This is a genomic window from Halorubrum luteum, from assembly GCF_054652935.1.
This window is the reverse complement of the sequence record NZ_BAAIGT010000002.1, coordinates 1,585,579-1,643,249: the sequence shown is the minus strand read 5'-3', so window position 1 is coordinate 1,643,249 and position 57,671 is coordinate 1,585,579. Positions and strand designations below refer to the sequence as shown.

General features: G+C 66.2%; 47 protein-coding genes and 1 pseudogene (1 of these 48 running past the window's edge). 30 read left to right on the top strand and 18 right to left on the bottom strand.

The features are described 5' to 3' along the window. Positions 1-166: 166 nt before the first annotated feature. Together ACYQ0R_RS08110 and ACYQ0R_RS08105 are read left to right on the top strand one after the other, a co-directional pair. Positions 167-2,926 carry a heavy metal translocating P-type ATPase gene (locus tag ACYQ0R_RS08110; RefSeq protein WP_459822312.1) on the top strand — a complete coding sequence of 920 codons (2,760 nt, stop codon included), beginning with the start codon at positions 167-169 and terminating at the stop codon, positions 2,924-2,926. Between the two features lie 51 nt (positions 2,927-2,977). Further along, complete coding sequence (locus ACYQ0R_RS08105; protein WP_459822310.1) at positions 2,978-3,589, top strand: DUF2062 domain-containing protein; 612 nt, start codon at positions 2,978-2,980, stop codon at positions 3,587-3,589. A gap of 86 nt (positions 3,590-3,675) precedes the next feature. Here ACYQ0R_RS08105 and ACYQ0R_RS08100 read toward each other — a convergent pair whose 3' ends face one another. The 6 genes from ACYQ0R_RS08100 to ACYQ0R_RS08075 form a co-directional block, all read right to left on the bottom strand. Further along, positions 3,676-4,401 (bottom strand): DUF6517 family protein, encoded by a 726-nt coding sequence (locus tag ACYQ0R_RS08100; RefSeq protein WP_459822308.1) that lies wholly within the window; start codon positions 4,399-4,401, stop codon positions 3,676-3,678. 245 nt (positions 4,402-4,646) lie between these two features. Beyond that, positions 4,647-5,366: a TorD/DmsD family molecular chaperone gene (locus ACYQ0R_RS08095; protein WP_459822306.1), complete on the bottom strand. Its 720-nt coding sequence runs from the start codon at positions 5,364-5,366 to the stop codon at positions 4,647-4,649. Between the two features lie 44 nt (positions 5,367-5,410). Beyond that, on the bottom strand, positions 5,411-6,481 hold the full coding sequence (gene nrfD / locus ACYQ0R_RS08090; RefSeq protein WP_459822304.1) for an NrfD/PsrC family molybdoenzyme membrane anchor subunit: 1,071 nt from the start codon (positions 6,479-6,481) through the stop codon (positions 5,411-5,413). Then, on the bottom strand, positions 6,474-7,082 hold the full coding sequence (locus ACYQ0R_RS08085; RefSeq protein ID WP_459822302.1) for a 4Fe-4S dicluster domain-containing protein: 609 nt from the start codon (positions 7,080-7,082) through the stop codon (positions 6,474-6,476). The genes nrfD and ACYQ0R_RS08085 overlap by 8 nt, the downstream gene beginning before the upstream one ends. Next, positions 7,079-9,364, bottom strand: coding sequence for a molybdopterin-containing oxidoreductase family protein (locus tag ACYQ0R_RS08080; RefSeq protein ID WP_459822300.1), 2,286 nt, complete (start codon positions 9,362-9,364; stop codon positions 7,079-7,081). The genes ACYQ0R_RS08085 and ACYQ0R_RS08080 overlap by 4 nt, the downstream gene beginning before the upstream one ends. Before the next feature lie 79 nt (positions 9,365-9,443). Next, on the bottom strand, positions 9,444-10,097 hold the full coding sequence (locus ACYQ0R_RS08075) for a helix-turn-helix domain-containing protein (RefSeq protein ID WP_459822298.1): 654 nt from the start codon (positions 10,095-10,097) through the stop codon (positions 9,444-9,446). Positions 10,098-10,359: 262 nt separating this feature from the next. Here ACYQ0R_RS08075 and ACYQ0R_RS08070 point away from each other — a divergent pair, with 262 nt between their 5' ends. The 4 genes from ACYQ0R_RS08070 (at position 10,360) to gltB (ending at position 19,752) form a co-directional block, all read left to right on the top strand. Beyond that, positions 10,360-10,572, top strand: a complete 213-nt coding sequence (locus tag ACYQ0R_RS08070) for a hypothetical protein (RefSeq protein ID WP_459822296.1) — start codon at positions 10,360-10,362, stop codon at positions 10,570-10,572. A gap of 447 nt (positions 10,573-11,019) precedes the next feature. Then, positions 11,020-13,155 carry a thioredoxin domain-containing protein gene (locus ACYQ0R_RS08065; protein WP_459822294.1) on the top strand — a complete coding sequence of 712 codons (2,136 nt, stop codon included), beginning with the start codon at positions 11,020-11,022 and terminating at the stop codon, positions 13,153-13,155. A 198-nt stretch (positions 13,156-13,353) separates the two neighbouring features. Beyond that, positions 13,354-14,829 carry a proline--tRNA ligase gene (proS, locus tag ACYQ0R_RS08060; protein WP_459822292.1) on the top strand — a complete coding sequence of 492 codons (1,476 nt, stop codon included), beginning with the start codon at positions 13,354-13,356 and terminating at the stop codon, positions 14,827-14,829. A gap of 231 nt (positions 14,830-15,060) precedes the next feature. After that, the gene (gltB, locus tag ACYQ0R_RS08055) at positions 15,061-19,752 is read left to right on the top strand and encodes a glutamate synthase large subunit (protein WP_459822290.1); all 4,692 of its coding nucleotides are present in this window, start codon (positions 15,061-15,063) and stop codon (positions 19,750-19,752) included. Between the two features lie 49 nt (positions 19,753-19,801). On the opposite strand, the gene ACYQ0R_RS08050 is transcribed toward gltB, so the two are convergent. After that, on the bottom strand, positions 19,802-21,658 hold the full coding sequence (locus ACYQ0R_RS08050) for an FAD-binding protein (RefSeq protein ID WP_459822288.1): 1,857 nt from the start codon (positions 21,656-21,658) through the stop codon (positions 19,802-19,804). A gap of 130 nt (positions 21,659-21,788) precedes the next feature. On the opposite strand from ACYQ0R_RS08050, the gene ACYQ0R_RS08045 reads away from it, so the two are divergent. Both ACYQ0R_RS08045 and ACYQ0R_RS08040 read left to right on the top strand, forming a co-directional pair. Further along, positions 21,789-22,481, top strand: coding sequence for a hypothetical protein (locus tag ACYQ0R_RS08045; protein WP_459822286.1), 693 nt, complete (start codon positions 21,789-21,791; stop codon positions 22,479-22,481). Positions 22,482-23,850: 1,369 nt separating this feature from the next. Further along, positions 23,851-25,269 carry a DEAD/DEAH box helicase gene (locus ACYQ0R_RS08040; protein ID WP_459822284.1) on the top strand — a complete coding sequence of 473 codons (1,419 nt, stop codon included), beginning with the start codon at positions 23,851-23,853 and terminating at the stop codon, positions 25,267-25,269. 48 nt (positions 25,270-25,317) lie between these two features. Here ACYQ0R_RS08040 and ACYQ0R_RS08035 read toward each other — a convergent pair whose 3' ends face one another. After that, positions 25,318-25,737 carry a hypothetical protein gene (locus ACYQ0R_RS08035; RefSeq protein WP_459822282.1) on the bottom strand — a complete coding sequence of 140 codons (420 nt, stop codon included), beginning with the start codon at positions 25,735-25,737 and terminating at the stop codon, positions 25,318-25,320. Between the two features lie 261 nt (positions 25,738-25,998). Between ACYQ0R_RS08035 and ACYQ0R_RS08030 the strand changes: the two genes are divergently transcribed. Continuing rightward, complete coding sequence (locus tag ACYQ0R_RS08030) at positions 25,999-27,555, top strand: DUF790 family protein (protein WP_459822280.1); 1,557 nt, start codon at positions 25,999-26,001, stop codon at positions 27,553-27,555. Between the two features lie 367 nt (positions 27,556-27,922). Here ACYQ0R_RS08030 and ACYQ0R_RS08025 read toward each other — a convergent pair whose 3' ends face one another. From ACYQ0R_RS08025 to ACYQ0R_RS08015, 3 genes are read right to left on the bottom strand one after another with little or no spacing between them, the layout of a single operon-like run. Then, positions 27,923-28,771: a cohesin domain-containing protein gene (locus ACYQ0R_RS08025; protein ID WP_459822278.1), complete on the bottom strand. Its 849-nt coding sequence runs from the start codon at positions 28,769-28,771 to the stop codon at positions 27,923-27,925. Further along, positions 28,768-30,009, bottom strand: coding sequence for a DUF7350 domain-containing protein (locus ACYQ0R_RS08020; RefSeq protein WP_459822276.1), 1,242 nt, complete (start codon positions 30,007-30,009; stop codon positions 28,768-28,770). The genes ACYQ0R_RS08025 and ACYQ0R_RS08020 overlap by 4 nt, the downstream gene beginning before the upstream one ends. 10 nt (positions 30,010-30,019) lie before the next feature. Then, on the bottom strand, positions 30,020-31,261 hold the full coding sequence (locus tag ACYQ0R_RS08015) for a DUF7405 family protein (RefSeq protein WP_459822274.1): 1,242 nt from the start codon (positions 31,259-31,261) through the stop codon (positions 30,020-30,022). A gap of 300 nt (positions 31,262-31,561) precedes the next feature. Between ACYQ0R_RS08015 and ACYQ0R_RS08010 the strand changes: the two genes are divergently transcribed. Continuing rightward, positions 31,562-32,842, top strand: a complete 1,281-nt coding sequence (locus ACYQ0R_RS08010; protein ID WP_459822272.1) for a cell surface protein — start codon at positions 31,562-31,564, stop codon at positions 32,840-32,842. A 62-nt stretch (positions 32,843-32,904) separates the two neighbouring features. On the opposite strand, the gene ACYQ0R_RS08005 is transcribed toward ACYQ0R_RS08010, so the two are convergent. Both ACYQ0R_RS08005 and ACYQ0R_RS08000 read right to left on the bottom strand, forming a co-directional pair. After that, positions 32,905-33,432: a DUF7122 family protein gene (locus ACYQ0R_RS08005; protein WP_459822270.1), complete on the bottom strand. Its 528-nt coding sequence runs from the start codon at positions 33,430-33,432 to the stop codon at positions 32,905-32,907. Further along, positions 33,429-34,385, bottom strand: coding sequence for an RsmB/NOP family class I SAM-dependent RNA methyltransferase (locus ACYQ0R_RS08000; protein WP_459822268.1), 957 nt, complete (start codon positions 34,383-34,385; stop codon positions 33,429-33,431). Before ACYQ0R_RS08000 ends, ACYQ0R_RS08005 begins: the two co-directional genes overlap by 4 nt. Positions 34,386-34,525: 140 nt before the next feature. Here ACYQ0R_RS08000 and ACYQ0R_RS07995 point away from each other — a divergent pair, with 140 nt between their 5' ends. Further along, on the top strand, positions 34,526-35,263 hold the full coding sequence (locus ACYQ0R_RS07995; protein ID WP_459822266.1) for a proteasome assembly chaperone family protein: 738 nt from the start codon (positions 34,526-34,528) through the stop codon (positions 35,261-35,263). A 52-nt stretch (positions 35,264-35,315) separates the two neighbouring features. Here the strand turns inward: ACYQ0R_RS07995 and ACYQ0R_RS07990 are convergent, their stop codons facing one another. Continuing rightward, the gene (locus ACYQ0R_RS07990; RefSeq protein ID WP_459822264.1) at positions 35,316-36,656 is read right to left on the bottom strand and encodes an isochorismate synthase; all 1,341 of its coding nucleotides are present in this window, start codon (positions 36,654-36,656) and stop codon (positions 35,316-35,318) included. A 78-nt stretch (positions 36,657-36,734) separates the two neighbouring features. Continuing rightward, on the bottom strand, positions 36,735-37,415 hold the full coding sequence (locus tag ACYQ0R_RS07985) for a sulfite oxidase-like oxidoreductase (RefSeq protein WP_459822262.1): 681 nt from the start codon (positions 37,413-37,415) through the stop codon (positions 36,735-36,737). Between the two features lie 179 nt (positions 37,416-37,594). Between ACYQ0R_RS07985 and ACYQ0R_RS07980 the strand changes: the two genes are divergently transcribed. From ACYQ0R_RS07980 to ACYQ0R_RS07970, 3 genes are all read left to right on the top strand, one after another. Further along, entirely contained in the window at positions 37,595-37,810 is a 216-nt protein-coding gene (locus tag ACYQ0R_RS07980) for a DUF7120 family protein (RefSeq protein WP_459822260.1), read from the top strand. 143 nt (positions 37,811-37,953) lie between these two features. Then, positions 37,954-38,232 (top strand): UPF0058 family protein, encoded by a 279-nt coding sequence (locus ACYQ0R_RS07975; RefSeq protein WP_459822258.1) that lies wholly within the window; start codon positions 37,954-37,956, stop codon positions 38,230-38,232. A gap of 85 nt (positions 38,233-38,317) precedes the next feature. Continuing rightward, positions 38,318-40,036, top strand: coding sequence for a rhomboid family intramembrane serine protease (locus ACYQ0R_RS07970; protein ID WP_459822256.1), 1,719 nt, complete (start codon positions 38,318-38,320; stop codon positions 40,034-40,036). Positions 40,037-40,067: 31 nt separating this feature from the next. Here the strand turns inward: ACYQ0R_RS07970 and ACYQ0R_RS07965 are convergent, their stop codons facing one another. Then, entirely contained in the window at positions 40,068-40,691 is a 624-nt protein-coding gene (locus ACYQ0R_RS07965) for an METTL5 family protein (RefSeq protein ID WP_459822254.1), read from the bottom strand. Positions 40,692-40,822: 131 nt separating this feature from the next. Next, positions 40,823-41,203, bottom strand: a pseudogene (locus tag ACYQ0R_RS07960) (DUF7961 family protein); the annotation flags it as partial. A gap of 311 nt (positions 41,204-41,514) precedes the next feature. Between ACYQ0R_RS07960 and ACYQ0R_RS07955 the strand changes: the two are divergent. Continuing rightward, entirely contained in the window at positions 41,515-42,468 is a 954-nt protein-coding gene (locus tag ACYQ0R_RS07955; RefSeq protein ID WP_459822252.1) for a transcription initiation factor IIB, read from the top strand. A gap of 88 nt (positions 42,469-42,556) precedes the next feature. On the opposite strand, the gene ACYQ0R_RS07950 is transcribed toward ACYQ0R_RS07955, so the two are convergent. Next, a complete protein-coding gene (locus ACYQ0R_RS07950; RefSeq protein WP_459822250.1) occupies positions 42,557-44,191 on the bottom strand; it encodes a flippase activity-associated protein Agl23 in 1,635 nt (544 codons plus the stop codon). 188 nt (positions 44,192-44,379) lie between these two features. On the opposite strand from ACYQ0R_RS07950, the gene ACYQ0R_RS07945 reads away from it, so the two are divergent. From ACYQ0R_RS07945 to ACYQ0R_RS07875, 15 genes are all read left to right on the top strand, one after another. Then, complete coding sequence (locus ACYQ0R_RS07945; protein ID WP_459822247.1) at positions 44,380-44,814, top strand: universal stress protein; 435 nt, start codon at positions 44,380-44,382, stop codon at positions 44,812-44,814. A 121-nt stretch (positions 44,815-44,935) separates the two neighbouring features. Further along, positions 44,936-46,069, top strand: coding sequence for an N-methyl-L-tryptophan oxidase (gene solA, locus ACYQ0R_RS07940; RefSeq protein WP_459825712.1), 1,134 nt, complete (start codon positions 44,936-44,938; stop codon positions 46,067-46,069). 51 nt (positions 46,070-46,120) lie between these two features. Next, positions 46,121-46,738 (top strand): 5-(carboxyamino)imidazole ribonucleotide mutase, encoded by a 618-nt coding sequence (gene purE / locus ACYQ0R_RS07935; RefSeq protein ID WP_459822243.1) that lies wholly within the window; start codon positions 46,121-46,123, stop codon positions 46,736-46,738. Positions 46,739-46,919: 181 nt separating this feature from the next. Further along, positions 46,920-47,339, top strand: coding sequence for an NADH-quinone oxidoreductase subunit A (locus ACYQ0R_RS07930; protein ID WP_459822242.1), 420 nt, complete (start codon positions 46,920-46,922; stop codon positions 47,337-47,339). Further along, on the top strand, positions 47,336-48,037 hold the full coding sequence (locus tag ACYQ0R_RS07925) for an NADH-quinone oxidoreductase subunit B (protein WP_459822240.1): 702 nt from the start codon (positions 47,336-47,338) through the stop codon (positions 48,035-48,037). Before ACYQ0R_RS07930 ends, ACYQ0R_RS07925 begins: the two co-directional genes overlap by 4 nt. Beyond that, positions 48,034-49,701, top strand: coding sequence for an NADH-quinone oxidoreductase subunit D (locus tag ACYQ0R_RS07920; RefSeq protein ID WP_459822238.1), 1,668 nt, complete (start codon positions 48,034-48,036; stop codon positions 49,699-49,701). Before ACYQ0R_RS07925 ends, ACYQ0R_RS07920 begins: the two co-directional genes overlap by 4 nt. Continuing rightward, positions 49,701-50,774: a complex I subunit 1/NuoH family protein gene (locus tag ACYQ0R_RS07915; protein WP_459822236.1), complete on the top strand. Its 1,074-nt coding sequence runs from the start codon at positions 49,701-49,703 to the stop codon at positions 50,772-50,774. Before ACYQ0R_RS07920 ends, ACYQ0R_RS07915 begins: the two co-directional genes overlap by 1 nt. After that, complete coding sequence (locus ACYQ0R_RS07910) at positions 50,774-51,235, top strand: NuoI/complex I 23 kDa subunit family protein (RefSeq protein WP_459822234.1); 462 nt, start codon at positions 50,774-50,776, stop codon at positions 51,233-51,235. The genes ACYQ0R_RS07915 and ACYQ0R_RS07910 overlap by 1 nt, the downstream gene beginning before the upstream one ends. Before the next feature lie 49 nt (positions 51,236-51,284). Beyond that, the gene (locus tag ACYQ0R_RS07905) at positions 51,285-51,557 is read left to right on the top strand and encodes an NADH-quinone oxidoreductase subunit J (protein ID WP_459822232.1); all 273 of its coding nucleotides are present in this window, start codon (positions 51,285-51,287) and stop codon (positions 51,555-51,557) included. Next, positions 51,554-51,901, top strand: coding sequence for a hypothetical protein (locus ACYQ0R_RS07900; protein ID WP_459822230.1), 348 nt, complete (start codon positions 51,554-51,556; stop codon positions 51,899-51,901). The genes ACYQ0R_RS07905 and ACYQ0R_RS07900 overlap by 4 nt, the downstream gene beginning before the upstream one ends. After that, positions 51,901-52,203, top strand: coding sequence for an NADH-quinone oxidoreductase subunit NuoK (gene nuoK, locus ACYQ0R_RS07895; protein ID WP_459822228.1), 303 nt, complete (start codon positions 51,901-51,903; stop codon positions 52,201-52,203). Before ACYQ0R_RS07900 ends, nuoK begins: the two co-directional genes overlap by 1 nt. Positions 52,204-52,236: 33 nt before the next feature. Continuing rightward, complete coding sequence (gene nuoL / locus ACYQ0R_RS07890) at positions 52,237-54,273, top strand: NADH-quinone oxidoreductase subunit L (RefSeq protein WP_459822226.1); 2,037 nt, start codon at positions 52,237-52,239, stop codon at positions 54,271-54,273. Continuing rightward, positions 54,270-55,796: a complex I subunit 4 family protein gene (locus ACYQ0R_RS07885; protein ID WP_459822224.1), complete on the top strand. Its 1,527-nt coding sequence runs from the start codon at positions 54,270-54,272 to the stop codon at positions 55,794-55,796. Before nuoL ends, ACYQ0R_RS07885 begins: the two co-directional genes overlap by 4 nt. Continuing rightward, the gene (locus ACYQ0R_RS07880) at positions 55,796-57,307 is read left to right on the top strand and encodes an NADH-quinone oxidoreductase subunit N (RefSeq protein ID WP_459822222.1); all 1,512 of its coding nucleotides are present in this window, start codon (positions 55,796-55,798) and stop codon (positions 57,305-57,307) included. The genes ACYQ0R_RS07885 and ACYQ0R_RS07880 overlap by 1 nt, the downstream gene beginning before the upstream one ends. Positions 57,308-57,427: 120 nt before the next feature. Beyond that, positions 57,428-57,671, top strand: the start of a protein-coding gene (locus tag ACYQ0R_RS07875) for a thiamine pyrophosphate-binding protein (RefSeq protein WP_459822220.1). Its footprint extends 1,439 nt past the window's final position; 244 of the gene's 1,683 nt are visible here — the first part of the coding sequence; it begins with the start codon at positions 57,428-57,430; the stop codon falls past the right edge of the window.

Here is a 57,671-nt window from a genome sequence, read left to right as displayed (position 1 = left end):
GCCACGGACGAACGTTCACAGAAACTGCGCCAGTTTCATCGGCCGGTCTATTTGGATATCTGAAATACAGCGTGCTCACTCTTTGCTTTCGAACGTCAGATCCGGGGAGAAACCGTTATATTCCAACCACAACCCGCATGAGTAGGGACCCCGTACATGTAACCATATGAGCGCTCGCCGCGCACACCTCGAGATCGGCGGAATGTCCTGTTCGACGTGTTCCGGGACGGTACAGGACGCGTTAGCGGAGATCGACGGCGTCGACGAGGCGTCGATCAACTTCGCGACCGACGAGGGAACCGTCTCGTACGACCCCGAGCGCGTCGATCTGTCGACCATCTACGACGCGGTCCGGGAGGCGGGGTTCGACCCGGTCTCCGAGACGGCGACGGTCGGGATCGCGGGGATGAGCTGTTCGACCTGCGCGGCGACCAACGAGGAGGCGATCGGCGGCGTTCCCGGCGTCGTCGACGTCAGCGTCAACGCCGCCACCGACGAGGCGCGCGTGGAGTACAACCCCGTCGACGCCGACCTCGCGGACGTGTACGCGGCGATCGAGGACGCCGGATTCGAGCCGGTGCGGGGGGATGACGACTCCGACGGCCCCGGTGACCGGGGCACCGGCGAGGAGCGCGAGGGGGAGGACGCGGACGTCGACCCCGGCGAGCGACGGCAAACTGCCGCCGAGCGCGAACTCGTCCGTCAGCGTCGACTCGTGGTCGGCGGCGGGCTCCTCACGCTCCCGTTCTGGTACCTGATGGGAGGGATGTTCGGCCTGTACGAGGTGCCCGGCGCGGTCGCGGGGATCGATCTCGGCTGGGTCGAGTTCGTCGTTGCGACGGTGTTGATGGCGACGCTCGGCAGGGAGTTCCTCGCCGGCGCGTGGCGCGCGTGGTCGAACGCTCGCGACGTCAACATGGACACGCTCGTCGCCATCGGCACCTCGGCCGGGTACCTGTTCAGTACGGCCGTCCTGATCGGCCCCCTGCTCGGCTATCCGCTCGTCGGCGATCTGTACTTCGAGGCGGTGGCGTTCATCCTCTGGTTCATCACCGTCGGTAACTGGCTCGAGGTGCGTTCGAAGGCACGCGCGAGCGACGCGCTCCGCGAGCTGCTCCGGATGAGCGCTGACGAGGCGACGCTCGTCGACGAGGACGGTCGCGAACGCACCGTCGACGTCGAGGCGATCGAGGTCGGCGACGTGATGAAGGTTCGTCCGGGCGAGAAGGTGCCGACGGACGGCGTCGTGGTCGACGGGGAGAGCGCGGTCGACGAATCGATGCTCACCGGCGAGTCCGTCCCCGTCGAGAAGAGTCCGGGCGACGAGGTCGTCGGCTCGACGGTGAACGAGAACGGCGTCCTCCTCGTCGAGGCGACGAAGGTCGGCAAGGACACCGCGATCCAGCAGATCGTCGAGCGCGTTCGCGAGGCGCAGTCCCGCCAACCCGACATCCAGCGGCTGGTCGACAAGGTGTCCGGGGTGTTCGTCCCGGTCGTCATTGCGAACGCGACGATCTGGGCGCTCCTCTGGGCGCTGTTCCCCGAGACGCTGGCGGCGTTCGTCGGCTGGCTCCCGCTGTGGACGCCGGTCGGCGGCGGACCCGTCGTCGGCGGGGTGAGCATCTTGGAGTTCTCGATGGTCGTGTTCGCCTCCGCCGTCCTCATCGCGTGCCCCTGTGCGCTCGGGCTCGCAACGCCCGCGGCGACGATGGTCGGGTCGACGATCGCCGCGACGAACGGCGTGTTGTTCAAAGGGGCCGACATCCTCGAGCGCGTCCGCGACGTCGACGTCGTCGTCTTCGACAAGACGGGAACGCTCACCCACGGCGAAATGGAGCTAACCGACGTGGTGCCGTTCGAGAACGGTGAGCCGGCTGGGTCGGGGCTATCGAGTTCGGACGGCGGTGCGGCCGACCGCGGCGTGGCCGACAGCGGGGTGCCCGATGGAGGTGTCGCCGTGGAGTCCGACGCCGCTGCCGACGGTCCAGATGCTGAACTCGCCGACGCTCGCGACGCCCGGCTGCTCCGGGCGGCTGCGGCCGCGGAGTCGGGCAGCGAGCATCCGCTCGGCCGGGCGATCGTCGACGGCGCGCGGGACCGCGGGCTCGACGTCGACGAGTTCGGGGAGCCGGAGTCGTTCGAGAACGTCCCCGGGCACGGGGTGCGGGCGACGACGACGGTCGGTGAGACGCTCGTCGGCAACCGGAAGCTGCTGCGGGACGCGGGGATCGACCCGGCTCCGGCGGAGGCGACGATGAAGCGGCTGGAGTCCGCGGGGAAAACCGCGATGCTCGTCGCCGTCGACGGCGAGCTGCGCGGCGTCGTCGCCACCGCGGATACGGTACGCGAAAGCGCCCGCGAGACGGTTGCGACGCTCCGCGACCGCGGGATCGCGGTGTCGATGCTGACGGGCGACAACGAGCGCACGGCGCGTGCGGTCGCCGAGCAGGTCGGCATCGACCCGGGCCGCGTGCGTGCGGAGGTGCTCCCCGAAGACAAAGCGGACGCGATCGACGCGATCCAGTCGGACGGGAGTCGCGCGGTGATGGTCGGGGACGGCGTCAACGACGCGCCCGCGCTTACGACCGCCCACGTCGGGATCGCGATCGGCTCCGGAACCGACGTCGCAATCGAGTCCGCAGACGTGACGCTGATGCGCGACGACCCGCGGGACACGCTGAAGGCGCTTCGCATCTCCGAAGCGACCATCTCCAAGGTGCGACAGAACCTCTTTTGGGCGTTCGTCTACAACGCGACGCTGATTCCGGTTGCCTCGCTCGGCCTGTTGAACCCCGCGCTTGCCGGGCTCGCGATGGCCGGCTCGTCGGTGTCGGTGATGACGAACAGCCTCGCCTTTAGCCGGTGGACGCCGGATACGGATTACCACTTCCTGCCCGCTCGCCCGTTGTATCGACTGTTCAGGTAAGCGGCTCGATCGCCGACAACTACTTTCGACGTGGTGGAGTACACACCTGTGATGATCGTAACCCGGGTCGACGCGTGGGCAAAACGAGTGAAAGCGGAGCTTCAGCGGTCGTTCGCCGAGGAGCACAGCTCCCGGGAAACCGCCGGGAGCTTCGCGGTCGGCGTGTTTGTCACGATGCTTCCCACGCTCGGTACAGGGCTACTCGTGTTCGTCGTGCTCGCGTGGCTGTTCGACCGGATCAATCGGGTCGCGCTGTTCGCCTCCGTTCTCGTGTTCAACCCCGTCGTGAAGTGGGGGGTGTACGCCGCGAGCTTCACGCTCGGCGTGGCGATCCTCGGTCCCCCGGAGGTCCCCGTTACCCCGGCGGAGATCTCCTTCGCGTCCGGCCCGGAGATCGTTTCGCGACTGCTCGTCGGTAATCTGATCCTCGCCGTCGTCGCCGCCGTTCCGGGATACTTCATCGCCTACCGGCTCGTGGAGGCGTACAAGGCTCGGAGCGTGGATATCGTCGAGACGATAGAGGAGGTCGTCGAGCCCGACGAGGACGTGCTCACTGCCGACGGCGGCCCGGTCACTTCCGCGGCTGACGGCGTCACGGCGACTGCCACCGCCGACGGCGACGCGGCGACTGCCACCGATGGCGCGAGAGCCTCCGAAGAGTAGCCACTGCGGCGGCGAGACGTAGCCGCTGTGGCGGTTTGTTGTTGGAAGTTCTCCTTCGCGAGCGATGGCCGATCGACCCGCGTCTGTCAGTGCTCGGTATTCTCCATCAGCGATAAGAGCGCATTCCGTTCCTCGACGGCTACCGGATGCAGGCCGACGAGGGCGACGACGTCGTCACCGTGCTCGACGGTCCCGACGTGGACGAGTACTGGCGTGCCCTCACCGGTGTCGTACCGGTCGGGATCGACATCGCTCTCCTCGGCGTCGTCGACGTCGCCTTCGATATCCTCGGGACCGATGTCGAGATCGAGCTCCGTCTCGAAGGTCTGGATCTCGACGTCCTCACCGAGTATCCGTCGAGTCTCGGAGCCGTGCTCTTCGAACTCCTCTTCGTCCACGTCGGCGTCGTCGCTGGCCCGGTCGAGCAGCCGTCGTATCACCTCTGCGTCGTCCGCGCGAACCAGCGGATTGACTGACTGGCCGAGCACCGTTGCGTCCGGCGTGCTCGTGACGAAAAGCGTCGCGGCTCGGTCCGGGTTGGCGTACACTGCGGTCCACGTCGTCACCGACACCGCGGCGTCGATGCCGAACTCATCGAACTCCGTTTCGATCTCGAACGGCTCCGGATCCTCGCCCTCGTAGCCCGCGTCGGCGAGCGCAGTCTGCGGCACGGTCGCGGGAGCGGCGTCGAAGTCGTACACTCCGTCCTCGCCGTCCGCTCCGCCGATACAGCCCGCCGCCGCGATGGCGGTCGAGGCCGCCGCGACCGTGAGAACGCGTCGTCGAGGCATCCCGTCGATAAACCGAGCCATATCGCGGATAGGCCGGGACCGACTGTTAAGCGTGTCGCGCCGAGTATCGATCTTGATTGCGCGTCAGGCCGCGGCGGCGGTCGGGTTCGCCCTCTTCATCGCGTGGATCGGTGCGGGTCTCCTTCGAGTTCTCTGAGTTCCTCTCCCGATCCGCTAAGCTGGGCTCGGAACGAACTCAGTCCGGTCGTACACTGTCGATGGCGCGTTCGACCGGCGCCGGGTTACGAACAGCGTCGGCGGAGGGATCACTCGACGCGGCGTTCGACTCGGTCGATCATCTCCTCGACGACGTCCGAACGCGGCGGTGCTATCCCCTCCCGACCACGGGCGGCGGCGACCGTTTCACAGACTGCATCGACACAGTAGCTGTGGAACGGCGCGTTCGCCGCAGCCTCGTGGGCCATCCGTCGAAGTGCCGGGAGCCAGCCGAGATGTCGGTCGAGAAATCGTAAGTACCCCTTTCTCTCTCCCGCTCGGAGAAGTACAGCCGCGTACTCGAGTAGCAGCGCTAGATGGTCTGGCGGGTAGGCGGGTGGGACGGCGATGCCGGCGGCGTCGTATCGGTCCTGCATGTCCGCGGCGGGCGGTCCCGATCGTAACCCCTCACTCGCAGCTGTGTCGTACCACGGTCGATAGACGGACTCGATCAGCGGGGCATACGGGACGCGTAATCCCTCGAAGAGCGCGACGTACTCGTTGTCGAACGCCGCCCTCCCGGCCGGTACCGCATCGGGCGTCCCCGGTCCGTCCGGGACGGGAACGGACAGCGTCTCGGCGAGATCGGTCAGCTCCGCAGCGAACCGCCCCGTCTTGACATCTCGGTGAAGCCGTTCGTCCGGATGTTTCAGTCCCTCTGCGAGGAGCGTGTACAGCGACGCCCACGTCTCACGATCGGCGGGGCGACGGCTCGTCGGTTCCACGGGACCGGTCGACTCGTCGTACGCGGTCGATCGTTGGTCGGACATGGAATGCGGTGTGAAGTGTCTGTATCGGGTGGTTCGAAACGACGCTACGGGGACAGCGGTGCGTTGTAGGCGGCGGCAATGATCAGATAGCGCAGCGCGACACCGCCGAGCACGACGAACCCGAATTTCAGGGTGTAAACTCCCCGGACAAGGCGGTTTACGCGTTCGCTGGCGTGGACGTCCATGCGACGCTCGACGGCGATCAGGCCGACGGAAAGCACCAGCGGCACCGCGAGCCCGACCGTGACGACGCCGCCCCAGAACACGAGTCCGTACTCCTCGGTCAAAAGCTCGAAGGCGGCGACTGCTCCCGGTCCACCCGACGCGAGCGTCGTCAAGAGAAACGCCAACACGACGATCTCGCCGAGGATGACGATGTCGTCCGCCACGCTGAAACCGGCGACCGTCGCTCCGTCGATACCATCGAACAGAACCGCCGAACCGATCGTCGCCGCGAGACCGATCGATATCGCGCTGACGAGAAAGAGGAACGGGAGTAGGGTCCCGTCCCACAGCGGTACGGTCGTCGAGACCTCGCCGAGCTTGAGCCCCGTGTAGGCGATCATGCCGAGGGCGAGCGCCGATCCGACTCCCGAGAGCACCAGCCGCCAACGGGCTCCGTGATGCGTCCGACCGGCCAGGCGGCCGAGCAAGGTGTCCACCGGCACATCGAATCGGGTCTCGATCCGTCGCGTTATCGTGCGCGGAAACGCGCTCGTACCGACCGGATCCTCTCCCCAGAAGATCCAGAGCGCGTGTAGCGCCACCACCGCGGTGAACAGCACGATGATCCACGTCCCGATCACGAGCCACGAGCCGACGTTGACGAAGAGGACCGGAAAGAGCAAGGCCCGCAGCGGCGCACCGAGGTGGAACACCAGCAGGAAGACCATTCCCGCCGCAACGGCCCCGATGGCGAGAAGGGTCCCCCACTGTGTGATCGCGCGCATCGGCCGGTAGATGGATGCATCCCCGGACCGGAATCCGATCGCGTCCGCAGCAACACCGGTCAGATACGCACCGCCAGCGAGCCCGCTGAAGAACAGGTACGCGGCGATGTACCAGCCGTACTCCTGTTGGGTCAGCCAGACGAGCCCATCCGTACCGTCAATCATCGCTGCTCACCTCCGTACTACCGCCGGTTGCGGGTTCGAGGACGACTGCCGGGCCGCCATCGTCCGACCGAAACTCCGCGGCGGCTTCCTCCGAGGCCTCGCGCAGCAGCTCGTTGATCGGGCCGGCATCAAGCGCTCCCGTGACACAGTTATCGACGCAGGCGGGCGTCTCACGGGCCGTGTCGGACTCCGCCCGGGGTGGGGAGCCGTGCCCGTCGCCGGCTCCTGCACCGAGACAGCCGTGACACTTCTGTGCGAGTTCGTTCCCCCCGAACTGGATCGCCCCGTACGGACAGGCGTACGAGCAGTAGTTACAGCCGATACACCTGTCCTGATCGACGGTGACGATGCCGTCCTCCGAACGCTTCTCAAGGGCGTTGGTCGGACAGACGCCCCGACACTCGGGGTCGCCACAGTGGTAACACCCCATCGAGATGGAGATCTCACGGTACTCCGGGAACTCGCCCTCACCGACGTGCTCGACTCGTCGCCACGTGACGCCTTCCTCGGAGCCGACGTCGTTCCGGACCTGACAGGCCTGCGAGCAGGCGTGACAACCGATGCATTCGTCGGGATCGAAGTGGAATCCCCACTGGCTCATCGGCCATCACCTTCCGCGGGCACAACTTCGACCGGATGGTTTCGATCGACCATGCCACTGACCGGTTCGACGTGACGCTCGTCGTTGATCGTCATGACGTTCGCGCCGGCCTGATCGGGAGTGACGGAGTACTCCCCGAAGCCAGCGACGGTGAATAGCCAGCCGGGACGGACACCCTCGTACACGTGCGCGACAAGTTCGAGTTCGCCGTCGGGCGATTCGACTCGTACCCGATCTCCGGTTTCGATCCCGCGTGGATCGGCGTCGGCAGGATTGATGTGCAGCAAGTTACCGTCGTACTCGTCGTAGCGGAATCCGAACCGGTCGTGGTACTCTCCGACCGCCTCATCGAGCGCCTGACAGTGTCCCCGGGAAAGCTGTTCGACGAAGCCGTCGGTTAGTAACAGGGGGTACTCCTCGTCTCTCGTTTCGCCGTATCGATCGTCGTCGGGCGGGTGCCATTCCGGCGCGGTGCTGGCGCCAGTGTCCGCTGCGATCGCTGCGTACTCGTCGACGACGTCGAGATCGAACTGAAATTTCCCGGTTTCCGTGTCGAATCCGTCCTCGCGCCAGCCCTCGTACCCGACGTCGGTGACGATCTCGTAGCTTTGCTCGGCGACGTCCTCGAACGAGCGCCCGATGCCCGAGAGCTGCTCGTCGTAGAACTCGGCGGCGTCCTCCCACGGGAAGTACTCACCCCAGCCGAGCGCCTCGGCCAGGGCGCTGTAGATCTGATAGTCGGTCCGACAGTCGCCGATCGGGTCGATGACGCCTTTCGAGGCGGTTACCCAGCCGGATTCGCTGTATGCACTGTCGCCGCCGGTATCGAGGAACGGTTGTTCGAGCGTCGAGGCGCCCGGGAAGACGACATCCGCACGGCGGCTGACGCCGCTCCAGAACGCGTCGACGGTGATCACGAGGTCCATCGTCTCGAGCGCTTCGGCCCACGCGTCGCTGTTGCCGCTTTTTAACGGTGCCGACCAGTTGTTGACGAATCCGCGGATGTCGCCGCGTTCGACCGCAGTGGGGACGACGTTGTGGGAGAGATCGCGAACGTGGCGCTGGAACGGGTGCTCGTCGTAGTCGGGCGTGGACCGCCCCTCGTGGTTGGCAGGGACGTCGATTCCGCGCTTCTCGAAGGGGTCGGCGAGCGAGAATCCGGATCGCCAGTGGCGGGTGCCGCCCTTGCGATCGACGTTGCCGACCAATCCGTTGAGCGCGTGGACGTTCTGACAGTTCTTGAACCCGTTCCCCTGAAACGAGAGTCCAGTGAAGGGGAACGCGACCGCCCGCGGGGCAGCCTCAGCGAACCCGACGGCAACCTCTCGAATGGTCTCGGCGTCTATGTCGGTGAGCTCCGCGGCCCATTCGGGGGTCTTGTCGACGACGGCATCGCGGTACGCGTCGAAGCCGTAGGTCCATTCCTCGATGAACGTCTCGTCGTACAGTTCCTCCTCGATTATCACGTGCCCCATCGCGAGCGCGAGCGCACCGTCGGTTCGTGGCTCTATCGGGAGCCACATATCTGCGATCTCGGCTGTTTTCGTGTATCGGGGGTCGATGCAGACGAGTGTTGCGTCGTGCTCCGCGAGCGTCTCCATGATCCCTTTCGGTTCCCACTGACCACGAAAGGACTCCATTGGATTCCGGCCCCAAGCGATCATGAACTCCGAGTTCCGCCAGTCGGGCCACTCCCGACCGTAGCCGGCCATCCACTCCCAGGAGTCCGAGAACGGACCGTGGCAGGTGGTTTTTCGACCGACCTGCAGCGGCGCACCGTAGAGGTCACGGAACAGGAGATCGTGGAACTCGCCGCCGATAGGATATCCTTGGTACCGAAGCAGCTTCTCCGGACCGTGCGTCTCGCGGAACTGCTCAAGCCGGTCGGCGGCGTACGTGATCGCTTCGTCCCAATCGGCGGCACGCAGGTCGCCGTTCTCGCGGATGTACGGCCGGGTGATCCGGTTGGGGTTGTAGGTCTTGTCGAGTTGTGCGAGCCCTTTCGAGCACAGTGTTCCCTCGGTTCCCGGCCCGGCGCTGGATTTCGGATGGCCGTCGACGCCAGTCAGATCGACTGCGTCCCCGTTCTCGATCCGGACCGCCTGTCCGCAACTGGCCCGACAGATCCAGCAGTTGTTATAAACGGTCCGACGAGCGGACTCGGATCGTGTTCCGGCGTCAGCAACGCGACTGACGCAACCGGCTGCTGCGGCCGACAGTGCGCCGGCGGCTCCTTTAAGTAACGTTCGTCGCCTGACGGTACATCGTTCGTTCTCATCCATCGACGATTCCCTCCGCTTGCGACATGTCTTCGGATATGGGACTCACCCGTGAGGGTCCGTCGTCTCAGTGTGAGTCTTTTTAAATATCACCGGCGGAAGAGACGCGAGTCGCCCCGAGGACGAGCTTACGTTCGGCAGAACGGAGCCGCTGTGAGAGGGTACCCTTCGAGACGTCGAACTCGTCGGCAAGCGTTGCGAGCGACGTCCGCCGCGGCTCGTCGTAGTATCCGACTTCGACGGCCCGCCGGAGCGTCTCGCGCTCAAGGGGGGTGAGAGTGCCGAAATCCACTGTTCTGAGGTCCGAGAACTCCGATTGAGGACGCGTCTCCCCGAGTTTGTGCACGGTGACGGTTCCGATCTCGGAGAGCCCATCGACGATGTCGGCCAGTAGCTCACGGGACCGAGCGTACGCCTCGATCCGGACGCCACGCTCGGTCACCTCCGTGACATCGGCGCTGAACCCGTCACGATCGAGACGCTCATAGAAGCATTCGCGCTCGTGGCATGGCTGCTGAGTCTGCTCGATCCGCGCCTCGTCCTCGTTGGCGGGGGCACCCTCGATCGTGAGCGAGCAGCGACCGCCGTCGGTGTGACGTGAGACGGAATCGAGCACGTTGGCACACGAGCAGAGTCGCCGCATCGCACACGGATGCGTCCGCGGGAGTTCCAGCTCAAGCTCAACGTAAATATCAAGCGTCTCCGCGTCAGGAATCATCACTCCCATACCCGCCATATCTACTCGATTCGGGTAGATCAAAGGGCGAATAGTGAAGGCCTTTTTCAGATACACGTGTCGACCCGTTCAGCAGACGAACGGCCACGTTGATCTCGGATCGCTGAACACCGAGACGGGGTCTTTTGGGTCGCAGCCCCCGAGTTCGTCGTCCTCATCCCGTGGATCGGTGCGGCCTCCTCCGGCTCCTCTGGTAAGGTTGTTAAAAACAAGCCAATTTAAACGAAATATAAATAGCGGTGGTGCGTCCGTTCGTCCGCGCATGGCCGATATCGAACATCACGCGACGAACGTTATCGAGAACGCCACCGTCGAGGTCGCCGTCGGTGACCCACATACGATCGAGGCCGACTACGTCGAGTACTGCGTCTCCAGCGACTACGTCAAAGCGGTGGACGACGACGCCAACACCACGATCACCCACATCAGCAACGTCGAGATCCGGGCCGGTGACGACGCCGTACAACGGATCTAGCTAGCTGTGGACGCGTTCAAGAAGGGCACGATGGACACTCCCGCTCGGGCCGCACGAACGCTTCGACGTAACTATTTCTGGTTTCTTCCGTGGGTCGGATTTATATCCACAGAACGAATACCACCAACGGCCCGATGGCTGCGCCATCGATCTGGATCCCTGTACTGCACCGACGGACGATCGATCGGGGTGGCGACTCATCGACGCGTGCGAATCGAACCCCGGTCCGGGGTGAGTCCCATGATCGCGGCTCCCCTTCGAGGCGGAGTCGCCGTCCCGTCACCGCCTCCACACACCACCACGCCACAAGTCCACACACCACCACGCCACCGCCCCCGCACACGCGTGTTACCGCCTTCGAAGTCATTCGGACGACGGATCACGCACGATTGGAATCATTCACATGACGGACCACACACGACGGATCGACGCACGACGGATCGACACATGAGCCGACCGCTCGAACGCAATCGACTCGACGAGGAGGAGAGCCCGTACCTGACCCAACACGCCGACAACCCGGTGAACTGGCAGCCGTGGGACGACACTGCGCTGGACGCCGCCGCCGAACTCGACCGACCGATCTTCCTGTCGATCGGCTACGCGGCGTGTCACTGGTGTCACGTGATGGAAGACGAGAGCTTCATGAACGATGCGATCGCCGAGCGGCTCAACGATCACTTCGTCCCGATCAAGGTGGACCGCGAGGAGCGTCCGGACGTCGACAGCGTCTACATGACCGCCTGTCAGGTGACGACTGGTCGCGGTGGCTGGCCGCTGTCCGCATGGCTGACGCCCGACGGGCGACCGTTTCAGCTGGGGACGTACTTCCCCCCGGAGCCGAAGCGCGGGATGCCGGGCTTCGGTGACCTGCTCGACGACATCGCCGAGTCGTGGGAGACCGACCGCGACGGGATCGAGACGCGCGCGGAGCAGGTGACCGCGGCCGTTCGAAGACAGCTCGAGGAGACGTCGGAAGCGCCCGCGGCCGGCAGTCGGTCGGTGTCCAACGTGCTCGAATCGGCCGCGGACGCGGTCCGGTACCGAGCCGACCGTGAACACGGCGGGTTCGGCTCCGGAAACAAGTTCCCGCAGCCGAGCCGGCTCCACGCGCTGTTCCGAGCATACGACCGCACCGGTAACGAGGCGTACCGCACGGTCGCGCTCGAAGCGCTGGACGCGATGGCGCGCGGCGGGCTCGTCGATCACGTCGGCGGCGGCTTCCACCGGTACTGCGTCGACGAGGAGTGGACGGTGCCCCACTTCGAGAAGATGCTGTACGACAACGCGGAGCTTCCGCGAGCGTATCTCACCGGCTACCAGCTCACCGGAGACGAGACGTACGCCCGGGTCGTCCGCGACACGCTCTCGTTCGTGGAACGCGAGCTCACACACGAGGCGGGCGGGTTCTACAGCACCCTCGACGCACAAAGCGAAACCTCGTCGGGGACGAAGGCGGAGGGCGCGTTCTACGTCTGGACGCCGACGGCGGTCCACGACGCTCTGGAGACCGAACGTGACGCGGAGCTGTGGTGTGAACGGTTCGGCGTCACGGAGGCCGGGAACTTCGAGGGACGGACCGTCCCGAACGTCACACGCTCCGTGCCCGAGCTCGCGACCGCGTTCGACCTCGACGAAGCCGCGGTACGCGACCGGCTCGCACGCGCGACGACGCGACTTCGGGCACACCGGGAGCAGCGACCGAGACCGGCGCGCGACGAGAAGATCCTGGCGGGCTGGAACGGGATGGCGATCGCCGCGTTTGCGGAGGCAGCGGTCGTGCTCGACGATGACCACTTCGCGGACGTCGCCGTCGACGCACTCGAGTTCGTCCGGAGTCGGCTGTGGGACGAGCAGTCGGCCCGGCTCGCACGACGGTACAAGGACGGCGACGTCGCCGTCGACGGGTATCTCGACGATTACGCGTTCCTCGCCCGGGGGGCGCTCGCCTGTTACGAGGCGACCGGCGAGGTCGACCATCTCGCCTTCGCGCTCGATCTCGCCCGGGCGATCGTCGCGGAGTTCTGGAGCGCTGACGACGGAACCCTGTACTTCACGCCGGAACGGGCCACCGATCTCGTGACGCGTCCTCAGGAGCTCACCGACGGGTCGACACCGGCGGCCGCCGGAGTGGCGGCCGAGACGCTGCTTGCGCTCGCTCCGTTCACGTCGGCGGAGTTCGAGACGGTCGTGGAGACGCTGCTTTCGACGCATGCCTCGCGGATCGAGGAGAGCCCGCTGCAGTACGTCACGCTCGCGCAAGCCGCCGATCGGTTCGAGACGGGGATGCTGGAGATAACCGTCGCGGCCGACGCGATGCCCGACGAGTGGCTTCGGAAAACGGGGGAGCGCTACCTGCCGGACGGGCTGGTCACGATGCGGCCGCCGTCCGAGGAGCGGCTCGAGTCGTGGCTCGACGCGCTTGACCTCGGGTCGGTGCCGCCCGTCTGGGCCGACCGAGTCCCCCGCGACGGCGCTCCGACGGTGTACGTCTGTCGCGAGTTCACCTGTTCGCCGCCGTACCACGACATCGACGAGGCGCTCGACTGGCTGTCGACGGACGCGGGAGAGGACGGGGCCTGACGCGCCGGTAGCAAACTCCAACCATCACGACGGCGAACGCCGTGGCGATCGGTTGCACTGCGGCGATTCGATGCGACGACCCACCCGCGTCGGGTCGGCGTCGGTCGTGCGAAGCAGTGACCAACTCACCGCCGGCTTCGCTGCACGGCTGACGGGGCTTCGGACCTTTTAAGCCCGCGACCGACCCTGTCACAACCAATGAGCGACGACGACCAGGAGCTCGGCATCACCGAGTCGAAGTCACACAACACCGGCGAGTGGTACGCCGAGGTCGTACGGAAGGCGGGGCTGGCGGACTACGGGCCCGAGGGGATGAGCGGGTTCATCGTCACGCGTCCGCGAGCGTACGCCATCTGGGAGCGGCTGCAGGGGTTCCTCGACGCGAAGTTCAAGGAGACCGGGGTGCAAAACGCCTACTTCCCGATGTTCATTCCGGAGTCGTACCTCGAGCGCGAAAAGGAGATCGTCGAGGGGTTCGACCCGGAGGTCGCGTGGGTTGAAGAGGCCGGAAACAAGGAGTTAGAGGAGCGGCTCGCGGTCCGACCCACCTCCGAGTCGATCATCACGCCGTACATCAGCTCGTGGGTGCGGAGCCACCGCGATCTCCCTCTCCGAGTGAATCAGTGGTGTTCGGTGGTGCGGTGGGAGGCGACGGAGACGAAGCCGTTCTTCCGCACGAAGGAGTTCCTCTGGCAGGAGGGCCACACCGCGCACGCGACCCACGAGGACGCGTGGGCGGAGACGATGCGCCGACTCGACCAGTACGAGTCAGTGTACGAGGAGCTGCTCGCGATCCCCGTCCTCCGCGGACAGAAGCCCGACCACGACACGTTCCCCGGCGCACACACGACGACGACCGTCGAGGCGCTCATGCCCGACGGGAAATCCGTGCAGGGGGCGACCTCTCACCACCTCGGTCAGTCGTTCGCGGAGGCGTTCGACATCACCTACTCCGACGTTGACGAGGACGAGCGAGTCGCACACACCACGTCGTGGGGGATCTCCTGGCGCGCGCTCGGCGCGCTGATCATGACCCACTCCGACGAGCAGGGGCTCGTTCTCCCGCACACGGTCGCGCCCACCCAGGTCGTGATCGTCCCGATATGGCAGGAGGAGACGAAGGAGTCGGTGCTCGAGTACGCCGAGGACGTCGCCGACGAGCTCGACGACGCGGGCGTTCGCGTCGAGCTCGACGACCGCGACGAGCGTAACCCCGGCTTCAAGTTCAACGAACACGAGCTCAACGGCGTCCCCCTCCGGATCGAGATCGGTCCGAACGAGGTCGACGACGACGAGCTCACGCTCGTCCACCGTCCCGACGGGGAGTCGACGGTCGAGAAGCGCGACGGCGTCGTCGAGACCGTCCGGAGCCACTTCGAGGCGGTGTACGCGAAGCTGTACGCGGCCGCCGAGGAGAACCTCGACGGCGAGGTTCGCGAGGCGGACGACCGCGCCGCGATCCTCGGCACGCTGGGCCAGCACGGCGGCTACGTCAAAGCCCCGTGGTGTGGCGACGAGGCCTGCGAGGAGCCGATCAAGGAGCCGATCGCCGCGGAGATCGTAATGGTCCCGTTCGAGGACGACGACGAACTCGTCGACGGCGACCACGAGGAGACGTGTGCGGTGTGTGGCGAGCCGGCGTCACGAACTGCGTACTTCGCAAAGTCGTACTGACGCACCCCGACGCCCGTTAACTTATAAGGCGTTAGGCGTAGAGTTTTGGATGCTTACTCCGTAAGAGTTGCTTTGATAGTGGTTTTTGGCCGGTTAAACTGGACTAATGTCGTGTGTGGTGACCAATGCCAACCCCTGATAAATAATTACCTTATATTCCCTAATGTGTGGACAAGGGTATTGACTCCTATCAGGGTCACACCTTTACCTGACCGATAGCGAGTGAGGTGTATGACCACGTCACGTAGTACTACCCTCGATTCGGAGTCGTCCGAGTCGACGGGTCGCGACGCGTGTCTCGCGTCGCCCGACGACGACCGCTCGAACTGTGGGATCGGCGGGATCGTCGACCTCGATGGGGAGCCGAGTCACGACACCGTAACCGACGCCGTCCGTCTGCTGGAGAATCTCGAACATCGGGGGACGACCGGCGCCGAACGAAACACCGGAGACGGGGCCGGGATCATGGTCGCGCGACCGGACGAGTTTTTCAGGGACGTCGTCGAGGCCGACCTACCGGACGAGTACGCCGTCGGCTCCGTGTTCATGCCGCCCGAACCCGGCGCTCAGGCGGAGATCCACGACGTGATCGCGGAGACGTTTGCCGTCTACGGACTGGAAGTGCTGGAGTGGCGGTCAGTGCCGACCGACAACGCCGATCTCGGCGAGACCGCACTGGAGTCCGAGCCGGCGGTCGAACAGCTGTTCGTCGCGCCCGTCGAGGGTGCAGGGCTCGCGGAGCGGTTCGGCGAGCAGAACCGGTTCGAGACGGAGACCGATCCGGACGCCGAGCTGTTGGGGTTCGATCGCGCGTTGTACGCCGCTCGCCGCGAGATCGAGAACCGCGTCGCCGACGTCGACGGCGGCGGACGCTTCTACGTCTGCTCGCTCGACCGCCAACGCGTCGTTTATAAGGGCCTGCTGAAAGGCTCACAGCTCGCCGGCTACTATCCGGACCTCTCCGACGAGCGGTTCGCGAGCCACGTCGCGTTGGTCCACGCGCGCTTCTCGACGAACACGCTCGGCGCGTGGCATCTCGCCCATCCGTATCGGAACATCGTCCACAACGGCGAGTTCAACACGATCCGCGGTAACATCAACTGGATGCGGGCACGCGAGAACGACCTCGAACACCCGGCGTTCGGGCCCGAGATCGAGACGCTCAAGCCGATCATCAACGATCCGAACCAGTCGGACACCGCGAGCGTCGACAACGCGCTCGAACTGCTTTTACAGACCGGACGGGATCTGCCGCACGCGTTGCGGATGCTCGTTCCCGAGGCGTTCCGCGACGACCATCTCATGGACGAACGACGGCAGGCGTTCTACGACTACCACGCCTCGCTGGTCGAGCCGTGGGACGGGCCCGCCCTCGTCATCGGCTTCGACGGCGAGCAAGTCGCCGGCGTCCTCGACCGCAACGGGCTTCGCCCCTGCCGATACGAGGTCACCGACGAGAACCGTCTCGTCGTCGGTAGCGAGGTCGGCGCGCTGCCGACCGACTCCGCGAACGTCGAGCGTCGGGGTCGTCTCCAGCCCGGCGAGATCTTCGTTGCCGACCCCGAGGAGGGACGGATCGTCCCTGACGACGACGTGTTCGCCGATCTCACCGACGAGCAGTACGCCGAATGGGTCGACGACCAGCAGACCGATCTGGAAGAGCTCGTCGACGCGGACGACGGCACCGCGGCCGGAATCGGGGCGGATGCTCCGACAGCCGGGAGTGAAGCGGACGACGCGAGTGGGGCGAAATATCAGGACGCGGAGCCGAAGCCGACCGTCCGCGCACATCAGGCGGCGTTCGGCTACACGACCGACTCGCTGAATCACCTCGTGGAGCCGATGGCCGAAACCGGGAAGGATCCGGTCGGGTCGATGGGTGACGACACGCCGCTGTCCGTGCTCGCCGACGTCAACCGCCCGCTTTTCACCTACTTCAAACAGCTGTTCGCGCAGGTCTCGAACCCGCCGATCGACTACATCCGCGAGGAGCTGGTGACATCGCTCGAGTCACGGATCGGCGACCAGCAGAACCTGCTCGCGGAGACGCCGGAGCACGCACACCAGATCGTCGCCGACTCCCCGGTGCTCACCGACGCTGAGACGGCGTCGCTGAAGCGGCTCGACGCCGACTCGTCGTTCACCTCGGTAACGCTCGACACGACGTATCACCACGACGGGTCGTTGTCGGACGCCGTCGACCGGGTCCGTCGCGAGGCCGCCGAGGCGATCGAGGCCGGCGCCGACGTGGTCGTCCTCTCGGACCGCGCGGTCGGCCCCGACCGGCTCGCGATCCCGAGTCTGCTTGCCACCGGCGCGGTCCACCACCACCTGGTTCGCAGCGGGCTCCGCAATCGCGCAGGGGTCGTCGTCGAGTCGGGCGAGCCACACGAGGTTCACCACCTCGCGACGCTCGTCGGCTACGGCGCGGACGCGGTCGACCCGTATCTCGCGTACGCCTCCATCGCTGACGTCGTCGCCGGGCCGGACGGCGCGGACGAGGCCGAGGCGCTCGCCGCCTACCGCGAGGCGCTGGAGCACGGCCTCCTGAAAACGATGGCCAAGATGGGGATCTCGACCGTCGAGTCGTATCAGGGCGCACAGATCTTCGAGGCCGTCGGACTCGACTCCGACCTCGTCGCCGAGTACTTCGAGGGCACGGAGATCCGAACCGAGGGCGTCGGGATCGAGGGGATAGAAGATGACCTCCGGACGCGACACGCGATGGCGTTCGGTGCGGATCCGGAGCTCGAGACGATCGGCGAGTACGAAAACCGGTCGTCCGGCGTGTATCACGGCTGGAACCCGGAGACGGTCGGGACGCTCCAGCAGGCGGTCCGTCGCGGCGACTACGAGCAGTACGAGGAGTTCGCCGAGCTCGTCAACGACCAGTCGAAGTCGCTGCACACGCTGCGTGGGCTTCTCGAGTTCGACTCCGACCGCGATCCGATCCCGGTCGAGGAGGTTCAGCCGGTCGAAGAGATCGTGACGCGGTTCTCGACGGCCGCGATGAGCCTCGGCAGCCTCTCCCCGGAGGCTCACGAGAACAACTCCATCGCGATGAACCGACTGGGCGCGAAATCGAACACCGGCGAGGGTGGCGAGCCGCCGGAGCGGTTCGACACCGAAAAGGAGTGTAACGTCAAACAGGTCGCCTCCGGCCGATTCGGCGTCACCGCCGAGTACCTCGCGAACGCCGAGGAGCTCCAGATCAAGATGGCACAGGGGTCGAAGCCGGGCGAGGGTGGCCATCTCCCGGGCGAGAAAGTCAACGAGATGATCGCCCACGTCCGGTGTTCGACGCCGGGCGTCGGGCTCATCTCGCCGCCGCCACAACACGACATCTACTCGATCGAGGACCTCAAACAGCTTATCTTCGACCTCAAGGCGGCGAGCCCGGACGCCGACGTCAACGTGAAGCTCGTCTCGGAGGCCGGCATCGGCACCATCGCCGCGGGTGTCGCGAAGGCGAACGCGGACGTCGTCCACGTCTCCGGTCACTCCGGCGGCACCGGCGCGTCGCCGAAAACCTCGATCAAGAACGCGGGGCTCCCGTGGGAGCTCGGCCTCGCGGAGACGAACCAGATGCTCCGCGCGACCGGGTTGCGTGACCGGATCCGCGTGACCACCGACGGCGGAATGAAGACGGGCCGCGACGTCGCCGTCGCCGCCGCGCTCGGCGCTGAGGAGTACGTGTTCGGCACGGCGTCGCTCGTCACCTCCGGCTGCGTGATGGCCCGTCAGTGTCACGAGAACACCTGTCCGGTGGGCGTTGCGACCCAGCGCGAGGACCTCCGGAAGCGGTTCCCCGGCGAACCGGAACACGTCATCAACTACATGACGTTCATCGCACAGGAGCTCCGCGAGCTGATGGCCGAGCTGGGCTACCGGGAGGTCGAGGAGCTGATCGGTCGTCCGGAGCTTTTGACGCAGCGCGAAACGGACCACGAGAAGGCGAAACATCTCGACCTCTCGGCGGTGATCGCGGAGCCGGCCGGCGACTCACGGACGAAGACCCGCGAGCAGGCGCACGAGGGAATAGACGAGCTGCTCGACTGGGAGCTCATCGCCGACGCCGCGGACGCCATCGTCGACGGTGCGCCGGTCGCGTTAACCCGCGACATCGAGAACGTCAACCGCGCCGTCGGCGCAACGCTGTCGAACAAGGTCGTGTCGGAACACGGCGGTGACGGACTTCCCGATGACACGATCACGTGCCGGTTCGACGGCTACGCCGGACAGAGCTTCGGCGCGTTCCTCGCACCCGGGATCACGATGGAGCTCACGGGCGCAGCGAACGACTACGTCGGCAAGGGGCTCTCCGGGGGACGGCTCGTTGTCAACACGCCGGCCGACGCCGGCTACGACCCCGCGGAGAACGTCGTCGTGGGCAACGTCTGTCTGTACGGTGCGACCTCCGGCGAGGCGTACGTGAACGGCGTCGCCGGCGAGCGATTCGGTGTCAGAAACTCCGGTGTAAAGGCCGTCGTCGAGGGCGTCGGCGACCACGGCTGTGAGTATATGACCGGCGGGGTCGTCGCCGTCCTCGGCGACACCGGTCGCAACTTCGCTGCCGGGATGTCCGGCGGGATCGCGTACGTGTACGATCCCGACGACCGGTTCGCGGACCGCGTGAACCGCGGGATGGTGTCGACGTCCGAGACGCTGGAGGAGCGAGACGAGGCGATGCTCCGACGACTCGTCGAGAACCATCGCGCGTACACGGGTAGCGACCGTGCGGCCGAACTGCTCGACGACTGGCCGAGCGCGGTCGACGACTTCGTTCGCGTCTTCCCCGACGCGTACGCCGAAGTCATCACCGAGGGTCGGGGCGCAGACGTCAGGGACGAGCTTCCCGACCCCGCCGAGGCGCGCGCCGATACCGGAACCGAGCCGATCGAGGGCGTCTCCGGCGACGACTAATAAGCGGCCTCGTTCGGTGAGCGTCTCCGCTTCTCGACGGCTTCGTCGATCAGTAGCTTCGTTCGGTCGGCTCGTAGCGTCGGTCGTCCCCCTCCAGCTCCACCGACCGATACCACAGCTCCGGCTCCCCGTCGTTCCACGAGAGCATGGTGTGTTTCAGCCACGCCTCGTCGTCGCGCTCGCGGTGTGCCGCCCGCCAGTGTGCGCCGCGAAACTCCCGTCTGGCGTACGCCCCGGCCGCGACCGCCTCGGCGATGTCGAGGACGTTTCGAGTTTCGATCGTCTGGATCAGGTCGGTGTTGTACGTGCTTGAGGGGTCGTTCACGGCGACGTCGTCGTACGACCGTCGCGCCTCCCTGATCGTTCGGAGCGCCTCGGCGAGCCCGTCCGTCTCGCGGAACACGTTGACGTGTCGGCCCATCGTCTCCTGGACCTGTTTACGGACCGACGCGTGATGGACGCGTCCGTCACGGTTCAGCAGCTCCTCGACGCGGCTCCGTGCCGCATCGACTGCCCGTTCGAGAACGGTCTCCGCGTCGGACACGACGGATCCGCCATCGCTTGCGACGGAACCGTCATCGCGTCCGCGGGACCCCGCGGCCGCGTCGGTGGTGCCGAGCTCGACCGGGAGGTCGCTTTCGGCGGTTTCATGGGAGCCTCGTCGACCGGTGTCGATGGCGGACTCGCCGAGATCTTCGCCCGCGGCGTGGCGTCCTGCGCGCTTCCCGAAGACGAGCAGCTCGGCCAACGAGTTGCCGCCGAGCCGGTTCGCGCCGTGCATCGAGACGCACGCACACTCGCCGGCGGCATACAGCCCGTCGACACACGTCTCGCCGTGCTCGTTCGTCTCGATGCCACCCATCGCGTAGTGTGCACCCGGCTTGACCGGGATCGGCTCCGCGAGCGCGTCGGCACCCTCGAAATCTTCGGCGAGATGGAGGATGTTCTCCAGTCGGTCGCGGATGCGTTCCTCACCCAGATGGCGCATGTCGAGGTGGACGTACTCGCCTTCGATCCCACGACCCTCCTCGACCTCGGTCAACTCGGCGCGGGAGACGACGTCGCGGGAGGCGAGTTCGCCCGCGTTGTTCGCGTACCCCCGCTCGAAGATGAACCGCTCGCCCGCCGCGTTGTACAGTACGCCCCCCTCGCCGCGGACGCCCTCGGTGATGAGCACGCCGGTCGAGGGAAGCGTCGTGGGGTGGAACTGGACGAACTCCATATCCTCCATCGGAACGCCGGCGCGGTACGCCAATGCCGCCCCGTCGCCCGTGTTCGACACGGCGTTCGTGGTGTGTTCGTACACCTGTCCGATCCCGCCCGTTGCGAGCACTACCCCGCCGTCGGCGCGGAACCCGGCGATCTCGCCGGTCCGTATCTCGTAGGCGACGACGCCGTGACAGCGCCGGTCGGTGGGGTCGTCCTCGTCGGTGACCGCGAGATCCATCACGTACCACTCGTCGTACACGTCTATTCCGCGCTTTACCGCCTGCTCGTACATGGCGTGGAGGACGTGATGGCCGGTCTCCGCGCCGGCGTACGCCGTTCTCGGGAACTCCATACCCCCGAACGGGCGTTGGGAGATCCGGCCGTCCTCCTCGCGGGAGAACACTGTCCCCCAGTGTTCGAGCCGGACGACCTCCTCCGGAATCTCGCTCGCGAACGTTTCGACGGCGGGCGCGTCCGCGAGGTAATCCGCACCTTTCATCGTCTCGTACGCGTGGTCGGCGACCGCGTCGTCGGGGTGGAGCGCGGCGTTGATGCCGCCCTCCGCCGCGCCCGTGTGGCTCCTGACGGGGTGGAGCTTGCTCACGATCGCGGCGTCGGCGCCCGCCTCGTGGGCCGCGATCGCCGCGCGAAGCCCCGCACCGCCGCCGCCGACCACGATCACGTCGTGTTCGTACATGAGGTCCTCTCGTGTGGGCGTCCGATGCCGGCGGGTATCGGCGTTCGCCTCCAGTATCCATTATTTTATATGTGGTGACACGCCACCGACTCCACACCTTTTTGGGTCCCATCGACGAATGGACCGGCCAGTGAGCGCATACGAGACCGCGACCGACCGCGGCGTGCTGCTGTCCGGACGGGAGTGGAAAGTCGTTGGCACAGCCGGACTGTTGATGACGCTGAACGTGCTGGTGATGGCGGCGTTCGCGACGACGCCGCTCGCGGTCGTCAACAGCTACCTGTTCGCGTTCCCGATCGTCGGCGTTCTCGTGTACGGGGCGGCGATCTACGCCGGCGAGCGCGTGGCCGAGCGCGGCGTTGAGCAAGGCGATGTCGGACTGGCGCTCGCGGGCGTCGCGCTTCTGCAGGCCGCGTTCGGCCTGTTCGGTGCGGGCGTACTCGGGTTCCTGCCGCCCGAGGCGTTGGTTCCGGTGCTCGCGATCACGGCCGCCGTCACCGCGCTGATGACCGCCGGGATCGGCGCGTACGTGTACGCCCGCCGGTCCACGACGTTCGAGCACTACGCGACGTGGTCGACGTACGGGTTTCTCGGCGGGCTCGCCACGATCCTCGTCGGCACGTTCGTGTTCGACCTCCTGCTTCTCGTCGGGTTCGTGTTGATCTTCGTCGGCTTCCTGTTCCGGCTCGGCTGGGAGATCTGGCGGATCCGCGACGGTCGGGTTCGGGCGGTGTCGCTGCAGGCGATCGGGCTGTACATCGCCGTTGCCGGGGTGTTCGTGCACGTGTTACAGATCGTGATCCGGATGCTTGCGGATCGGTAGCCGTGATTCGGTGCGCGCGGAATCGGTAGTCGTACCGATCGCACGGTCGACCGTCATCGACTAACCGATCGTCGTGTTGAACACTATCGGCGCGCTGTGGGGCTTTCTCTCGCCGACGCGGTCGTTCGCGGTGACGCCAAAAGGTCACTGCCCAGGCGATCGAAACCGAGCATCCCGACTTCGGGTTCGGAGAACTACTGCTCGAGGACCACGTCGATCGTGAGCTGAGCGAGTCGCCGCTGGACCCGAGGAAACTGTAGCCGGTCGCGCTCAGGGTTCTGACGCCCGTTCGGTTCGTCGTCCGTCCCTCCCGAGTTCGACCGCCCGCTCGGATCGTTGCTCACCCGTCCGAGGGTGTCATCGAACACCTCGCACACCGACACGCGAATCGTTCAGTGCAGCCATCGAGGTAATCGATACCGGGCGTATATTGCGCATACGAGAATCGATGTGTGGTTTATAAAGGTGTATTCAGCGTGGTGAGGAGTGGTATATAAGTGAGCGGTGGAGCAGAGACCGACTTGGAAGCCCCAGCCGCGACGGCTCGCGCGGCTCGCTGCGCGCTTCAGTCGCTCACTTCGCTCGCTCCTTGCAGTGCTTGCTTCGCCGTGCGTCGCCCTCGCGGCTGCCCCTTCCAGTCCCGCCCCGCACCGCAGCCTCGGACCGCCCCAGCCTCGACCGGAGGGGCCGCCGGAACGCTCGGCGGCCCCTCCGGTCTCCCTCGCGCGCTCGCTCACGGGCCGAAGGCCCGCTCGCGGCGCGCGCCACCGCAACCACAAGCAGAGCATTGTTCGGTTATCAGGTGACGGCGGGCGGTCGGCGCGCGCCTCCGAGCGCTCTGGAAAGAGCGCGAGGAGCGCGTGCGAGGGACGCGGTGAGCGCTCGGAGAGCGCGAACCGCGAGGCTGGGGAGGCGTGAGGTGCGGTTGCGGTGCGGTCGGGTGGGGTTGAAAGGGGCAGCCGTGATCCCCGCGAGCGGAGCGAGCGGGGGCTCGGGAGACGCAGTCTCCCGGTGGGGCGACGCCCGCCGCTGTAAGCACCACAGGGAGCGAGCACCGCGAGCGACCGAGGAGCGCAGCAAGGCGCGCGAGCCGTCGCGGCTGGGGCTTTCGGATCGTTCGTCGCGGAGCTATCGCTCCCGCGACTCACTTATAAATCACCTCCAGATCCATCACGCAATCACGTATAAACCACCCATCCACCCTCGTGAGCGACGTACGCCCGGTATCGATCACGAAGCAAGCAGCGTCTCACGGCTAAGTCGGGTATGCGATCATGGAATACCACCATGACAACAGTTCCATGACACCCTGCACCCGTTCGCCAAGCGATGCCCATTTACCTGCTGCAGTGAACCATCGTCGTAACCGATGACGGTCCGGCTCCAGTACGAGGACGGGACGATCCGTGTCGACGCCGGGACCGGCGCCGACGCCGGAGGCGACGCTGACGCCGACGACGCTGACGCCGACGACGCTGACGCCGACGACGTTGCCGCGGCGTCGCTTCCGCCGCTCCCGGGCGTGGAGTCCGACCCTCGAACCGGGACGGGTCGCGCTCCCGCGTATCGGTACGCCGAGATCCGTCGCGCGCTCGAAGTGGCTGGGGTTTCCGTCGACGACGAGGTGCTCGATCTCACGGAGCTGGAGCTGTCGACCGCGTACGACCTCCGCGAGTACCAGCGGGACGCGCTCGACGCGTGGCACGACGCGGGCGACCGCGGCGTCCTCGAGCTGCCGACCGGGGCCGGCAAAACCGTGATCGCGATCCGCGCGATGGTGGAGCTGGGCGTGCCGACGCTCGTCGTCGTCCCGACGATCGATCTTCTCGAGCAGTGGCAGCGGGAGCTGGAGACGGAGTTTGACCGCCCGATCGGTCGATACGGCGGCGGCGAGCAGCGCACCGAGCCGATCACGGTGTCGACGTACGACTCCGCGTACCTCAAGGCGGAGGACGTGGGAAACCGGTTCGGGTTCGTCGTGTTCGACGAGGTCCACCACCTCGGCGGCGAGGGGTACCGCGACATCGCTCGACTCCTGCCCGCGCCCGCGAGGCTCGGGCTCACCGCGACGTTCGAGCGACCGGACGGCGCCCACGAGCGGGTGGCGGAGCTCGTCGGCGACCGAGCGTACGCGCTCGACGTCGACGACCTCGCCGGGGAGCATCTCGCAGCCTACGACATCCGACGGATAGAGGTCGAACTCACACCCGAGGAACGCGAGCGCTACGACGAGAAACAGGGGACGTTCGTCGAGTACGTCCGCGACGCAGGGATCACGTTCACGAGCGGCAGCGACTACCGGGAGCTGGTGAAACGGTCCGGCAACGACCCCCGCGCTCGGCGGGCGTTGCTCGCGAAGCAGGCTGCCCGGGAGATCATGATGAACGCGGACCGGAAGATCGACCGGCTAGAGACGATCCTCGACCGACACCGAGACGACCGGGTCATCGTGTTCACCGCGCACACCGACCTCGTGTACCGGCTTTCGGAGCGGTTCCTCCTGCCCGCGATAACCGCCGAGACGAGCGCGTCGGAGCGCCGGGAGACGCTCGAGCGGTTCCGCGACGGGACGTACAGCCGGATCGTCGCCGCGAACGTCCTCGACGAGGGCGTCGACGTGCCGGACGCGAACGTCGCCGTCGTCCTCTCCGGTTCGGGGAGCGAACGCGAGTTTACACAGCGGCTCGGCCGGATCCTCAGACCGAAAGCCGACGGCGGCCGAGCGACGCTGTACGAGCTTGTGAGTGCTGAGACCGCGGAGGAGCGGGTCGCGAACCGTCGCCGGTGACAGCCGATCCGGGGATGTCCGGGTCGGTGACTACCGATCCGGATCGCCTCAGTCGGTGCGGTGAACGTCGAGCGTCAACGACCCTCCGGCGTCGAACCGCTCGAACGGGACGTCGACGAGGAGCTCGACGTGGCTCTCGTCGTCGGCCGAAACGGTGACGTCGGTGCCGGCTTCGACGGTCTCCTCGTCAACCGTCACCGTCACGACGACTCTACCGGAGCGCTCGCCCGGCGCGTCGTTGATCACGGTCGCAGTGACGAGCAGCCGTCCGTCGTCACCCTCGAGGAGGTCCCACGCACCGATCCGAAACGCCGGCGGCTCCTCGTCAGGATCCGACGGGTCGGTCGGATCGGGCGATCCCGCGTCCGCCTCGGTCGGGGGGTTCCGAGGACCGGACGGTGGGGCGGCGTCGACGCAGCCGACCGTCACGACCGACAGGGACGCGCCGAGCAGCTGTCGTCGTCGCATGGCCGAGCGTTTGCGCGACGACGTATAGGCGTTCGGCTCTCCGTACGAGCGTTCGACTCTCCGTACGAGCGTTCGGCTCTCCGTACGAGCGTTCGACTCTCCGTACGAGCGTTCGACTCTCCGTACGAGCGTTCGACTCTCCGTACGGGCGTTCGACTCTCCGTACGAGCGTTCGACTCTCCGTACGGGCGTTCGACGCGGCGGCATCGGTGGTCGCCGTCGAGAGCGGCGCTTTTATGATCGCGCCGTCTATCGGTCGCCGTGTTACGCAAGGACCTTCTCCGGGTCTCCCGGGCGGGCGGTGGCTTTCGCCCCCGATTCATCGGTCGAGAGCAGCGACCGTTGGCGGCCCGCGTGCTCGGGACGTTCACCGACCACGTCGGCGATCGACGCGGTGATCTCGAGGCGGCTCTCACGGCGCTGGAGGGGGAAGCCGACGATTTTAAACTCGTTCGCGGGTTGGCGGCGCTCGTGGAGCGGGAGTGTCGATTCGAGACGCGCTCGCCGGTCCCCCCGCGTCGCGTCAGGCGGACCGTCTTCGAGGCCGCGGAGACGGTCGGGGTCGCCTCGGAATCCGAGCGCCGGGCGGCGGTCGACCGCGCCGCCGATTCGCTGGGGGTTACGGTCGCGGACATCGAGCACGCGCTGTACGCCGACCGCGACGTCAACGAGGTGCTCGTCGACGCCGACGTACGGTGGGACCCGGACGCCCTGCTCGACCAGTACAACCTCTCGCTGGCACAGACGGCGCTGTTCGACGCGACCGCGGTGCGGATTCGATCGAACGATCCGAAGCGACTCGTCTCCGCGGTCAAACGGCTCCGACTGATGTACGAGATCGAGCGGACCGACGCCGGATCGGCGGACGGGGCGACCGTCGACGCCGAATCGGCGATGTCGACGCGGGAGCTCGTCGTCACCGGTCCCGACGCGCTGTTCACCCGAACGCGGCGCTACGGCACTGCGTTCGCACGCTTGCTTCGGACGGTCGCGGAGTCGGACGAGTGGCGGATGGAGGCGACGATCGACGACCGCGGGCGGGAGCGGACAGTGACGCTGTCGCCGGACGACGTCACCGTTCCGGGCGTCGAGCCGGTGGTCGAACCCGACTTCGACAGCGGCGTCGAGGCCGACTTCGCCGCACGGTTCCGATCGCTCGGGACTGACTGGACGCTCGTCCGCGAGCCGGAGCCGTTGGAAGCCGGTCACCGGGTGATGATCCCGGATTTCGCGTTCGAGTACGACCACGCCGACTTCCGGCTGTTCTTCGAGGTGATGGGGTTCTGGACTCCCGAGTACGTCGAGAAGAAGCTCGGTCAGCTGGCGGACGTCGAGGACGTCGACCTGCTCGTGGCGGTCGACGAGAGTCTCGGCGTCGGAGAGGAGATCGCTGCTCGCAACCACCGGGTGGTCACCTACGCCGGCACGCTCAGGGTGAAAGACGTCGTCGACGTGCTTCGCGAGTACGAAGCCGAGCTCGTCGACGCAGCCGCTGCGGAGCTGCCGGAGACGCTGACGCCGGCGTCGGCCGTGCTCTCGCTCGCCGACCTTGCCGCCGCGCACGGCGTGAGCGTCGAGGCGATCGAGGAGAAACGGTTTCCGAACCACGAGCTGGTCGGGCGAACGCTCGTCACCCCCGGCGTGCTCGACGACGTCGCGGCCGAGCTCGACGCCGGTATGGATCTCGACGACGCAGAGGCGGTCCTCGCAGATTACGGGATCGACGACGCGAGCGCGGCGCTCTCGCGGCTCGGCTATCGTGTCGAGTGGGAGGGGCTCGCTGGGGGAACGCTGCGGCGAAAAGCCCAGGAGGACTGATCGTCTCCACGGATCGGCGTGTGTGCCGATACGAGTAGCCGTCCGACCCGCGTCGGATCACTCTTCCGTTCCCGCGTGCAGGACGGGTGTAATAATTTACTATTATACGAATACCTTTTACTCACCGAGCAATACATGCGTGATGATGTCATCCAAGACAACGAATACCACGACACCGATATACACGAGCACTCGGGTCCCACCCGTTGAGCAGTCAGATCGGACGTCTTCGCGTCAGGGTGGTGGTGTGTCCCGGGTCACTGACCAACCGGTCGCGGTCGCTCGAGTACCATCCCCGACATCGCGGTGACGCGCCTCGTCGACGGTGAACACGGTCCACAGGACCCTGCTCACGGCGAGGAAAAGGTCATTCTCTCGGTCGGAGGATACGCGTCGATCGCACACCGAAGGCGACGAGGGCTACGAGGGCGACGGTCGCGAGAACGGTCGCGAGAACGCCGAATCCCTCGATGTCCTCGTTGCTCACGCCAGTAGACTCGGTCGGCGTCGACTCGTCCGTCCCGTCACGGCTCGCCGACCCCTCCTCGTCCGTCGCATCCTCAGCTTCGACGTCGTCGGCGAGTGTGACTCCCAAATCGTCGCCTTCCTCCGCGTCGCGGCTCCCGTCACCGCCGAGGGGAGCGTGCCTTTCACCGCCGCCATCGATCGCGATGACGGCCTCGCGGGTCGTTAACACCGGCAACCCCCACTCGAGGATCTCTGCCGACGCCGACTCGAACTGCAACACTGCGTCGGCGGACGGGGCGTCGTCGGCGACCTCGAAGCTGATCGTCGCCGTCGGGGTCTCCCCGGTGTCGCTCACGCCACCGGCGGGCGGATCGCGCGTCTGCTCGACCGTGACCCGTCCCGCCTCCTCGTCGATCGTCATCTCGTGGACGACGTCAGTATCGGTCTCTTGGTACATCCACGGGCCGGGCTCGACATCGGTCGCTGTCAGGAGTTCGGAGTCGTATGCGACGGCGTACTCGAACGACCGGACCCCCTCGTCGCCGTACCCCGCCATCGCGCTCAGCGTCACGTTCACCGACACGGTCTCGCCGGGGTCGGCCGCAGTTTCGTCCGGCTCGAAATCGAGCAGTCCGGGAGTGTCCGCGGCGAGACCGCCGGTCGCCAGTCCGCCAGCGAGAGCCGCGACGCCGACGAGCAGCACGAGGAGGATCCCGAGAGCCATCCGCCGGGACCGGAACCGACTCATTCGGGGACGGTCACCTCCACTGGCGGCATATCGAGGAACGCCGTCTCGTAGCCGGCGTGTCTGGACACCTGCGGCGGCGACTCGAAGACGACCTCGACGGTGTCGCCGGGTGCGAGCGATGCGGCGATCCCGTAGTGGAGACCGAGCTCGTCGTCGAGGGTCTGTTCGAGCGCGCCGCTGACCGCGCCGTCGACGGCGATGGCGGTGTCCGCCAGCGGCACCCGGTTGTACGGAGTTCGCGGGCTGACGAAGAGGTAGTCGTCACCGCCCACGAGCCGCGATTCCTGTAGATAGCGAACGACGACTCGCGCGTCGCCGGTCCGTGGCTCGCCGAGGCCGACGCCCGGATACGACTGCGCCTCCGGAAGCCGCGAGAACGGCATCATCATCTCCATCTCCTCGTCGTGGTGATGGTTCTCGCCGTCCTCGTCGTGGCCGTCGTGCTCGCCGTGATCCATCGGGTCGATCGCGCCGCGTTCGCCCCACAACGCCTCGTCGAAGTAGTGGACATCGTCGATGAGCCCCTGCCGGAGCGTCTCGGCGTACTCGAACTCGAACGTCGCGGTCCCACCCGCCTCAAACCGGCCGTCGAACGCCCCGGTCGTTCGTGTCGGGACGGAGGTCAGATCGACCTCGACCGTGTATGTACCGTCCTCGGGGAGCGGGACGTTATCGCCGAAGTGAAACCCCATCGACTGGGAGATCATCGGCCACGGGGCCCGTTGGTCGATGACGTCTCCCTCGTGGCGGACGCGGATCTGCGCGCCCGCATCGACCGGAAGTACCGTACCCGTCTCAGGGTCCCACGGCGTGAACATCAAGTGGACGCCACGTGCGGACTCCGGTACCACCTCCTCGGTCCGGTCCCCGGTGACGAGCCAGAACCGATGCGGATAGGTGAGCATCGGGGTCACCGCGTACTCGCCGGCGCGCTCCGTCGGTAAATGAACCATCGCCTCACGGTGGGTCGGTACGTACACCGCGTCCGGCGGGTTCTCGACCCGCGGAAGGTCGGGAAGCACGTCGTCCGGATCGACGTCGGCACCGGCGTCCGGCTCTTCGGCGTCGGAAGCGTCCGCATCGCCCGCAGACATCCCTTCGTCATCGCTACAGCCGGCGATGCCTACCGTCGCGAACGCTGTAGCGCTCGCCGAAAGCAATCGCCGCCGCGAGAGGCAGCCTCGGCTTTCCTCGTTTCGCCTCGCCTCGATTCGTGTCGTCGGTGTGTCGTTCGTCATCGTCTGGAACTCATGGCTCCGGAAGCGCTCGCTTCGATCGCGGCGGCACGAGGAAATTTCCGCGCCGGCGGACGAGGATGTACTGGAGAAGGCCGTTGTTCAGTCGTCGTCCCACGCCGCCCTCCGTGAGATCGGCACCGGTCATCGCCTCCCGGACTCGAATGAACTCCTCGATTCGTCGCTGATAGGCGATGAAATGGAGTCCCGGAGCGTCCCCGTCGACGGTGTTCACGTCCCTGCGGAGTAGCGGCGGGGTTCCGTCGTCGTCGCGGGCCCTAGCGGCCTTCTGTGCGTGTCCGACCACACCACGGGTGCGGGCGTGTGTCTCCGCGTCGTCCGCGACGTCGAGCGCGCCGGTCGAGCGACCCAGCTTCTCGCCGATGCACCCGACCCCCTCGTCGGCGTGCTCCGGACTGAACGTCTTGGCGACCCGCTGGAACCGGCTGTCCTGTTCGAACCACTGTCGGAGATTGAGGTCCATGCTGGAGACGTGCAGCGTCGTCCCGCCCGCGAACGGACCCTCGCGAATCGTCACGCGATCCTCCGGGGCTTGGCTCTCCGCGAACCCCGACCGAAACCCCATGAAGAACGGAGCCTCCCCGGGGATCGACGCCGGAACGTCGTCGCGGTCGGCGTGCTCGGCCGGGATCCCCTCGCCGACGAACCCCGTTCGGCGCGGCTCCGCCCGCTCGAACACGTCGTCGATCGGCGTCGGGTCGAGCCCGTTCGGCTCCGCCTCGCCGAACAGCGCACGTTCGGCCTCCAGCACCGCCGCCGGAGAGTCGCTCGCGAGATGAACGATCGCGTCGAACGCGTCGAACGCCGGCGACTCCATCGATGTCAACGGCTCCGGGTCGGGGACCGGCGAGTCGACGTCGTCGAGGCGGTCGAAGTACGCCGGCGCGTAGCCGACGGTGAACAGCAATCCCTCAGCGTCATAGTCGTAGGCTCGCTCGAGCGTTTCGAAGGCCGCCTCGACCCGTTCCCTCGCGTCCGCGTCGAGATCGGTCCGGAGGCGGAGCGGGAGCAACACGCGGTGCTCCGGCTGAAGATGGTTTCCGTCATCGTCGGTCCGTAGCGCGTCGTTCCACGCATGCTGTCGCTCCGGCCGGTCGGCGGGGTTGCCAGCGGGGATGGTAGTCGACCCGTCGTCGCCGTCGAGACAGGCCGACAGTCCGGCGGCCCCGCCGGCCGCCACGGCGGCGCGGAGGTACGCGCGGCGGGAGAGCGATTCGCAGTTCGGAACGGTCACGAACTCGTTTCGGAGTGCATCGTTAAGAGGATGTCAGTACGGCAACCGTTACGTGTATCGATGACGCCGATCGGTCTCTCGTCCGCCCCGTCACCGTCCGCTTGGACGGAGTCGTGGGGTCGGTTCCGGGGTACTGACCGGTCGCCTCCCCGCTCGATCCGTGTCACGGATAACGGCAACTTTTTCGCCGAACTATGACACACGAATTCGCCCGAATTCTCAGCTTCTGCGGCCTTAGACGAAGGATTAGAGATAAAACATCGACAGTGTTTAGTTTCTCTACCCGAACGTGTACGTGTCATGCATAAAAAGACCCGACGGACGTTCCTCGCCGGGACGACGGCCGCCGGCGCGATCGCGCTGGCCGGCTGTGCCGACGACGACGATCCCGAGGCGACACCCGAAGACACGCCGGAGGAGACGGACGAGACGGAACCGGTATACGAGATCTGGGGTGCCGACCAGGGGACGAACACCATCTACATCCACCGGCCGGACGGCGACGGTGGCTTCGAGCAGGTCGACACGATAGACACCGGCGCGGTCGGCGGCGAGGTGCCGCATATGGTCGATTACACGTCGGATTACGAGTACGCCGCCGTCGCGTGTACCGCCGGCGCGCGGACGCTCATCTATCGGACCGAGGACCGCGAACTCGTCGCCAACCTCGAAACCGGAGCCGGCTCGCACTTCGCGGGGTTCTCGCCGGACGACGAGTACATCCACGTCGACGTCATCGGCGAGGAGAAAATCGTCCGCGTCGACGCCGACTTCGACACCGAGGAGTTCGAGCAGGTCGCCGAGATCGACCTCAGAACGAACGAGGCGGTTCTCGATGCGGGGATCGAGGACGGCTCGCCGATCTGCCACCAGTACGCGCAGGACGGTCGGTCGCTACACACCATCGGCCCGAGCTACTACGACGGCGCGCTCGTGATCGTCGACCACGATGAGTTCACCGTCGACCGGGCGTACCCCCACGAAGAGCTCCCGACGAACTGTGGCACCGTCTCTCATCCGACCGACGAGAAGTTCTATCTCACGGCCGGACTCCCCTCAGATCCGGACGCGGATCCCGACGAGGCCCCTCTCGCGGCCGAGGGTGTCGGTGACTTCTACGTGTACGACACCGCCGCCGACGAGGTGTCGACCGTCGACTCGACCCGCGGCGTCGACGCGCACGGGTTCTGGTTCACACCTGACGGCGAGGAGCTGTGGGTGCTCAACCGCGAGACGAACGACGGTCTGATCCTCGATCCCGAGACCGACGAGGTGATAGAGGAGATCGACGCGTTCGGGCCCGAGCAGTCGGACGACCCGACGGCGTCGGATGCGCCGGATATCATGTGGGCCTCGCCCGACGGCGAGTACATGTTCGTCACGCTGCGCGGGCCGAACCCGCTCTCCGGCGACCCACACGCCGCGACCGGGATCAATCCCGGCTACGCCGTGTTCGACGTGGAGAGCCGCGAGCGGGTCGATATCGTTCAGCCCGACGGGGACAACCCTGACAGCGATTTCCACGGGATCGGTGTCCGTCCAGTCGGCGACTACGACGGCTTCACCTCGCCGCCGTACTGAGGAGCATCAATGCGGTCGGTCGTGGTTGCGGTCGTGGTCGTGGTTGCGGTCGGACGCGTGTGCTACCGTTCGACCACGGGCAGCTCCGCCCTACTTCCCTTCGGTACCACCGATCGTAACTCGTCGTAGAGGTACAGTCCGACGCCGATCGGAGCGGTTTCATCCGCGATCTCGTGTGTCACGACCAGATACCCCCAGTCGCCGTCCCACTCGGGTAGTTCCTGGTCCTCGCCCGCGACGAACCGGGCGGCTCGCTCCGGTCCGAGCTCGACGACGTTCCGCGTCGCGAGGTGTCCGAACCGCTGGACTGCGCGGGTCGTCGGCTTCCAGTGTTCCTGTCGCGTGCGAAGGAACGTCATGCCGATCGCCTCCACGCGGCTCGGATCCGTCGCCTCTCCGGCGAATATCCAGATCTTTCCGGCGCCCTTCTCCCAGAACGTGTACGCCTCGAACGTCTCCGGCGCGATCCCGAATCGCTCCGCCCACCAGTCGAGCACCTCCCGGCGACTGGCTCGCGCCTCGACGACGCGGTCGTCCGGCGTCGCCGGCAGCCGGTCGAACTGCTGTCCGTCGTTTTTCGCGTCACTCATGCGTCCACCGCCGTCGAATCGGACGCGCTACCGCCGGCTCGTTCGTCTCCCCCGACGCGAAGCTTCGCACAGAAGAACCCGCCCGTGTCGTTGTGATGTGGATACACTCTGTGAGCCAGCTCGACGCGCTCGTCGTACGTCTCGCCGTCCCATTCCGTGACGCCGGGAGCGGTCTCGACGGGTAGCTCGAACGCGACGAGATCGCAGTCCGTCCCGCGGAGCGCGTGGTCCAGAACCGCCTCGTTCTCCTCGGGCGCGAACGTACACGTCGAGTAGACGACAGTCCCGCCGGGACGAGTCGCCTGCACTGCTCGCGTCAGGATCCCTTTTTGAATCCCTGCGACCGCCTCGACGTGCTCGTACGTCCACTGGTCGAGCACGTCCGGATTCTTTCGACAGGTTCCCTCACACGAGCAGGGGGCGTCGACGAGGGCCCGATCGAACTCGTCGAACGCGAGCGGCTTCGTCGAGAAGTTGCGCGCGTCCTGGTTCGTGACGACGACGTTCGTCACGCCGAGCCGCTCGGCGTTGTGTCGGAGCGCCGAGAGGCGACCGAGGTTGTTGTCGTTGGCGACGACCGTTCCGGTGTCGTTCATGTCGTCAGCGATCTGTGTGGTTTTGCTTCCGGGTGCCGCACACGCGTCCCAGACGCGCTCGCCCGGCCGCGCGTCGAGCGCCAGTCCCGGGAGCACGGACACCTCCTCCTGACCGTGCGTCCACCCGTGGACGTACGGCCAGTTCGTTCCCGGACTCCCGTCCGGAAGCGTCAACAGCCCGTCGTGCCACTCCACCGGGTCGTACGCCACGCCCTCCTCGTCGAGCGCCGCGCGGACCCGATCGACCGAGGCGTTGATCTCGTTGACGCGGACCACGGACGGAAGCGGCCGATCGCAGGCCGCACGGAACGCCTCGACGTCGTCGACGAGAGGCTCGTACCGCTGAAGCGGGTTCATACCTCCCGTTCCGGTCGGGATGGTTTGTCGGTTTCGGGAGCCGACCATCCAGTCGGGACGGCTCGCTTCGCCGGCTTCCGGCTGATCGTCCCTGTGAGATCGTCACAGGGATTTAGGTTCCGTTCCGCGTACACGGGCGTATGGCACGCATCTCCGTCGTCGACGACGTTACGCTCGAGGACCCGGTGCTAGTCGAGGGGTTCCCGGGGATCGGATTAGTCGGCAAGATCGCGGTCGACCACCTGATCGACGCGTACGAGATGGATCACTACGCGAACGTCCACTGTGAAGGGCTGCCGCGAGTCACGACGTACCACGAGTCGGCGACGACGCTCACCACGCCGGTTCGACTGTACGCCGACGAGACGCGTAACCTGATCGCGTTACAGAGCGACGTGCCGGTCAACCCGGACGCGGCCGTCGAGTTCGCCGGCTGTCTCGCCGGGTGGTTCGACGAGGAGCGTGTCCTCCCGGTATATCTCTCCGGCCTCCCGCAGGAGAAGGATGAAGCGCCACCCGGGCTGTACGGCGTTTCGACCGGGGACGCGTCGAGTCGACTCGCCGAACTAGACATCGACGAGCCGTCCGAATCCGGCATCGTCTCGGGTCCGACCGGTGCGATGCTCGCCGACGCGCTCGAACGCGACGCTCCGGCGATCGGGTTAGTCGTCGAGTCGGACCCACAGTTTCCCGACCCGGAGGCCGCGCGCGTGCTCATCGTCGACGGCATCGACGCGATCGCGGGAACGTCAACCTCCGTCGAGGGGCTCGTCGATCAGGCGACGGAGATCAGAGAGGCGAAACGACAGTTCGCAAAGCGGATGCAGCAGGCGACACAGGAGAGCTCGCAGGCGGAGCCGCTGAAAATGTACCAGTGAGTGTGTCCGGTCGGTCACCTCCCTTTTGGGAGTGGGCGTCCACCCGAGACGATCACTCCTCGGCTTCCAGCTCGTCGAGGATCGGTCGGTACTTAAGCTGGACCTCATCCCACTCGCGGTCCGGGTCGGAGTCGGCGACGAGCCCCACGCCGGCGAACAGCGTGGCACGTCGTTTGTCGGCGACTGCCGACCGGATCGCCACCGCGAACGCGCCGTTCCCGGCCGCGTCTATCCAGCCGACCGGCGCGGCGTACCAGCCGCGGTCGAACGGCTCCGTCTCGTGGATCGTCTCGAGCGCGCGGTCCGGCGGTAGTCCGCCGACTGCCGGAGTCGGATGCAGTGCCTCGACGAGCTCCAGCACGTGACCGTCCCCGGTCAGCTCGGCCGTGATCGGCGTGTGAAGGTGTTGAACGCTCGGCAGTCGACGAACCCGCCGCTTGCCGGCCGATATCGACGCAGCGTACGGGCCGAGCTGCTCGCGGATCGTCTCGGCGACGAGGTCGTGTTCGTGGACGTTTTTCGGGTCGTTCGATAGCTCCTCGGCAAGCCACTCGTCCTCGGCGGGCGTCTCGCCGCGACCGGTCGTTCCGGCGAGTGCGTCTGTCTCCACGGTGCGTCCGCGCAAGGAGACGAGTCGTTCCGGCGTCGCGCCGAAGAACATCTCCTCGCCGGCGTCGGGCTCGAAACAGTACCGGTAACAGTCCGGATACGTCTCGCCGAGTCGCTCCAGCGTCGCCGCGCGGGGGAACTCCGCCGCCAGATCGGTTTCGAGCGCCTGTGCCAACACGACCTTCTGGAGGTCCCCGGCGCGGATCCGATCCAGCGCCGCCTCGACGCTCTCGTGCCACGCGTCTCGACTCGTCGTCCGGCGCTGGGCGCGGATCCCTGGCCGCGTCGCCACGCTGTCGAGTCGCGTCGCCACGCGGCCGAGTCGCTTCACCTCCCGGTCGAGTCGCGTCTCGACGGCGTCGACTGTCGCGTCGGGTCCGGTTGCGCTCACCGTGAGCCACGTCCCGTTGTCCGCGAACGTAACCTGTACGCGCGGGAGCACGAACCGGGCCTCCGGGAACGCGGTCCACGGCTCGCCGTCGCAGGCGCCGTGGTGGAACGCGAAACCGCCGAACAGCCGCGGGCGGGCGGCTTCGGTGCCCGCGTGGACGTCGCCCGAGTCGAACAGCTCCGCGGCGGCGGTTCGGATCCGCTCGAACCGGTCGCTGCCGGACGCCGTGAGCGTCGCCGCCGCGCTGCCGCCAAGCACGAGCGCGTCGTCAGGGCCGCTCCACATCGTTCGGGGAGCGGGAAGCGCGTCGAACACCTCGGCGAACGCGAGCGCATCGACGTCGGTCGTTCGACTGACCACCGTCGGGAACGACCGCGAGCGCGGCGCTTCCATTGCACCCACGTCAGGCTCCCGATGCCTTTACGCTAACTATCGGGTCCGATCCGTTCGCGGCGGTGGCTACGGGACCCATCAGCTGTACCGCTCCTCGTTCCACGGATCGGCCGTGTCGCTGTATCCGCGCTTCTCCCAGTAGCCGAGTTCCGGTTCGGTCAGGAACTCGACGCCGGAGACCCATTTGGCCCCCTTGTACGCGTACTTGTGCGGCGTCACGACGCGGAGCGGACCGCCGTGGTCGCTCGGCAGATCGTCGCCGTCGTAGCCGTACGCGAAAAGCACCGCCTCGCGGTCGCAGTCCGCGAGCGAGAGATCCGTCGTGTACCCGTCCAGCGCGTGAAAGAGGACGTGCTCGGCGTCGTCATGGACGCCGGCGCGGTCGACGATCTCCGGGAACGGGACGCCGGTAAACCGACAGTCGAACTTGCTCCAGCCGGTGACGCAGTGGAAATCCTGTCGCTGTGTCACGGACGGGAGGTCGCGGAACTCCTCGAGGGTGTACGACAGCGGCTCATCGACGGCTCCCCATACCTCGAAGGCGTACTCGGACGGATCCCACGACGGGGTCCCGCTTTTTGAGAGCACGGGAAAGCGGTCGGTTCGACGCTGTCCCGGCGGGAGGCGATCGTCGCCGTACTCCGTGTACAGGTCGGTGACGTCGTCGATCTCCACGGCATCGGAACCGTCATCGATTCCGGCGGACGCGTCCGTGGCCGGGCCCGCTCCGTCGCCCGCCCCGGCGGCGTTCTCGCTCATACCCGATCCATGGGCTCGGTCAACGTATGGATGTCGCTTACGACCGACTGGTTTGAATTTTAAAAACAATAGTTCGAGACGTTAGAAACTCAGTTCTATGAGTTCAATAATATCCTCTATAATCTCAGTATCAGCGACGCCAAGTTTATATAGGCTATCCCATTACACCCGAGCAGAGAATGCCCCAAGTCGAGATCACCGTGCCGGAGCATCTTGAGATGCAGATCGCTCAGATGGTCGAACAAGGCGAGTTTCTCAACCGGGAGGAGGCCGTGGAGGAGCTCCTGTCGACTGGCATCAAAGCGTTTAAAACCGGCGGTCAGAGAGATGACGAGGAATCGGGCGGATTCGAGGACGAGGGGATGATGGGCCACGAAGACGAGTACGTCTTCTGACTCACCGACCCCGTCGCTGTCGTGTTAGCTCGCCGTAACTTTCCGCTGGACTTCGAACGCCCGTTCGATTACGTCGGTCGCCCCGTCGTTCGTGCGGCAAGTTCTCAACAAACCTTAACACGCTCACACGCCCTATCTGGTGTATGCACAAAGACGAACTCCTCGAACTTCACGAACAGATGGTGACGATCATGGAGCATTTCCGGGATCAGGAAACCGTCGACGACGCGCTGTTTGAGCCGTACGACGAGCTCAGCGTCGACCCCTCACACGTTCATAAATCCAAGAGCGAGCACAAACACGCCGTGTTCGTCCTCGGCAACGCGCTGGCGAACGCGATGAGCGAGGACGAGTTCTCCCCCGCCGGCCGCGTCGGCAAACGGATGGAGGAGCTCGCCGAGGACGCCGAAAACAAGATCTGAACGCAACGCTCCCGCGCGACTCCCGCCGGACCCACTCCCGCCGAAACCTGCGTATTGATTGTCGATGAGGTCCAGTCTTCTGACCATGATCGCGGAGCCATTCGTCTCGGATACGGCTCACCTTCTGGCGGCGACACTCGCCGCAGCGCTTGCGCTCGCGGTTGTGTACGGGATCGACCGCCCGGCCGGATCGTGGGGGCGTCGGCTCCGATCGCGGCTGTTGTTCGGCGTGCCGTGGGGGACGCTCGTCGCCATCGTGTTCGTGCTCGGCGTGTACCTGTTCGTCCAGAGCGGGCTCGAGAATCCGAACCGACCGGTCGTGATCCCGTTCCGCGCGTGGTCGTACTTCTACCCCGAAGGCGTGATCTGGTCGGGGTTCGCACACTCCAGCCGGAGCCACATCACCGGTAACCTTCTCTCGACGCTCGTCGCGGGCACCCTCGCCGAGTACGCGTACGGTCATTTTCCACGCGATCGGGGCTCGTCGACGTTCGATTCGCGCGGTTCGGTACTCGAGCGGGCGTCGTCGAACCCGTACCTCCGGGCGTTCCTGTTCGTTCCGGGAGCGATCCTCGTTTTCGGTGCGGTCTCCTCGCTGTTCGCGCTTGGACCGGTGATCGGCTTCTCCGGGGTCGTGTTCGCGCTATGGGGGTTCGCGCTGATCCACTACCCGATCGGCACGATCGCGGCGCTGACGGCGTCGACGCTGGTTCGCGTCGTTCACTCGACGCTCACTACCCCGATCGAGTTCGCGGAGGCGTCCTCCTCGTACGGCCCGCCGAGCTGGGCGAACATCGCGGTGCAGGGGCATGCGCTCGGGCTGATAGCCGGGATACTGGTCGCCGTCTGGCTTGTCCGGCGACGCCGTGATGGCAACGCCGGGAGCCACACCTCCGCGATCGTCGTGTTCGCTGCAGTGTTGCTTTTCGGCGCGTCCCGCCGCCTGTGGGCGGTGTACTGGTATCTCGGCAACGAGCAGTACGAGCTGTACCGGGCGATCGGAGTGGCGCTACTCGTCGTGCTCGCGCTGATCGTTGCCGTCGCCGTCGCCGGGCGGGACGAGCCGCTGTTCTCGTCTGCGAGTGATTCGACTCGGTCTCGCTCCTCCGTCCGCACCGCGACGCCGGCGGCGATCGGCGTCCTGCTCGTCGTGCTCGCGCTCGCGGCCGTGGCCGGGCCGGGTGTGGTTCCGAACCTCGTCACCGTCGACGACGGGGAGCTCCCGGGCGATCCGATCGAGGTCGAGGGGTATCAGGTGACGTACGCGGAGAACGTCGAGGACCAGATGGTGAGCGTGATCGACATCGAGGCGTTCGGTCGATCGACATCGGTCCGTACTTCCGGGGTGATCGTCAAGCACGCGGAGAGACATATCTGGACGACTGCGGTCTCGCGGGGGAACCTCGCTCACTGGGAGTACCGCGCGATCGACGTGGGTGGGACGGGATGGCGCGAGACCGTCTGGGCACAGCGAACCGGGTGGATCGCCGCCGATAGTGGCGCGACGTACCGCGTCGATCTGATCCACGATGGGGAGCGCTCGACCGCCTTCGTGAGCGATCCCCGGGAGGCGGAGCCACGGGTCGACGGCCGAAACGTAACCGTCGCCGCGGTCGAAGGCGGGTTCGAGCTTCGCGTCCACCACGACGGTGACACGGACGTCGCGCCGATACCGGCCGCGAACGAGTCCGTCGTCCTGCAGGACGTGCGATTCGTCCGCGAGGACCGAGCGGTGTTCGCCGAGCGCGGCGATACGCGAGTCCGGATCGCGGACGAAGAGCGGTACCAGGGCCGGGAACGGTAGCCGACGCTCGGCGGGCGACCAGTCGCCCGGTTCAGCGCCAGCGGATCCGATACACTTCGGTGTCGATCTCGCGGGCGTCGTCGACGTGGTGGTCGAACTGGGCGTCGACCTCGAAGTCGGCGGCGAACGCGTGGGTCACCTCGCCGCCACGGTCGCCCACGAACGACTCGACGAACGACCGGCTCCCGGCGTTGTGCACCGAGTAGGAGACGTCGGCGATCTCGCTCGCGGTTTCGAGGAACCCCCTGTCGGCGTGACGGTTCCCGTCCTGCGCGCCGAACGGCGGGTTCATCACGACGGTAACGGGGTCCGGAATCGCGAGCGGATGGCGTACGGCGTCGGCGTGGATCCAGTGAACCGGGGCGCTGGCCGCGACGCGGCGCTCGTTCGCTCGCGCGGTGAGAAGCGCCGAACGATCGATCTCGACGCCGACGACTCGCGCGGGACCGCGAAGCGCCGCGGCCAGCGCGAACATGCCGGTCCCCGCGCCGAGATCGACGATCGTTCGCCCGTCGACGTCGTCGTGAAGGTCGGCGAGGTGGACGACGTGTGCGGCGAGTTCCGGCGGGGTCGGGTACTGTTCGAGCGCGGCCTGCGGATTCTCGAACCCCGTCACGACTCCGAGCTTGGTCGCGAGGGAACGTTTCGTCGACATCGCGGTTACGTTGCAGCGTCCGAATCGGGAGCGTCACTCGACTCCGCAGACCCGGGAGCGTCACTCGACTCCGCAGACCCGGGAGCGTCACTCGACTCCGCAGACCCGGGAGCGTCACTCGACTCCGCGGCGTCGACGCGTACGAGCTGTACTCCTTCTCGGGTCGCGCGTTCCTCGAGCGCGGCCAGTGCGGGTTCGACGGTCTCCGGCTCCGCGATCTCGCTGACTCGGAGTTCGAGACGTCCGGCACCCAAAAACGACGCCGCCCGCACGAGCGCACGCAATCGGTCCGCCTCCGCCTGCGTCGCGAGCGTGCAGTCGCCCTCGAAACGGGTTTCGACCGCGAGCGTCGCCGGCTGATAGCCGCGAGCCGCGAGCGCCGCTTTCAGATCGCGTAGATGGCCCGGTGCCGTGCTCTCGAGATCGCGGGCCTCGACGACGATCGGATCGACGTCCGCCGGCCGACAGCCGTCCAGCGTTCCCTCCACTCCCGGTGACTGCGTCGTACTCATGCTCGCCTATTGTTCCTAGTTATATATAAGACTTTGTGAATGTCTAATAGTAATACTCACGCCGATGGAGCGGTTCGCCTCGAACGTCCGGATTCCGCCGATTTTATATATTCGCTGTCGGCGTCGTTCACGTCTCGTGTTTTTCCAGAACCCCATCACTTGCGGTACACGCGATCACCGGAGTCGGCGGAAAAGTCGCCGACTGCAAGGGGATCAGCCGTGATGACGGCTTCATCCGACTCCGCCGGAGCGTGTTTTTGTCTGACACGTGTGAAAAACTGTTAAATACCCCTGCCACCAGAAACCTTATAATGGAACGTCCGAGCCGACAGCGTCAACGGGAGCGGGACACCGAACGTGTATCTGACGACGAATCGCTGTCGTGTCCGGAGTGTGATTCGACCGAGATCGTCACGGATGCCGATCAGGAGCTCGTTTGTGAGGACTGTGGGCTGGTGCTTGATGAACGGACGATCGACCGCGGCCCGGAGTGGCGCGCGTTCAATCACTCGGAGCGGCAGTCGAAATCCCGTGTCGGCGCGCCGATCACCGAGACGATGCACGACAAGGGGTTGACGACGACGATCGACTGGAAGGATAAGGACGCGTACGGTCGGTCGCTCTCCTCGGAGAAGCGCTCGCAGATGCATCGTCTCCGGAAGTGGCAGGAACGCATTCGGACGAAAGACGCCGGTGAGCGCAACCTCCAGTTCGCGCTCTCGGAGATCGATCGTATGGCGAGCGCGCTCGGTGTCCCCCGATCCGTCCGGGAAGTCGCCTCCGTCATCTATCGTCGAGCGCTCTCGGAGGACCTCATCCGCGGGCGGTCGATCGAGGGCGTCTCGACCGCTGCGCTGTACGCCGCGTGCCGGCAAGAGGGGATCCCCCGCTCGCTCGACGAGGTCGCCGAGGTGTCACGGGTCCCACAGAAGGAGATCGGACGGACGTATCGGTATATCTCACAGGAGCTCGGGCTGGAGCTCAAACCAGTCGATCCGAAGCAGTTCGTTCCGCGCTTCGCCTCGTCGCTGGAGCTCAGCGAGGAGGTCCAGTCGAAGGCGACCGAGATCATCGACGTCTCCGCCGAACAGGGACTCCTTTCCGGGAAGTCGCCGACCGGCTTCGCCGCCGCCGCCATCTACGCCGCCTCGCTGCTGTGTAACGAGAAGAAGACCCAGCGCGAGGTTGCCGACGTCGCACAGGTGACGGAAGTCACCATCCGCAATCGCTATCAAGAGCAGATCGAGGCGATGGGCTTCAGGTGAGCAAGCCGAGAGCCATCGGCAGTTCGGTTTCGACGGGCCCCACCGTATCGCCGACCCCGCCGTACTGAGGAAGGGACCGTTCTAGCGCTCACGCCGTATTGAAGAACACGACCGCCTCACGGTCCCAGAGGGCGAGCTCGACCGTTCTGGCGTCGTGGTCCGGGAAGCGCTCGGCGACCGCACCCTCGTGAGTCGGGTCGACGACGAGCACGAGATTCTCGTGAGCTTGGAGCTGCGCCGGCGATCCGACGCTCGTCGTCTTCGCTCCGGTTCGCTCGACGTACCACGGGAGCGGCAGGCGTTCGCCGAACGCGGCACGATCCGCAGCGGTGTGGATCGGTGGCTCCTCGAGGCTCGTCTCGTCGTCAACGTCGTATCGCTCTCCGACGTACACCACGGTGCCGTCGTCGCCGAGACTCGCCTCCAGCTCGGCCGTCAGCTGCTCGAGGTCGCTCGACGGCTGTCCGTAGCTCGCGAACGCGTTCCCGGGCTCGCTCGGTCCGTACACCCCGCCGACGGCGGCGACGGCGACACCACTGCCGACCGCGGCGAGCACCAACAGCGCGGCGGCGACGCGCGCGGCGTCTTCACGCTCGATCGCACGCCGACCGTATCGGTACGTCGCAGCCAGTCCGACCGCGGCTGGCACGGTCATCGGCACGATCGCATGGACGAGCGTCCACGGCGCGGCGACCTCCGCGACGACGGGGTAGCCGACGAGCCCGAGTCCGGCCCAGAACGCCGCAAAAGCAACGACTGCTCGGGGGGTTTCGACTGTCGGGAGCACGCGGTACCGGTCCGCGAGGAACCCGCCGACGCCGAGCAGGAACACGACCGCCGACGTCGCGAAAAGCGTTCCGGCGGCGTCGGTGAGAAACGGGAGGAACTCCGTCCCCTCACGCCCGGCGACGCGGACGGCGAGAAACGAGACCACCGGCTCCCGGTACGTCGCACGGAGGAACCCCACGGGGTCCGAGAGGGCTCCGTACCCTCGCGGCGCGAAGAACACACCCCACGCGGCGAGGAAGACGAAAAGCGATCTGGCGAGCGGGGTGACACGCCTCACGATCCATCCCGCGCCGGCGGCGACGCCGGTTTGGACGCGCTCACCCTCACCGGCGACGCGGGAGTGATCGACGACGAGGAGTCCCGAAGCAACGAGGAGAACCGCAGTCGCGACCGCGAACCCCGACGCGGCGAGCGCGACCGCCGAAAGGGTGGCCGCGCCGTACAGAAACCGGTCGCGATCGGTGTCCATCCACCGGACACAGCACCCGACGACCGCAAGCGCCGCGCCCGCCGCCAGCAGATCGCCCCGGAGGAATCGGCCGTAGTACACCACGAGCGGGGCGAATCCGAGGAGAAGCGCGAGCGCGACCGTCTCGTCGTCGCGGAGGCGACCACGGAACGTGAGCGCGACCGCCGGGAGGAGACCGGTGAGCACGGCGACCGGGAGTCGAGCAGTCGCGTCCGAAACGCCGCCGGTCGGACGGACCGCCCCGGCGAGCGTTCCCGCCCAGCGCGTCATATGCGAGACGAGCGGTCCGCCGGCGACGGGGCGATACTCGAACGTCCCCGTCTCCATCGACCGGAGGCTCCAGTAGCCGACGCGCGCCTCGTCCCAGTGGAACGGTCGCGTTCCGAGCCCGACGGCCCGGACGAGCACGGCGACGACCGTGACGGCGACGACGGCGATGGCCACGCGATCGCGTCTCGCACGCATACGCTCCGGCTTCCGGGTCCGGCGTAGTATGTGTTCCGTTCCGAGCGTCACCGGGCCGCGGCCGTTCGGAGCGTTGTCGGGCCGCGGCCGTTCGGAGGGTCGTCGACCGGTGTTCTCTCCCGTACCATACCGAGCTCGGGAGATCGGGAGTGGTTTTTAAAACCCGACCGGTCGTAGATCCACTCGGTATGTACGACGAGATCCTCGTTCCGACCGATGGGAGTCCGGCGTCCGACGCCGCGATCGACCACGCGATCGACCTCGCCGAGCGATACGACGCACGCTTGCACGCCCTGTACGTCGTCGACGGGGCCGCGTACTCGACGCTTGAGGCAGGGTCGGAGATCGTCCTCGAGGCGCTTGAATCGGAGGGAAAGGATGCGACCGAACGCGTCGCACGCGCAGCCGGCGACGCCGGAATCGACGCCGTGACGACGGTCTCGTCCGGCACCGCGTATCGGTCGATCATCGACTACGCGGACGAGAACGACGTCGACATGATCGTGATGGGCACTCACGGTCGGAAGGGGATCGACCGATATCTCCTCGGCAGCGTCACCGAGCGCGTCGTCCGAACCTCCGACGTTCCGGTGTTGACGGTACGACAGCCCACCGACGAGTAGCGTCAATTATCGAGTGGGTTTCGAGTTCCGATAGCTACTTGCGCCTTCCTTCGGAGGGATGGCGTATGACTGACGCTGATGGAGGGATCGCGGATGAGTCCCGCCGATGGAGGGGTTGCTGATGGGTGATCGGTTCGACGTCATCGTGATCGGTGTCGGGGGAGTTGGAAGCGCGGCGACGTATCATCTCGCCCGGCGAGACCTCGACGTGTTGGGGTTAGAGCGATACGACGTTCCACACGATCTCGGGTCGTCCCACGGACGCTCGCGGATCATCCGGAAGCCGCAGTACGAGGCGCCCGAGTACGTTCCGCTCGTCGAGGCGGCGTACGACCGCTGGCGAGCGTTGGAGGAGCGAACCGGTCGGCGTCTGCTCCACGTCACCGGGGGGATCGACGCCGGGCCACCGGGGAGTCGGATCGTGGCGGGGTCGCAGGCGTCGTGTGAGGCACACGGGATCGACCACGAGCGTCTCTCCGCAGCTGCGGTGAACGAGCGCTTTCCGGGGTATGATCTCCCCGCGGGCCACCGGGCGATATATCAGCCGGAGGGCGGGTTCCTCGACCCCGAGCGGTGCGTCGTCGCCCACGTCGACGCGGCCCACGAGGCCGGCGCGACGATCCGCGCCCGCGAGCAGGTTCACGGGTACACGACGACCGACGACGGCGTCCGCGTCGAATCGTCGAAGAACACGTACGAGGCGGAGCGGCTCGTCGTTACCGCGGGCGCGTGGACGCCTAAGCTGGTGCCCGAGCTACGCGAGATCGCGGTTCCGGAGCGCCAGGTACTCGCGTGGCTCCAACCGACCTCGCCGTCGGCGTTCGATCCGGATCGATTTCCGGTGTTCGTCCACGACGCGGAGGAGGGCCACTACTACGGGTTCCCTCGCTACGGCGCTCCCGGGTTCAAGTTCGGCAAGTTCCATCACCGGAAGGAGGTCGTCGATCCGGACGCGTTCGGCAGGGAGCCACGTCCCGCCGACGAGGACCTCCTTCGGGCGTACGCGGACCGCTACTTTCCGACGGGAGCGGGACCGACATTGCAGCTCTCGACGTGTTTGTTCACGAACACACCCGACGACCACTTCATCATCGATCGCCTCCCCGACGAGCCTCGGATCACGGTCGGTGCCGGCTTCTCCGGACACGGGTTCAAGTTCGCGAGCGTCGTCGGCGAGATTCTGGCGGATCTGTCCGTCGACGGCGAAACGGACCACGACGTCGACACGTTCCGGATCGACCGATTCCCGGAGTGAGCCCGGCGCGTATCCCGCAACTCCTTGTAACCCGCCGCCGAACGTCGTCGTATGAGCTCCGTTCAGGATCTGATCGGCCGACTCGAATCGGAAGCGGCGGCGGACGTCACCCCCGACGCGACACCCGACATCGGAATCATCATGGGATCGGACTCCGACCTTCCCGTGATGGAGGGCGCGTACGACGCGCTCGAGACGCTCGGGTTCGCCGAGCAGACAGAGTTCCACGATGCGCCCGACGCTCGGTTCACTTACGAGAGCTACGTCGTCTCCGCACATCGGACGCCGGAGCTCATGTACGCGTACGGTGAGACCGCGGTCGACCGCGGACTCGACGTGATCGTCGCGGGCGCAGGCGGGAAGTCCGCGGACCTGCCGAACATGACCGCGTCGATCGCTTTCCCGATCCCCGTCGTCGGCGTTCCGGTCCAGGAGAAATCGGTCGACTCCGTCATCGGGATGCCCACCGGCGCACCGATCGTCGCCGTCGACGCCGGTAAGTCGTTCAACGCCGGGCTCTCCGCGGCGCAGGTGCTCTCGAGGGAGCACGACGCAGTCGAGGAGCGGCTCGTCGAGTATCACGAGGATCTCAAATCCGACGTTGCGGCCGTCTCGGCCGACCTCCACGACCTCGGCCTCGACGCGTTCCGAGAGAACCGCGGAGAGTAACCCCGTCGGTGGAACACTACCGATCATACATCCGCAAATATGGAATATAGCTGATCGTTTCGTCTTCGTACTTCCAGTCTTCACGGAGGACGGCGGGTGTACCCCGAGCCGCGGGCATGGAACACGAGAATCAACGCTTATGAGGGGGCGGTCCAAACCCTCGGACGTTACGGAGACCTATATGAGCGATTGGATAGCGATCGGCGCACTGGCGGTTGTCGGCCTGCTCATCCCCCTCGCGATGATGGCAGTGTCGGCGTTGCTCCGCCCAAGCGTGCCGGAGACAGGCAAAAGTACCATCTACGAGTCCGGGGAGACACCGACGGGCACGACGCGGATCCGGTTCAACATCCAGTACTACATGGTCGCGTTGCTGTTCGTCGTTTTCGACATCGAGACTGTGATGCTGTTCCCGTGGGTCGTCATCTACCGTCCGGCGCTCGAAGCCGGCGTTCCGATGATCGACCTCCTGTGGCCGATGTTGGCGTTCGTCGGGATCCTCGCGATCGGACTCGTCTGGGCGTGGCGGACGGGCGCGGTCGAGTGGACCAGAAGCCCCCGCGCGACCCGAAGAAAAACGGAGCGTGACGTAAACCAATGAGCAGCGAACAACGACCCTTTATCACCGACGAATCGCGCGTAATAACCGAAACCCGGGACAGCCGAATGGAGGGACAGGGAGACCGATTCAACTCCCGGCTCCGGGAGGCGTTCGGCTCGTCACCGTTCATCCTCACCAAGTTCGACAAGTTCCTGAACTGGTGTCGGGGGTCCTCGATGTTCATGCTGCAGTTCGGGATCGCCTGCTGTAGCATCGAGATGATGCACACGTACGCGGTGAAACACGATCTCGACCGGTTCGGAAGCGGGGTCCCCCGCGCGTCGCCGCGACAGGCGGACGTGATGATCGTCCCCGGGACGATCGTCTCGAAGTTCGCCCCGCGGATGAAGCGCGTGTACGACCAGATGCCCGAGCCGAAGTTCGTCGTGGGCATGGGGTCGTGTACGATCTCCGGCGGCCCGTTCCAGGAGGGGTACAACGTGATCAAAGGGGCGGAGGAGGTCATCCCGATGGACATCCACGTCCCGGGCTGTCCCCCACGGCCCGAAGCGCTCGTGTACGGCGTCGCCAAGCTGCAAGAGCGCGTCGCAAACGGGGAGGCCTCGCCGGTGACGGTGAAGCCGTACGAGCTCGAACAGTTCTCCGATCTCGAACGCGACGAACTCGTCGACAAGCTCGTCGACCAGATCGACGAGGACGAACTCGTCATGCGATACAACTTCGCTGATTCGCCATGAGCCTGGAACCACTCGACAGCACGGACGACGACCTCGTCGCGGAGCGCACGCCCGAGGAGCTGGAGGAACTGCTCGGTGAGCTCGTCGTCGAGCGCGACGATCACCTGAACGCGCCGGGGTTCGTCATTCGTCCGGAGACGGTCCAGGAGACGCTCTCGGTTCTCAAAGAGCAGGCCGGATACGATCACCTCTCGGCGGTCACCGGCCAGGAGTACGAGAACCGCTACGAGTCGATCTACCACCTGAAAAAGTTCGACGACCCGACCCAGGAGGTCAGCGTCGTCGTTCCCACCGACAAGGACGATCCGGTCTCGGAGTCCGGCAACGCGGTGTTCCGGACGGCCGACTGGCACGAACGCGAGGCGTACGACCTGATCGGCATCGAGTACGACGACCACCCCGACCTCCGCCGGATCCTCCTGCCCGAGACGTGGCAGGGACACCCGCTGTCGCTGGACTACGACCAGACCCAGCCGCAGATCGCCACGCTGCCGGAACACGCCAACCCGCTGCAGGACCATCACCGGGACCACGAGTCGGACACGATGTTCCTCAACATCGGTCCCCACCACCCGGCTACGCACGGCGTGCTCCACCTAAAAACCGTGCTCGACGGCGAGCAGGTTATCGACGTCGAGCCCGACATCGGCTACCTGCACCGGTGTGAAGAGCAGATGGCCCAGAACGGGACGTACCGCCACCAGATCATGCCGTACCCGGACCGGTGGGACTACATCTCGGCCGGGCTGCTCAACGAGTGGGCATACGCGCGCGCGGCGGAGGACCTCGCGGACATCGAGGTGCCGGAGTACGCGCAGGTGATCCGGACGATGGGCGCGGAGATGTGCCGGATCGCCGCGCACATGCTCGCGCTAGCGACGTTCGCGCTCGACGTGAACGGCGACTTCACGGCGACGTTCATGTACGCGATCAACGACCGCGAGCGCGTACAGAATCTCTTGGAGGATCTGACTGGCCAGCGGCTGATGTTCAACTACTTCCGTCTCGGCGGCGTCGTCTGGGACCTGCCGGAGCCGCGCGAGGAGTTCTTCTCGAACACGCGTGACTTCCTCGACCAGCTTCCGGGGTCGGTCGAGGAGTACCACAACCTCGTCACCTCCAACGAGATCTTCCAGATGCGGACGATCGACACCGGCATCCTCCCGCCGGAGGTTGCGAAGAACTACGGCGCAACGGGCCCCGTTCTCCGCGGGTCGGGCGTCGACTACGACCTCCGACGTGACGATCCGTACGGCTACTACGACGAACTCGACTGGGACGTCGTCACCGAGGACGGCTGTGACAACTACAGTCGACTGCTCGTCCGGATGCGAGAGGTCGAGGAGTCCGCGAAGATCATCGGGCAGTGTATCGATCTGCTGGAGGACTGGCCCGAGGACGAGCGGAACATCCAGGCGAACGTGCCGCGGACGCTGAAACCCGACGAGGACACGGAGATCTACCGGGCGGTCGAGGCTGCGAAAGGCGAGCTCGGCATCTACATCCGCTCCGACGGGACGGACAAGCCCGGACGGTTCAAGATCCGGTCGCCGTGCTTCTCGAACCTGCAGACGCTACCCGAGATGGCGAACGGGGAGTACATCCCCGATGTCGTCGCCGCGTTAGGGAGCCTCGACATCGTGCTCGGGGAGGTGGACCGCTGATGGCGGCGACTCCGGCACAGCTGTTCCCGGAGTTCATCGTCGAGACGCTCGGACTCCCGGGCGTTGCCGGCGAAGTAGTCGCCGCGCTGATCGCGGCGTTCGTCATCGGGAACATCGTGCTCGCCTTCACGGGCGTCGCGGGCCCGTGGGCGAAACGGAAGATCACGGCGGCGTTCACCGACCGGTACGCGGTCGAGCGGATCGGCCCGTTCGGGCTGTTGATCATCCCGGCGGCGGCGGTTCAGCTGCTCGCAAAGGAGCTTATCGTTCCCGAGGGCGTCGATCGTCCGACCTGGGACCTCGCGCCGATCGTGCTTCCGGCGTCGGCGCTGCTCGGGTTCGCCGTGATCCCGATGGGGCATATCGGTCCGGTGAACCTCCATCTCGCCGACCCCGAGGTCGGACTGGCGCTGGTGTTCGCGTTCGCCTCGATCGCGTCGGTGTCGCTCGTGATGGCCGGCTACGGCTCGAACAACAAGTACTCGCTGCTCGGCGGGCTCCGGGCGGTCGCACAGAATCTCGCGTACGAGATCCCGCTTATCCTCACGGCGATGTCCGTCGTGATCTTCGCGGGCACCCTGGAGATGAGCGGCATCGTCGCCGCCCAACAGGAGACGCTGTTCGCGGTCGCCGGATTCGAGATCCCGGCGTGGTACGCCCTGGTGAACCCGTTCGCGTTCGTCCTGTTCCTCGCGGCGAACATGGCCGAGATCGGCCGGAACCCGTTCGACATTCCGGAAGCGCCGACGGAGATCGTCGCAGGCTACCAGACGGAGTACTCCTCGGCGTACTTCGTGCTGTTTTATCTCGGCGAGTTCGTTCACGTGTTCCTCGGCGGCGCGATCCTCACCGTGGTGTTCCTCGGTGGCGCTGCCGGGCCCGGACCGGAGAGCATCGGGTTCCTCTGGTTCACGGTGAAAGTGTGGGGCTTCTTCCTGTTCACCCAGTGGGCACGCTCCGCGCTGCCGCGGGTTCGGATCGACCAGCTGATCGAGATCGGCTGGAAAGGAATGTTGGTGTTATCGTTCGCTAACCTGGTGCTCACGGCCGTAATCGTGGGGGTGATCGTGTAATGATTGGACTCATGAAATCGATGGCAACGACGATGAAACACGCCCTGGACGGCAGCAAGTTCACGGTGAAGTACCCCGAGGAGGCGCCCGACGTGAGCCCCCGGTTCCGAGGTGTTCACAAGTTTAGCCAGGAGCGGTGTATCTGGTGTCGACAGTGTGAGAACGTCTGTCCGAACGACACGATCCAGATCGTTCAAGACGACATGCGCAACGGCGAACAGTACAACCTCCACATCGGACAGTGTATCTACTGCCGGCTGTGTGAGGAGGTCTGTCCCGTCGACGCGATCCTGTTGACGCAGAACTTCGAGTTCACCGCTGACACGAAAGACGACTTCGTGTACAACAAAGAACAGCTCAAAAACGTTCCGTGGTACAAAGAGATCGATCCGCTCGAGTCCCGCAACCCCGATCGCAGCGCGTGGGTCGGCGAGGGTGACGGCGAGATCGATTACCAGTAGCCGACGCGTCTCGAAATCTTCAAAGGGGTTCTCCAAGGAGACACACACAATGGTTTATGAAACTATCGCGTTCGCGCTGTTCGCCGCGGTGACGCTGGCGTTCAGCTTGGGCGTCGTCCTGGCGCGTGACGTGTTCCACGCCGCGTTGCTTTTGGGCGGGGCGCTGACGAGCGTCGCGGTACATTACGTGATGTTACAGGCGGAGTTTCTGGCCGCCATGCAGATCCTCGTCTACGTAGGGGGGGTGCTCATTCTCGTCACGTTCGCCGTGATGCTCACGCGATCGGAATCCACAAACGACACGGAGGTGAGTAGCTCATGAGTGACGACGACGGCGGCCGCATCGTGCCCGCGATCGCGGTCGGTGCGCTGTTCGTGCTGATGGCGGTCACGGCGCTGACCGCCGAGTTCGAGGAGGCGGCCGGCTTCCCGGAAGGCGAGTCGGTCGTTCACAACATCGGATACGCCCTGTTCAACCTCGGCGACCACGGGGTTGCGACGATCCCCTCGGAAGGGTTTCTTGCGGCCTTCCTGATCGTTGCGGTCGCGCTCGACGTCGCCGTCGACGGGGCGATCTATCTCGCGAAACGCGAGGAGGACGGCACGATCATCTCGGCGGTCGGCGGCGCGCTGACCGACGGCGGCCGTGATGGGGGTGGTCGGTGATGGTGCCGCCGGAGTGGTACCTGATACTGGCGGCCGGCGTGTTCTGTATCGGCCTGTTCGGCGTGCTCACGCGGCGTGACGCGCTGTACTTCCTCATGAGCGTCGAGCTCATGATGAACGCCGCGAACATCAACCTCGTCGCGTTCGCGCTGTACTACGGCGACCTGACGGGGCAGGTGTTCGCGCTGTTCGTCATCGCGCTCGCGGCCGCCGAGGTCGCGATCGGGATCGGGATCATCCTCGTACTGTACCGCAACTTCGGTGACACCGACGTCACCGTACCGACGGAGATGAGGTGGTAAGATGAGGATACACGACACATCGGAGGTGGGCGCATGGTAGACGCGTTCGCGTACGTTCCGGCGATCGTGCTGCTGCCGTTCTTCTCGTTTTTGGTAGCGCTCGGTGCCGGAAAGTACCTGCCGAAGGGGGGCGCGTTCGGTGGTATCGCCGCGACCGCGGGATCGTTCCTGCTGTCGCTGTGGGTGCTCGCAACCGTCGCGGGCGGTCGCACGTACAACGACACGATTTACACGTGGGCCGGCGGCGACCAGTTCGAGTTAACGTTCGGGCTGCTCGTCGATCCGCTGTCGGCGCTCATGCTCGTCATCGTGACGCTTATCGCCCTTCTGGTCCACGTGTTCTCGCTCGGATACATGAACGACGAGGGCGAAACCGGGCTCCCGCGCTACTACGCCGGACTCGGTCTCTTTACGGCCTCGATGCTCGGGTTCGTCGTCGCCGACAACCTGCTGATGGCCTTTATGTTCTTCGAGCTGGTCGGGCTCTGCTCGTACCTGCTCATCGGCTTCCACTTCCGGGAGCCCGGACCGCCGTCGGCCGCCAAGAAGGCGTTTCTGGTCACCCGCTTCGGTGACTACTTCTTCCTCGTCGGTCTCGTCGCCGTGTTCGCGACGTTCGGTACGGCACAGTTCGCCGGACCGGAGTCGTTCCCCGCGCTCGCCGAGGCGGCGCTGAACGGCACTTTCGATGCGTGGACGCCGCTCGGTCTCGGCGTCGAGACGTGGTTCACCGTCGTTGGGCTGCTCGTGTTGGGTGGTGCGGTCGGTAAATCCGCGCAGTTCCCGCTGCACACGTGGCTACCGGACGCGATGGAGGGTCCGACGCCCGTCTCCGCGCTCATCCACGCCGCGACGATGGTCGCAGCCGGCGTCTACCTCGTCGCCCGGATGTTCGGCTTCTACGCGCTGACGCCGACGACGCTCGCGATCATCGCGTTCGTCGGCGGGTTCACGGCGCTTTTCGCCGCGACGATGGGCGTCGTGAAAGACGAGCTGAAGCAGGTGCTCGCGTACTCCACCATCTCGCAGTACGGCTACATGATGCTCGCGCTGGGCGCGGGCTCGTACGTCGCCGCGACGTTCCACCTGATGACGCACGCGTTCTTCAAGGCGCTGCTGTTCCTCGGAGCCGGCGCGGTGATCATCGCGATGCACCACAACGAGAACATGTGGGATATGGGCGGCCTCAAAAGCAAGATGCCGGTTACCTACTGGACGTTCCTCGCTGGGTCGTTGGCGCTCGCGGGGATCTTCCCGTTCTCGGGGTTCTGGTCGAAAGACGAGATCCTGTACGAGGCGTTCATCCACGGGCTGAGCGAACCGCTGCTGCTCGGCGGCTGGATCATGGGGCTGCTCGCGGTGCCCGTCACCGCCTTCTACACGTTCCGGATGGTCTTCTTAACGTTCCACGGTGAGCCACGAACCGACCTTGCGGCCGATCCGGAGCCCGTCCGCTGGAACGTGAAGGGGCCGCTGACCGTGCTCGGCTCGCTGGCGGTCGTCGCCGGCTTCGTCAACATGGTGCCGGTCCAGAAGCTGCTCGGCGTCGAGGGGATCGACTTCCTCAGCCAGTGGCTCGACAACCAGTGGGGTGGCATCGAGGGCGTGAGCTACTCCGCGTACAACGATCTGCTCGCGACGTACGCCGGCTACGAGGCCGGGACGATCGCCGGAAGCGAGACGACCACGCTGCTCGTGGCGGCAGGCCTCGGGCTCGGGCTCGCCGTCGCCGGCGTGCTCGTCGCGTGGACGCTGTACCGCGCGCCGGAGCCGACCGAGCACACGGCAAAGCTCGGCGGACTGAAGGACGTGCTGTACAACAACTACTACCAGGACGAGGTGCAGGTGTGGCTCGCCTACCGGACGGAGGACGCCGCCGGCGGCGCGAACACGTTCGATCAGGGCGTCATCGACGGCGTGGTCAACGGGATCTCCTCCGTGAGCCTCGCAGCCGGTAGTCGGATCCGCCGGATCCAGACCGGCGTGGTGTCGCAGTACGCGGCCATGCTCACGATCGGGCTGGTCGTGCTCATCGTTCTCCTCGGCGTCTCCGGGGGGTGGTTCCTATGATACTCGAAACACTGATCGGATTCACGTTCGTGGCCGCGCTCGCCGTCATGCTCGCTCCCGACGAGTGGGCCGGACGGCTCGCGTTCGCGTTCAGTCTCGTTCCCTTCGTCGGGAGTCTCTACCTGTGGGCGCGGTTCGACGCGGTAGGGAACGCCCTGACGGGCGGCACCATCGCGTTCGAGAGCCGGATCGAGTGGCTGGAGGTCGGCGGCCGGTCGATCTCCTGGTTCGTCGGACTCGACGGGATCAGCCTCCCGCTGGTCGTGCTCACGACGTTTTTGGTTCCGCTGGCGATCGTCAGCGCGTGGACGCCGATCGACGCGCGACAGAGCCAGTTTTACGGCCTGATGCTGTTCATGGAGGCGAACCTGCTCGGCGTGTTCACGGCGCTCGACTTCTTCCTCTGGTTCGTCTTCTGGGAGGCGGTTCTCGTGCCGATGTACTTCCTCATCGGCGTCTGGGGCGGTCCGCGCCGGAAGTACGCCGCGATCAAGTTCTTCGTGTACACGAACGCGGCGTCGCTCGTCATGTTCCTCGGGTTCATGGCGCTGGTGTTCGGACTGGGTGACGCCGTTGGCTCGTTCGCGCTGCCGGAGATCACGCAGGCGATCGCCGCCGGCGAGCTCGGTACGTGGTTCGGGATCGAGCCCGGAACGCTCGCGATGGGTGCGTTCCTCGCGATGTTCTTCGGCTTCGCGGTGAAGGTGCCGGTCGTCCCGGTGCACACGTGGCTGCCCGACGCCCACGTTGAGGCCCCGACACCCGTGTCGGTGCTTCTGGCCGGCGTCCTCCTGAAGATGGGGACGTACGCGCTGCTCCGATTCAACTTCACGATGCTGCCGGAGCAGGCGTCCGCGCTCGCGATACCGATCGCCGTGATCGCAGTGATAAGCGTGATCTACGGCGCGATGTTGGCGCTCGCACAGAAGGATCTCAAACGGATCGTCGCGTACTCCTCCGTCTCCTCGATGGGATACGTTATCCTCGGGCTGATCGTGTTCACCGAGTACGGCGTCGGCGGCGCGACGTTCCAGATGGTCGCACACGGGCTCATCTCCGGGCTGATGTTCATGGCGGTCGGCGTCATGTACAACGCGACCCACACTCGGATGGTCGGCGACATGGCCGGGATGGCCGACCGGATGCCCGTCGCCGTGGGGATCCTCGTCGCCGGCGCGTTCGCGTACATGGGACTACCGTTGATGGCCGGCTTCGCCGGCGAGTTCTTCATCTTCGTCGGCGCGTTCGGCGCGACGGCGCTCCCGTACGCACCGGCGTTCACGATGCTGGCGATGTTCGGCATCGTCATCGTCGCCGGCTATCTGCTGTCGGCGATGCAGAAGACGCTGTTCGGTCCGTACCGGCTCGAAACCGACTACGAGGTCGGCCGTGCGCCCGTTCACGACATCGCGCCGCTCGGCGTGCTGTTGGCGGCGATCATCGTGCTCGGCGTTGCGCCCGATCTGTTCTTCGAGATGATCCGTGACGCTGCCATGCCCGTCGTCGAGGGGGTGAGCCGATAATGGTCGACCAACTGCCGCAGTGGGCCGCGCTCGCGCCGGCGTTGACGCTGGCCGGCACGGGGCTCCTGCTGCTGCTCGTCGATACGATCAACCCGAAGGCGCGCTCGAACACGTCGATGGCGGTCGTGAGCGCGCTCGGTGCGCTGACGTCGCTGGCGTTCACCGTCTGGTTCGTCGTTGCCGGCACCGGCCACGCCGACACCGGCGGCGCGATCTACCTCCTTGCGGACGCGATCAAGGTGGACACGTTGGCGCTGTTTTTCACCGCCATCTTCGCGTCGGTGACGGCGCTCGTCGTCGTCGCCGCACACGACTACTTCCACGACCACGAGAGTCCGGCGGAGTTCTACTCGCTGGTGCTTTTCGCCGCGACCGGCATGGCGCTGCTCGCGGTCGCGAACTCGCTTGCGGTCGTGTTCGTCGCCCTGGAGATGGCGTCGCTGCCGTCGTACGCCCTGGTGGCGTTCTTGAAGGAGAATCGAGGGAGCGTGGAGGCGAGCCTGAAATACTTCCTCGTCGGGGCGGTGTCCTCGGCGATCTTCGTGTTCGGCATCTCGCTGGTGTACGCCGCTACCGGGTCGCTGATCCTCGGTGACGTCGCCGCCGGGATGGTCGATATCGACGGGATGGCCGGGCTCGCCGGTCTCGGGATCGTGATGATGATCGGTGGCGTCGCGTTCAAGACGGCCGCCGTGCCGTTCCACTTCTGGGCACCGGAGGCGTACGAGGGTGCGCCCGCTCCCGTGAGCGCGTTCCTCTCGTCGGCCTCGAAGGCCGCAGGGTTCGTCGTCGCGTTCCGCGTGTTCACCGAGGCGTTCCCGCTCGGCGCGTCGCTGGCGGCGGGCATCGACTGGACGCTCGCGTTCGCGGTCATCGCGGTCGTGACGATGACGCTCGGGAACTTCGCCGCCGCGGTCCAGGAGAACGTCAAGCGAATGCTGGCGTACTCCTCGGTGGGTCACGCCGGCTACGCGCTGATCGGACTCGCCGCGCTCTCCGCGGGGAGCGACGGGAACTCGGCGGTGATGGGTGCCGCGATGGCACACCTGCTCGTCTACGGCTTTATGAACACGGGCGCGTTCCTGTTCGTCGCGATGGCGGAACGCTGGGGCGTCGGCCGCACGTTCGCCGACTACGCCGGGCTGGCGAAGCGCGCGCCCGTCGCGTCGACCGCGATGGCCGTGTTCATGTTCTCGCTGGCCGGGCTGCCGCCGTTCTCCGGCTTCTTCTCGAAGTACTTCCTGTTCATGGGCGCGATCGACAACGGGTTCGTCTGGCTGGCGGCGATCGGCGCGCTGAACAGCGTGATCTCGCTGTACTACTACAGCCGGGTCGTGAAGGCGCTGTTCATCGACGACCCCGCCTCCCAGAGCGCACTCGACGCGATCGACGTTCGCCCGACGGGGCTGTACGCCGCCGTGATCGTCGCCGCGGTCGCGACGGTGCTGCTGTTACCCGGCTTCGGTCCCGTCATCGAGACGGCCGAGGCGGCCGCGTCCGCGCTGTTCTAGCCGCGGGCTCGGCGCTCGTCGCCGTCCTGCGGGATCTCCGTGTCCAGCGTGGTGCCAGCTCGAGCGACACCCGCTTCACGGTCTTTTTAAGTAACCCACGCCCGACGGGGGCGGTGGATGATGAAGGGTCACGACGCGATCGTTAGGCTGCTGGACGCCTCGAACGTCGACACCGTGTTCACGCTCATGTCGGAGGATACGATGAGCATGATGTCGAAACTCGAGACGGAGTGGGCCGACGCGATTCGGATGGTCAAAACGCGACACGAGCAGGGCGCGGTGGCGATGGCGGACGGGTACGCCCGTGCCGGCGACCGCATTGGCGTCTGTCTCGTCGGTCGGGGACCGGCGGTCTCACAGACCG

What these genes read in the sequence shown, in the direction of transcription:
- ACYQ0R_RS07985 (WP_459822262.1), bottom strand. Translation starts at nt 37,415, where the DNA reads ATGAGCGAGAACGCCGCCGGGGCGGGCGACGGAGCGGGCCCGGCCACG.
- ACYQ0R_RS08095 (WP_459822306.1), bottom strand. Translation starts at nt 5,366, where the DNA reads ATGTCCGACCAACGATCGACCGCGTACGACGAGTCGACCGGTCCCGTG.
- ACYQ0R_RS08075 (WP_459822298.1), bottom strand. Translation starts at nt 10,097, where the DNA reads ATGGCGGGTATGGGAGTGATGATTCCTGACGCGGAGACGCTTGATATT.
- ACYQ0R_RS07930 (WP_459822242.1), top strand. Translation starts at nt 46,920, where the DNA reads ATGAGCGATTGGATAGCGATCGGCGCACTGGCGGTTGTCGGCCTGCTC.
- ACYQ0R_RS07885 (WP_459822224.1), top strand. Translation starts at nt 54,270, where the DNA reads ATGATACTCGAAACACTGATCGGATTCACGTTCGTGGCCGCGCTCGCC.
- ACYQ0R_RS07900 (WP_459822230.1), top strand. Translation starts at nt 51,554, where the DNA reads ATGAGTGACGACGACGGCGGCCGCATCGTGCCCGCGATCGCGGTCGGT.
- ACYQ0R_RS07880 (WP_459822222.1), top strand. Translation starts at nt 55,796, where the DNA reads ATGGTCGACCAACTGCCGCAGTGGGCCGCGCTCGCGCCGGCGTTGACG.
- nrfD (WP_459822304.1), bottom strand. Translation starts at nt 6,481, where the DNA reads ATGATTGACGGTACGGATGGGCTCGTCTGGCTGACCCAACAGGAGTAC.
- ACYQ0R_RS08050 (WP_459822288.1), bottom strand. Translation starts at nt 21,658, where the DNA reads ATGTACGAACACGACGTGATCGTGGTCGGCGGCGGCGGTGCGGGGCTT.
- ACYQ0R_RS08040 (WP_459822284.1), top strand. Translation starts at nt 23,851, where the DNA reads ATGACGGTCCGGCTCCAGTACGAGGACGGGACGATCCGTGTCGACGCC.
- ACYQ0R_RS07955 (WP_459822252.1), top strand. Translation starts at nt 41,515, where the DNA reads ATGGAACGTCCGAGCCGACAGCGTCAACGGGAGCGGGACACCGAACGT.
- gltB (WP_459822290.1), top strand. Translation starts at nt 15,061, where the DNA reads ATGACCACGTCACGTAGTACTACCCTCGATTCGGAGTCGTCCGAGTCG.
- ACYQ0R_RS07980 (WP_459822260.1), top strand. Translation starts at nt 37,595, where the DNA reads ATGCCCCAAGTCGAGATCACCGTGCCGGAGCATCTTGAGATGCAGATC.
- ACYQ0R_RS07965 (WP_459822254.1), bottom strand. Translation starts at nt 40,691, where the DNA reads ATGTCGACGAAACGTTCCCTCGCGACCAAGCTCGGAGTCGTGACGGGG.
- ACYQ0R_RS08070 (WP_459822296.1), top strand. Translation starts at nt 10,360, where the DNA reads ATGGCCGATATCGAACATCACGCGACGAACGTTATCGAGAACGCCACC.
- ACYQ0R_RS08000 (WP_459822268.1), bottom strand. Translation starts at nt 34,385, where the DNA reads ATGAACCCGCTTCAGCGGTACGAGCCTCTCGTCGACGACGTCGAGGCG.
- proS (WP_459822292.1), top strand. Translation starts at nt 13,354, where the DNA reads ATGAGCGACGACGACCAGGAGCTCGGCATCACCGAGTCGAAGTCACAC.
- ACYQ0R_RS08110 (WP_459822312.1), top strand. Translation starts at nt 167, where the DNA reads ATGAGCGCTCGCCGCGCACACCTCGAGATCGGCGGAATGTCCTGTTCG.
- nuoK (WP_459822228.1), top strand. Translation starts at nt 51,901, where the DNA reads ATGGTGCCGCCGGAGTGGTACCTGATACTGGCGGCCGGCGTGTTCTGT.
- solA (WP_459825712.1), top strand. Translation starts at nt 44,936, where the DNA reads ATGGGTGATCGGTTCGACGTCATCGTGATCGGTGTCGGGGGAGTTGGA.
- nuoL (WP_459822226.1), top strand. Translation starts at nt 52,237, where the DNA reads ATGGTAGACGCGTTCGCGTACGTTCCGGCGATCGTGCTGCTGCCGTTC.
- ACYQ0R_RS08080 (WP_459822300.1), bottom strand. Translation starts at nt 9,364, where the DNA reads ATGGATGAGAACGAACGATGTACCGTCAGGCGACGAACGTTACTTAAA.
- ACYQ0R_RS08005 (WP_459822270.1), bottom strand. Translation starts at nt 33,432, where the DNA reads ATGAGTGACGCGAAAAACGACGGACAGCAGTTCGACCGGCTGCCGGCG.
- ACYQ0R_RS08035 (WP_459822282.1), bottom strand. Translation starts at nt 25,737, where the DNA reads ATGCGACGACGACAGCTGCTCGGCGCGTCCCTGTCGGTCGTGACGGTC.
- ACYQ0R_RS08085 (WP_459822302.1), bottom strand. Translation starts at nt 7,082, where the DNA reads ATGAGCCAGTGGGGATTCCACTTCGATCCCGACGAATGCATCGGTTGT.
- ACYQ0R_RS07950 (WP_459822250.1), bottom strand. Translation starts at nt 44,191, where the DNA reads ATGCGTGCGAGACGCGATCGCGTGGCCATCGCCGTCGTCGCCGTCACG.
- ACYQ0R_RS07945 (WP_459822247.1), top strand. Translation starts at nt 44,380, where the DNA reads ATGTACGACGAGATCCTCGTTCCGACCGATGGGAGTCCGGCGTCCGAC.
- ACYQ0R_RS08105 (WP_459822310.1), top strand. Translation starts at nt 2,978, where the DNA reads ATGATCGTAACCCGGGTCGACGCGTGGGCAAAACGAGTGAAAGCGGAG.
- ACYQ0R_RS07905 (WP_459822232.1), top strand. Translation starts at nt 51,285, where the DNA reads ATGGTTTATGAAACTATCGCGTTCGCGCTGTTCGCCGCGGTGACGCTG.
- ACYQ0R_RS08020 (WP_459822276.1), bottom strand. Translation starts at nt 30,009, where the DNA reads ATGACGAACGACACACCGACGACACGAATCGAGGCGAGGCGAAACGAG.
- ACYQ0R_RS07910 (WP_459822234.1), top strand. Translation starts at nt 50,774, where the DNA reads ATGATTGGACTCATGAAATCGATGGCAACGACGATGAAACACGCCCTG.
- ACYQ0R_RS08010 (WP_459822272.1), top strand. Translation starts at nt 31,562, where the DNA reads ATGCATAAAAAGACCCGACGGACGTTCCTCGCCGGGACGACGGCCGCC.
- ACYQ0R_RS08065 (WP_459822294.1), top strand. Translation starts at nt 11,020, where the DNA reads ATGAGCCGACCGCTCGAACGCAATCGACTCGACGAGGAGGAGAGCCCG.
- ACYQ0R_RS08025 (WP_459822278.1), bottom strand. Translation starts at nt 28,771, where the DNA reads ATGAGTCGGTTCCGGTCCCGGCGGATGGCTCTCGGGATCCTCCTCGTG.
- ACYQ0R_RS08100 (WP_459822308.1), bottom strand. Translation starts at nt 4,401, where the DNA reads ATGGCTCGGTTTATCGACGGGATGCCTCGACGACGCGTTCTCACGGTC.
- ACYQ0R_RS07915 (WP_459822236.1), top strand. Translation starts at nt 49,701, where the DNA reads ATGGCGGCGACTCCGGCACAGCTGTTCCCGGAGTTCATCGTCGAGACG.
- ACYQ0R_RS07975 (WP_459822258.1), top strand. Translation starts at nt 37,954, where the DNA reads ATGCACAAAGACGAACTCCTCGAACTTCACGAACAGATGGTGACGATC.
- ACYQ0R_RS07970 (WP_459822256.1), top strand. Translation starts at nt 38,318, where the DNA reads ATGATCGCGGAGCCATTCGTCTCGGATACGGCTCACCTTCTGGCGGCG.
- ACYQ0R_RS07925 (WP_459822240.1), top strand. Translation starts at nt 47,336, where the DNA reads ATGAGCAGCGAACAACGACCCTTTATCACCGACGAATCGCGCGTAATA.
- ACYQ0R_RS07990 (WP_459822264.1), bottom strand. Translation starts at nt 36,656, where the DNA reads ATGGAAGCGCCGCGCTCGCGGTCGTTCCCGACGGTGGTCAGTCGAACG.
- purE (WP_459822243.1), top strand. Translation starts at nt 46,121, where the DNA reads ATGAGCTCCGTTCAGGATCTGATCGGCCGACTCGAATCGGAAGCGGCG.
- ACYQ0R_RS07920 (WP_459822238.1), top strand. Translation starts at nt 48,034, where the DNA reads ATGAGCCTGGAACCACTCGACAGCACGGACGACGACCTCGTCGCGGAG.
- ACYQ0R_RS07995 (WP_459822266.1), top strand. Translation starts at nt 34,526, where the DNA reads ATGGCACGCATCTCCGTCGTCGACGACGTTACGCTCGAGGACCCGGTG.